This window comes from Yersinia sp. SCPM-O-B-9106 (C-191) (genome assembly GCF_026183365.1).
GTDB lineage: Bacteria > Pseudomonadota > Gammaproteobacteria > Enterobacterales > Enterobacteriaceae > Yersinia > Yersinia rochesterensis.
This window is the reverse complement of record NZ_CP110791.1, coordinates 3802452-3860122: the sequence shown is the minus strand read 5'-3', so window position 1 is coordinate 3860122 and position 57671 is coordinate 3802452. Positions and strand designations below refer to the sequence as shown.

Genomic DNA, 57671 nt, shown 5'->3' with positions numbered 1-57671 from the left:
TAGGGGTGGCGGCTTTTCAGGTCGTTATCAGTTTCGGCGGAATGCAGAATTTTACCGCTGCGGGTGTCAATCACCATCAGTTCACCGGGGCCGACACGGCCTTTTTCGATCACTTCATCGGGCTGGTAATCCCAGATACCGACTTCAGAGGCGCAGGTGATGAGTTTATCTTTGGTGATGACATAGCGCGCAGGGCGTAGGCCATTACGGTCGAGGTTACAGGCGGCGTAGCGGCCATCTGACATTACAATCCCGGCAGGGCCATCCCATGGCTCCATATGCATGGAGTTGAAGTCAAAGAAAGCGCGCAGGTCGGTATCCATATCCGGGTTATTCTGCCAGGCCGGCGGCACTAACAGACGCATAGCACGGATCAAATCCATCCCGCCGCTGAGGAACAGTTCCAGCATGTTATCCAGTGAACTGGAGTCCGAGCCGGTCTCATTGACGAAAGGGGCCGCATCCTGCAAGTCCGGAATTAATGGCGTTTTAAATTTGTAGGCACGTGCTTTGGCCCATTGGCGGTTACCGGCGATGGTGTTGATTTCGCCGTTGTGCGCCAGATAGCGGAACGGCTGAGCCAGTGGCCAGCGCGGCACGGTGTTAGTCGAAAAGCGCTGGTGGAACAGGCAAATAGCCGATTCCATGCGCAGGTCAGCCAAATCCAGATAAAAGCGCGGCAGATCCGTAGGCATACATAAGCCTTTATAGATCGTGACCAAGTTAGAGAAACTACAAACGTAGAAGTCTTTGTCGTTGGTAATGCGCTTCTCAATACGGCGACGTGCTACAAACAGGCGGCGTTCCATATCACGTGGACGCCAGCCAGCAGGGGCGTTCACAAAAATTTGTTCAATCCGAGGCAGGGAGGAGAGAGCGATTTCACCAAGAACATCTGGGTTGGTCGGCACTTCACGCCAGCCGATAATCGACAGCGTTTCGTTTTGCAATTCTTCTTCTACAATGCGGCGGCTTGCCTTGGCGAGTTCTTCGTCCTGACTGAGAAACATCATGCCGACGGCATAGTTTTTGGCCAAACGCCATCCGCGTTCTTCAGCGACCATCCGGAAAAAACGATCCGGTTTTTGTAATAGCAGACCACAACCGTCGCCGGTCTTGCCATCAGCAAGGATCGCGCCACGGTGTTGCATTCGGGCCAGTGCGTGTATAGCGGTACGCACGACCTTATGGCTAGGTTCGCCTTCTATGTGGGCGATTAGGCCGAAACCACAGTTGTCCCTCTCAAGGGATTTATCGTACAACATATCAGTGAACCTCCCCAGGCTCTGCGAGACTCTCACAAACCGACTCCAGAAGGACATATTGGCATCAGACGGGGTGGGCTGACAGCCGCGTATTTTGCGGCAAATCTGCTTTTCCGCCCTCCGGCAATGGCCTCTTGTGACGGTTCTCACAAGTGGTATAAGACTTGTTTTAAGAGGGAGTCTTAAATTACTGCATAATTATGACTAGACGTTTGCCCGTCTAGAAAGCTTCCAGCGGACTTCCAACTTAGCGAGAAAGAATACTCAGGTCAAATATAGGCGTAAGATATATCGTTAATGTAATAAGTGGGTTTATCGTAATGATAAATATAAATTTATTGGCGTTTTTACCCTGTTCAATGCGCCATGGAGTAGATACTAAAGTGTGAGCTGTCTCACTATAGTGCAATCGACAAATCGCTGCACCATGCTAGTGCTGGTGGGGATTGCGGAATGATAAACTGGATTTAATATATTTTCTGGTGTTTAAAACTATTTTTCATTGAATTGTAACAGAAGCGCTAAGGGCTTGGTGGAAATAAGAAAATTTAATCATCGGTCAAGTGATTTTATTTGCATTTATAGTGAATGGTTATGCGAAGCTGCACCCAAGGGCTTGGGAGTTGATCTCTGTCATCGCGAATGATATCGCTAGCGGGTAGCCTAAAGCTCTTTTTTGACAGGCAGTGCCAAGATTATGCAGTTGCAGCGATTAGTCAATATGTTTGGTGCGGATTTACAGCGCCGCTATGGTGAAAAAATTCATAAACTCACGCTACACGGCGGGTTTAGCTGCCCTAATCGTGATGGAACTCTGGGGCGCGGCGGCTGCACTTTTTGCAATGTGGCCTCATTTGCCGACGAACAAATGCAGCAGCAGGGCATTGCACAGCAATTAGCGGAACAGGCCAAAAAAGCCAATCGGGCAAAACGCTACCTGGCCTACTTCCAGGCCTATACCAGTACTTATGCAGAGGTCAATGCGCTGGCGGCGATGTATGAGCAAGCTTTGGCTGAAGCTGACATTGTGGGTTTGTGTGTCGGCACTCGGCCCGATTGTGTGCCCGACGCGGTGTTGGATTTATTGAGTGGTTATCATCAGCAAGGTTATGAGGTTTGGTTGGAGTTGGGGCTACAAACTGCGAATGATAAAACCCTCAAACGTATTAATCGTGGCCATGATTTTGCTTGTTACCAGCAAACTGCCCGCCGTGCTCGTGCCCGAGGGCTGAAAGTGTGCTGCCATTTAATTGTTGGCTTGCCCGGTGAGAATCAGGCGCAGTGCATGGAAACGCTGGAGAAAGTGGTGGCAACCGGTGTCGATGGGATAAAACTGCACCCGCTGCATATCGTGGAGGGCAGTATCATGGCCAAAGCTTGGCGGGCGGGGCGTTTGCCCGAACTGGCACTGGAAGATTATGTGCTGACCGCCGGTGAAATGATCCGCCATACCCCCGCCGAAATTGTCTACCACCGGATTTCTGCCAGTGCCCGCAGGCCAACCCTGCTTGCGCCATTGTGGTGCGCGAACCGCTGGACGGGTATGAATGAGTTGAATAATTATATGCTGGCCCATGGCGGGCAAGCCTCTGCGCGGTGATCGGCTACTGCGCATCGTCATACTGGGATTGTGCAGTGCTCAAAATCCTCACGTACTACGTGTACGCTCCGGTTTTTCCGCGCTGTACGCACTCAGTCTGACTTAGCTCGCTACGCCGTAATTTTTTACCGCCCACCTTGTTTCTCACACAATACCTCATTGTGATTTGCAATCTTTTCCACACTTCTGAGGAAGCCATCTTATCTCTTGACAGATTTCCGGTATGATTTATCAGATAAACACAGACAGGGGTTGCTATGAAGCAAATCAGGGTATTAGCCCAGTACTACGTTGATTTAATGGTTAAGTTAGGGCTGGTTCGCTTCTCACTGCTACTGGCATCTGTGCTGGTGTTGCTGGCCATGGTGGTTCAGATGGCGGTGACCTTTGTATTGAGTGGCTCGGTGGAAACCCTCGATCTGGTGCGTTCCATTTTCTTTGGTTTGCTGATAACCCCATGGGCAGTGTATTTCCTGTCGGTGGTGGTTGAACAACTGGAAGAGTCGCGCCAGCGTTTATCGCGGTTGGTGGATAAGCTTGAAGTGATGCGTTATCGCGATTTAGAGCTAAATAAACAACTGACGGAGAATATTGCTCAACTTAATCAGGAAATCGTCGAGCGTGAGAAAGCAGAGAAAGCGCATCTGCAAGTGGTCGACAAACTGAAAGAAGAAATGGGCCACCGTGAACAGGCGCAAGTTGAGTTAGGGCAGCAGTCGGCCTTATTGCGCTCTTTTTTGGATGCTTCACCGGATTTGGTTTATTACCGTAACGAAGATAATGAGTTCTCCGGCTGCAACCGGGCAATGGAGTTGCTGACCGGAAAAAGTGAGAAGCAATTGGTCGGACTGACCCCTAAAGAGGTTTATGCGCCGGATATTGCCGAGAAAGTCATGGAAACCGATGAGAAAGTTTTCCGTCACAACGTTTCGCTGACCTATGAGCAGTGGTTGGTGTACCCCGATGGCCGCAAAGCCTGCTTTGAATTGCGTAAAGTGCCGTTTTACGACCGTGTCGGTAAGCGGCACGGGTTAATGGGCTTTGGGCGCGATATAACTGAGCGTAAGCGCTATCAGGACGCGCTGGAGAACGCCAGTAGGGATAAGACGACTTTCATCTCAACTATCAGCCACGAGCTGCGTACGCCGCTTAATGGCATCGTGGGCCTGAGCCGCATCTTGTTAGACACCGAATTAGATAGCGAGCAATTAAAGTACCTGAAAACCATTCACGTCAGTGCTATTACCCTCGGGAATATCTTCAACGATATCATTGAGATGGATAAGTTGGAGCGCCGTAAAGTTCAGCTGGATAATCAACCAATTGATTTTACTGGGTTTATGGCGGATTTAGAAAACCTTTCTGGCCTGTTGGTGCAGCCAAAAGGGCTGAAGTTCATTATGGAACCGCAGTTACCATTGCCGGAGAAAATCATTACCGATGGCACCCGCTTGCGCCAAATTCTGTGGAATTTGATTGGCAACGCGGTGAAGTTTACCCAGCAAGGCGAAATTGTGGTGCGGGTGCGACGGGAAGGCACTGACCGCTTGATTTTTGAAGTAGAAGATTCAGGGATGGGCATTCCTGAGGATGAACAAGATAAGATTTTCGCCATGTATTATCAGGTGAAAGATAGCAATGGCGGCCGCCCGGCGACCGGAACGGGCATCGGGTTGGCGGTGTCTAAACGTCTGGCACAGAGCATGGGCGGTGATATCACGGTGAAAAGTGCCCAAGGGGCAGGTTCATGCTTTACCCTGACGATTAAAGCGCCAGCCGTGCAGGCCACGTCCAGCACGCCATCAGGTGAGGATCTCCCGCTGCCGGCTCTCCACATCTTGCTGGTGGAGGATATCGAGCTGAATGTTATCGTCGCGCGTTCGGTGTTGGAGAAACTGGGCAACAGTGTCGAGGTGGCGATGAATGGCCACGATGCGCTGGCGATGTTCAAACCGGATAATTTTGATTTAGTGCTGTTGGATATTCAATTACCAGATATGAGTGGGTTGGATATCGCCCGTCAAATTCGGGCTGATTATGGGCAGCAATCCTTGCCGCCATTGGTGGCCTTGACCGCTAACGTGCTGAAAGACAAAAAAGAATATTTAGATGCCGGGATGGATGATGTGCTGAGTAAGCCGTTATCAGTGCCCGCGCTCACGGCCATGATTAAGCAGTTCTGGGATCATAAGCCTTCTTCTGCCGCTAAAAAACAGGAACTTAAAGTGATGCAAACCCATGAATCGTTACTTGATACTGCCATGCTGGAACAATATATCGATTTGGTTGGCCCACAACTAATCCATCAAAGCCTTGAAATGTTTGAACAAGTGATGCCGGGCTATTTGGCGGTATTGGATTCAAACATGACCGCGCGGGATCAGCAGGGTATTACGGAAGAGGCGCATAAAATTAAAGGGGCGGCTGGCTCCGTGGGGTTACGCCATATCCAGCAGCTTGCACAGCAAATTCAGACACCGACACTGCCAGCATGGTGGGATAACGTGCAAGATTGGGTCGATGAATTAAAATCAGAATGGCGCAATGATGTTCAAGTGTTACGTGAGTGGGCAGCGACCGCTGAAAAAAAATAACCCCGACCGAGGCCGGGGTGCGCGAATACTGCGCCAACACCAGGGAAATCGTTAACCTGCGATCCCCGTCATACTTCAAGTGACAAGTGCGTTGGCTTCTTTCGTTCATCCCAGTCACTTACTGGTCGTTGACCTTAAAGTAAGTAGACTCTTGGGAATTCGCTCAGTTGCCACTTTCCTGTAACTCGAATTATTTAGGGCATAATAATTTCGATTTCTAATGGATTCGCAGGTTGTAAGGATTCGTCCATACATCATACAAGCAATAACATAGCAAATGTAAGCGCTCTTGTTACAAGATTCATTAAAATATGTGATAGAGATTGGTCTTTGTTACTAGAACGAGTTAAGCAATTGACAGCGTGAGAAAAGGAGAGGTGTGATGAAAACAGTCGGTGTAGTGCTGAGTGGATGTGGTGTTTTAGATGGCACAGAGATACATGAGTCTGTCTTAACTATATTAGCATTGGATCGTGCTGGAGCTCGTGTTTTATTCTTCGCACCAGATAAGCCGCAACTCCATGTTATTAATCATCTTACTGGTGAAGAATCTACTGAGCAGCGGAATGTTTTAGTGGAGTCTGCGCGCATTGCTCGGAGCCTGATAAAGCCGCTTTCTGTCGCCAATTCAGAGGACTTGGATGCCCTTATTGTTCCTGGTGGTTTTGGTGCCGCAAAGAACCTCAGTGATTTCGCCATTAAAGGTTCTGAATGTTCTATAGATCCAGATTTAGTTAAGCTTACTCAATCAATGCATAAGGCCGGTAAACCAATTGGATTTATGTGTATTTCACCGGTGATGTTGCCAAAGCTGCTGGGGAAACCTGTTCGCCTGACGATTGGTAACGATCCCGATACTATTGATGCAATTGAAGCTATGGGAGGGCAACATGTTATTTGCCCTGCTGATGATGTAGTGGTCGATGCAGAGAATAAAGTGGTCACAACACCGGCCTACATGTTGGCGGCATCAATTTCCGAAGCAGCAAAAGGAATTGATAAGCTGGTGGCGAAGGTGCTGGATTTAACCGAATGATTTCAGTTCGCCGTGGATTAAATTGGCTTTGGTATTGGGGCAAGCGGGGCATCATTGGCATTGTTGCTCTGTGGTTGGCCGGTATTTTGATTTTTGCTTTCCTGCCGGTTCCGTTTTCCATGGTCATGATTGAAAGGCAGCTCGGGGCCTGGCTGACAGGCGATTTTTCATATGTTGCTCATTCTGATTGGGTGCCGATGGATGAAATCTCGCCTTATATGGCGCTGGCGGTGATGGCCGCGGAAGATCAAAAATTCCCTGAGCATTGGGGGTTTGATGTCGGTGCCATTGAGTCGGCATTAGCCCACAATCAGCGCAATCAAAATCGTATCCGTGGTGCATCCACCTTATCGCAACAAACCGCCAAAAATCTGTTCCTATGGGATGGACGCAGCTGGGTGCGTAAAGGGTTGGAGGTGGGCCTGACCGCCGGTATTGAGTTGGTGTGGACCAAGCGGCGTATTCTGACGGTTTATCTGAATATCGCGGAATTTGGCGAGGGTATTTTTGGTGTGGAAGCGGCTGCGCGCCATTTCTTTAATAAACCGGCCAGTAAATTGAGTGCGTCAGAAGCCGCCCTGTTAGCCGCAGTTCTGCCCAATCCACTACGTTTTAAAGTGAATGCGCCATCAGGTTATGTTGTTTCCCGCCAACAGTGGATTTTGCGCCAGATGCGGCAGTTGGGTGGCAAGGCGTTTTTGCAGGAAAATCAGTTAGATTAAGAAAACGGGCTTAGATTGCGCTAAGCCCGTATCAGTTTGATTCTATGTCAATAAACTGAGTTATTTCACAATAGTAAACGCGGTAGTCACATGCTTAACGCCACTCACCTGACTGGCTATCTGAGCAGCTGATTGCCCTTCCTGCTGAGTCACCAGACCCAAAAGGAACACTTCGCCATTCTCCGTGGTGACTTTCACGTTGGAGGATTTAACCGAGTCGGCGGTCAGTAATTGTGAGCGAACTTTGGTGGTGATCCAAGTATCCATGGATGCGGTGGACAGATCGACCGGCTTACCCAAGCGCATTTCGTTATACACTTCTGTGGCACCATCAACACCGGCTGCAATTTGCTTGGCACGGCTAGACAGTTCAGCTGTTGGCGATTGCCCTGTCAGCAAAACCTTCCCTTGATAAGCGGTCACGACAAAACGTGTTTGGCTCTTTATCTGCTGATCTTTGCTCAGTGCATTGACAACTCTGGCCTCAAGTGTGCCATCGTCGACCTGGGTGCCGACAGAGCGCGGGTCTGTGGCAGATTTAGTTGCAACGGCTGCACTGCCAACCACCACAGCACCGATACAACCTTGTAATAACAGGGCGCTGAATAGCATGGCAAAAATATAACCAACCTTCATTCGTGCTCCTTTAATCGTCCTGATGAGGAAATAGAGTGTTATCAATTAAGTCACACAAGCAATTCACTGTCAGCATGTGTAATTCTTGAACCCGAGCGCTACGGTGCGAAGGTATGCGGATTTCAACATCCTGCTGACCTAACAAGCCCGCCAGCTCACCACCATCATAACCGGTCAGTGCGACGATGGTCATATCACGGGTAACTGCGGCTTCGACCGCTTTCACAATATCACGGCTATTGCCACGAGTGGAAATAGCGAGCAAAACATCACCAGCATGACCCAGCGCACGAACCTGTTTGGCATAGACTTCATCATGCAGGCGGTCATTGGCGATTGCTGTCAGCACCACATTATCAGCATTTAAAGCAATAGCTGGCAGGCTGGGCCGTTCTGTTTCAAAACGGTTTATCATACTAGCCGCAAAGTGTTGTGCGTTAGCCGCAGAAGTCCCATTACCGCAGCAGAGAATTTTATTGCCGTTGAGCAGTGACTGAACCAACGTCATTGCTGCACGGGATATGGCATCAGGCAGAGCCTCAGCCGCGGCAATCTGGGTTTGAATACTTTCTGTAAAACAACCTTTGATTCTATCCAGCACGTTGATTTGACCCACTTAATAAAATTAATATGCCCTTCGTATTTGAAGCTGCAAGGGTGTTGGCTACGTTCATTCACTCGAATCACTTACCTGAGTCAGCTCATCGGGATTCGTTCTCTTGCCGCCTACTTGCAACTCCAACTTCTTTGGGCAGAGCCGGCATAAACCGGAGAAAAATCATCAATCCGCATTGAAGGCGTTTGGCAGCCATTCTAACTGACTACCCGTGATGGCAAAAACATCAAAACGGCATAATGTTGTGGCAAAACATGCGTTTCGTTGTGCCAACCAAAGGGCCGCAGCCCGGAGTAGCCGCTGTTGCTTGCGGTAAGTGACACTGGCGGCAGCGCCACCGAATAGGGTATTGCGGCGAAAGCGTACTTCAACAAACACCCAAGTGGCTCCGTCGCGCATGATAAGGTCAATCTCACCACTTTGATAGGTGACATTGGCCGCCTCAAACACTAAACCCGCCCGCTCAAGATGGTGGCGGGCTTGGTTTTCGTAGTGTGTGCCAGTTTTCCTTTGGCTCATAATTCCCTTCGTCCTTGAAATTGCAGGGTTGTTAGCTGCGTTCATTTACCCGAATCACTTACTTGAGTAAGCTCATCGGGGTTCACTCACTTGCTGCCTACCTGCAAACTCCAATGACTTTGGGAATACTTTTCGTCCTTGAAATTGCAGGGTTGTTAGCTGCATTCATTTACCCGAATCACTTACTTGAGTAAGCTCATCGGGATTCACTCACTTGCTGCCTACCTGCAAACTCCAATGACTTTGGGAATACTTTTCGTCCTTGAAATTGCAGGGTTGTTAGCTGCGTTCATTTACCCGAATCACTTACTTGAGTAAGCTCATCGGGGTTCACTCACTTGCTGCCTACCTGCAAACTCCAATGACTTTGGGAATACTTTTCGTCCTTGAAATTGCAGGGTTGTTAGCTGCATTCATTTACCCGAATCACTTACTTGAGTAAGTTCATCGGGGTTCACTCACTTGCTGCCTACCTGCAAACTCCAATGACTTTGGGAATACTTTTCGTCCTTGAAATTGCAGGGTTGTTAGCTGCATTCATTTACCCGAATCACTTACGCCGCCGGTACTACCATGCCCTGGCGGTATTGCAGCCAAGGTAATTTACGGGTGATAACACAATCGGCTGATGCCGTTAAATCACCGGTGGTGCCGCTGACCTGGAAACCAGGAATTTGGCGCATTTCAGCAAAATGATTCGATAATGTCCACGCATCAATGCCCATGGCGTACAAACGTACCAGCGAATAGTCGTTAGCATATTTGGCTGCCGCTTGTTGCATCAGCGCTGGATTCGACCCGGCCATCAGTGGAATATCACTAAACTGAATGCCTTCCATTTCCAGCCGGTAGTCTGGGCCTGCACCTGCTTGATAGCTGCGTGAGCTGGCGAACAGCGCAGGTTTGCTGCGGGTGCTGGTCGCCATATCAATCATTGGCTTGATCAGTGTCAGCTCGGCCGGTGTCGCGATGATATACACCGCATCAATGTTACCACCAACGGCGGTTGAAACTACCGGTGCATCGACGGGCGGTGCAGGGATGGTCAGGCCAGCAATAGTGACTGATGCTGGTGCAGCCGCCGGTGCGCTTGAAACGCTAATCGGTTGACCGGTCAGGCGGATGCCCGCGCCACTGTTGATAGCTTGTTTTAACTCCGCAGTAGAGCCGAAGTTTTGTTGTAATACCGTCTGACCACCTTGCTTCTGCCACTCTTCAGCAAAGGCTTTGGCGATGCGGTCACCCAAGGCACCACGCGGGGTTAGCAACAGCGGCATTCTTTTTTCCTGGCTCCATAAATGATGCGCGGCATCGCGGGCTTCATCTTCAGGAGAAAGGGCGAAATAACAGATATTCGGGCTATTGGTGCTGACTTCCGGCTGGTTCAGCGCCAGAATATTTAGTGTGCTGGGGGTTGCACTCAGTTGTTCAACTTCGGGCTTCAGCAGTGGGCCAACCACCAATGTCGCGCCATCTTGCTGGGCTTGCGCGAGTAAAGCTGCAATCGGCTGAGTGGTGGTATCGTAGATTTTAACTTGTGCATTGCTGGTGGTGACAGGTGCTGGCGCTGGTATAGGCGCAGCCACATCTGTAACCGGCGTCGCCGCGGCATCCGTTGGCGTACTTGCGGTTGCATCTGGCTCTACCGGTGTAGGAGCGTTAACTGGCAAGCCATTCTGTGCGGCAGTAAAACCTTGCTGGATAGCATCGGCAAAGACTTGTGCCGGGCCGCTTAATGGCAGCAATAAGGCAATTTTCGCCGTAGACGCCTGGCTGAAGTTGCTGATTTGCGTTAATGCCGTTGGCAGGTTTTTCGCTGCCGGATTTTGCGGATAACGATTTTGCCAATCTTTAATACCGGCTTTCAGCATGTCAGGGTCTTGCTTGTTATCCTGATAGACATGCAGTAAATCCAGCCAACCTTGCAGGACGTTTTCGTCCGCGTTAATCACAATGTTATTCAACTCTTGTGGGGTGAGCTGGGCCAGCGCTTGCCAGGTGCCATCAATATTATCTTGATGGGCTTTATCACTGAGCAGGGGTTCTTGAGCAATGAATGCGCGCACCAGCGGCAAGGTTGCTTTACCCTGATTGGCGGCAATCAGTGCTTGATAGAAGCGCACTTGTTGGTTGGCTGAGAACTTCCCGGCATCCAATTTGGCCAAAACATCCGCAGCAGCAGGATTGTTTTTCTGTGCAACCAGCAGTTCTGCGGTCAGTAATTGCTGTTCCTGGCGCTGTGTGTCATTCAGGTCAGCGGGCAAAGTTCCAAGCAGTTCTGCTGCTTGAGGGACTTTCCCTTCGCGTAACTGGGCACGAATGGCAAGTAATTGCCAGTCAGCCTTGTTATCATCACTGCTCTGTTGCAACTGTTGCAGATAATAGTCAGAGTTAGCGCTTGCTTCGTCCTGTATATTGACGGGCGGCGTCTGTGGTGCTCTGCCTGAACAAGCTGCCAGTATCAAAGCAGCCAACACAACAGGGACTAGCCCTGCTTTGGAACGAACGAATGTTGAGGAAAGCATACTGTATCCAGTGATGTTTTTTTCAAGATGCTCAATATTAAATCGGTAATTCGGATGAAACAATGAATCAACACGATCGAGCAGTGATTTCTGCATCTACGCTTTATGTGGTACCTACCCCAATCGGTAATTTAGGGGATATAACCCATCGGGCGTTAGAGGTACTGAAAGGCGTTGATTTGATTGCGGCAGAAGATACACGTCATACAGGGTTGCTGTTACAACATTTCGCGATCAACGCCCGCCTATTTGCACTTCATGACCATAACGAACAACAAAAAGCCGATCATTTACTGGCGAAACTGCAAGCCGGCCAGAGTATTGCACTGGTTTCAGATGCAGGCACGCCACTGATTAACGATCCGGGCTACCATTTAGTGCGCCGTTGCCGTGAAGCTGGCATCAGAGTTGTGCCATTACCGGGCGCATGTGCGGCGATTACAGCCCTCTCCGCCGCCGGTATTGCCTCAGACCGTTTTTGCTACGAAGGCTTCTTGCCTGCGAAAACCAAAGGACGTAAGGATACTCTGCAAGCGCTGATTGAGGAACCTCGAACCCTAATCTTCTACGAATCAACCCATCGCTTGTTAGAAAGTTTACAGGACATGGTAACTGTACTTGGCCCACAACGCTATGTGGTACTGGCTAGAGAACTCACCAAAACTTGGGAGTCTATCCACGGCGCGCCTGTTGGCGAGTTACTGGCGTGGGTTCAGGAAGAAGAAACCCGACGCCGTGGCGAAATGGTCTTGATTGTCGAAGGCCATAAAGTACAGGCGGATGATGCTCTGCCTGCTGCCGCCTTGCGTACTCTTGCGTTGTTGCAAAAAGAGTTACCGCTGAAAAAAGCTGCCGCTTTAGCCGCAGAAATCCACGGCGTGAAAAAGAATGCGCTTTATAAGTATGCACTTGAACAGCAAGATGACAGCCAAATGCAAGCGGAAGATGACATTCAACAGTAATGTGACTATAATCCGCCGCGGAGTTGACTAGACAGTCGCCGCTTCGCTGCCGTCCCTTTCGGGGGAGACAGGTGAAGGGGAGGAAAGTCCGGGCTCCATAGGGCAGGGTGCCAGGTAACGCCTGGGAGGCGCAAGCCTACGACAAGTGCAACAGAGAGCAAACCGCCGATGGCCCGCGCAAGTGGGATCAGGTAAGGGTGAAAGGGTGCGGTAAGAGCGCACCGCGCGGCTGGCAACAGTTCGTGGCAAGGTAAACTCCACCCGGAGCAAGGCCAAATAGGGGTTCACATGGTACGGCCCGTACTGAACCCGGGTAGGCTGCTTGAGCCAGTGAGTGATTGCTGGCCTAGAGGAATGACTGTCCACGACAGAACCCGGCTTACCGGTCAACTCCACTCATTCCATAAAACCCCGCTTCGGCGGGGTTTTTGTTTCTGTGATATATGCAGGAGAGGAATGACTGTCCACGACGCGAGTCACTCTATAACGATGATTCCGAGACGACCCATCAGCTGTGATACCTGATCACTATCCAATTTGACGCCCTCCAAATCATTTCTACGAATGTCTAGTTCACCGATGGCAGAATTGGTCAGGTCACAATGGGTGAAATTTGCTGAACTCCAGTCAAAAGATGAGAATTCACCACCAGACAAATCAGATCCGCTAAAAGTTGCGCCTAAAATATTCGTACCCATCCAACGGTTTTCCCATAACTCACATTTCTCTAAGACAACTTTCGAAAAGTTAGCGTAACTTAAATTGTTTTTAGTGATATATGCACTACAAAACCAACTCCGGGCGGTAATCATATTCATAAAACTGGCACCGCGAAAATCAGCGCCTTGAGCCAGGCAGCCTCTTATTTCTATTCCTAACGCATTAATGTTCATGAAGTTATTCATAGTTAAATCGCAGTTTTTAAAACTGGCGTCTTTTAAGGTTGCACGATTAAAGTCACATCCCACCTGATATTCTCGATCGTAAAATTGGCAGTTGATAAACTGTGTATCGGTTAAATCGTTACCAGAAAAATCGCATTCAAAAAACTGGCTGTTTTCTACAGTGCTCCCAGTAAATTGATTGGTATTAAACTTTGTACTGCGATAGAGCGATGACATCATTAAAATACCTGTGTATTTGCTCAATCTGAGCACTGTCAGTTAACGGCTTCAATCTGTTTTTGAGTACGGTAGTAGAGTAGCACCACCACAAAAGCGATTATCGTCAAAAAGATCAAATAGGCCCCATAGGTCGGAAGCATCTCGGCCATCGTCTGCCCACGCATAGCAAAATCGCGATAAAACCGATATTGCCAAACTAGCGGGAAGGCGTAGCTCAGGTAATAGGCCCAAAGAGGCATGAACCCCACCGCCATGGTTGCCCCACCCATAATAAATCCAGGTGGCACCAGGAAAGTCATGAGACTGGCACCTTCTCCCGGATTTTGAGTCTTCCAGGACAGAATCAAAGCTAACCAACCAAAAGCCAATCCAGTCATGAATATGGTCGGCAGATAGGCAAAATAGTTGCCCTCAAATCGCAGTTGGCCAAAAATAACCAACAAGGCGCTCACAATGGTAATGCCGGTGGTGTAAAAGAAGGCATAGGGAACCATGCGGCACATCAGTGCCAGTGGGCCTCGGTTGAAGACAGCATTGCTCCAGGCACCCGTGACTTTCAACCTGCCGATGACCATCAGTGTGGCCAGGCCATAAAAGAGTGAGGAGAAAAAGTAGACAAAAGCAATGCTGGTCGAGTTGGTTGCGGTACTGGTCGGGTTAAACAGATTGCGACTTTTCAGCAGCATCGGACTCAACGCCGCCTCTAGTTGGGTGTCGCCAAGCCCTAGTGCGGAGATACGGGCGGCACCAATTTCAGCTCCTAGTTCGGGGATATATTCATGTAGGTTTTGCAGCACTTCGGCATTTTGTGCTGAGTTGCTGTAGTCCGCAAAGTAACCAAGACGCACCGCGCTATCGCCTGTTTTTAAACTTTTCTCAAGCCCTTTCGGGATATAAAGCACACCAATATTACGGTCGTGCGAGGTCAATATTTCAGGATTTATGGGGGAGTGTAAAACCTGAGTGACTTCAATATAGGGCGATGTATTTATCTTCTGGATTAGCTCTGTCGAATAATGAGAGGCATCAAGATCAATCACTGCAATCTTGCCCTCAAAGACGGTCGAATGTGAAAAAACCAGCGAAAACAGGAGTGCTATGACCGCTGCAACCACAATGGCGACCTTGTGATAGGGCATGACATGCCCTGACATCATGGCACCAATCTCATCGGTCATGGACTTAACGATGTTCTGCATCATCCACCTCTAGCGTCATCCCGGTGAGCAATTGCGGTTTTTCTTCTGTGTAGATTCGGACTTGGTAGGAGGTCAAATCGGCCTGGCCGCGTTCTCGGGTCATGCGTAAATCAGAAAAAGAGGGGGCTGCCGTTGCAAAACGTACCACCCCTTTCACATGGGTATCAAGCGCTGGCACTTGCGCGGTTACTGCTGTACCCGGTTGGTAAGCGCTAACCATATTTTCATTGACGTAAATATCAACATATCTGCGGGCAGTCTCCAGTAGAACCGCTGGCGCGCCAGTTGGTATCATCTCACCCGGCTCATAAAGGATTTTTAAGACTTTACCTGCTTCGGGAGCCGTCAGTGTCAGGCGGCCGTGGTTGACCTCCAGTTGCCTCAGTTCTGCTTGAGACTGGGCTAACTGAGCACGAAGCTGGTCCAGCACATTTTCACGGTTTTTGATCGACTCGCGCGAGTTGGCAATGGCTTGAAGTGTCATGCCCTGAGCGCTCGCCTTCTCAGAGAGGCGTTTTATCTGTTCTGGTGTCGTACCAATCATGGCCGAAGCAAGTTGGCGCTCAGCTTGCACAACAGCCGCCTGAGTCTGCGTTAACATGCTTTTTGCACTATCTAGCATGGACTGCGAGACACTGCCGGTGTGACTCAACTTGGCCATACGGTTAAAGTCAGTACGGGCCAGTTCCTCACTGGCACGCGCGGCACTCAGTGTGGCTTGAATTTCCTCAATTTTCCGCCAGGAAGAGACTTCCGTTAATTTGGTTTCATCACTCGCGATCCGCGCCGCGGACTCTTCCAGACGAATCGACGCCTCCTGAGCACGAATAACCGCCTTGAGGCGCTCTATAGAAATGTTGGTATCCACCTCATCCAGCATCATCAAGGTGTCACCCTTTTGAGCCATCTGAGACTCTTGCACCTGGCGCGTGACAAGTTTGCCGCCCACATTTTCAAACGCAATATTGATCTTATCGGCGGTCAGTACGCCAGACTTCAGACTTTGGGCCACGGATACCGCGTCATTTCTTGATCCAAAATAGATGAGGCTCGATCCAACCAACAGCAGCACCAAGAAAATTACTGCTATTTTCTTTATTGGTTTTAAGGTGTTTTCTTGTTCTTGATTCAATTTATTTAGCCGACTAAGTATGTGATTGGAAAAGGGTTAACGTGATAAACCCCATGTTTTGGTTATTTTTAACTGCTTTTAGCTGTTTTTTCGCAGCAGTTTTCGCAGCATTGAAATCAGGGATTCGCGTTCTTGATCATTGAGCACTTCGGCAAAAGAGCGAATGGCGTTGATGTGCCCCGGCAGCGCCTCTTTAATAACGCGGTGTCCCGCAGGGCTTAATGCAATTAAGCGAGAGCGTCCATCGGCATGGGTTCGGCTCATGGTAATCAAGGGTTCGGGGACGGAAAGCATACGTTTGACCATGACGGAGACAGTCGCAGGCGCGACACCAATGCGTAATGCCAGCTCGCTGGCAGCGGTTTCGCCTTCGCCATAAAGTGACATTAAGAGAATGAATTTACCTTCTGAAATTCCATATTTATCAGCAAGTTGTGCGTATATGCTTGAACGAATTAAATCAGCGGTGGTGATCAGGTTTAAGACTAAATCCACCCCGGAAACATCGGTGTCGAGATTTTCTTGATTCTGCACCCGAGCCAGCGTCTCGCGGGTGGGCAACGCCCTTGCTTTATATTCCATATAGATCACTTTTAATTTATTTAGCCGGCTAAATTATAGCGATGCAAATGAAAATTACAATAAGCAAAACGCGCTCCACTGGGGGTGATATTTACATTTTTAAGTTATCTTTTGCCCTGTTAACGCTGATAGCGCAGCGCATCGACAAACAGTGAAAACGCGGTGGTGTGCTGCCTGCGGCTGGGGTAGTAAAGATAGTAGCCGGGAAATGGCTCACACCACTCTTGCAGAACTCTAACTAAATTACCGCTGGCAATCTCTGCCCTTACTGCATCTTCTGGCACCATTGTCAGACCAAAACCAATCATTGCTGCATCAATCCGCTGTCGTAAGCTATTGAAAGTTAACTGTCCCTCAACCCGAACTTTTAACTCGCGCCCTTCTTTTTCAAACTCCCAAGCATACAGGCCGCCCATTGTTGGCAGGCGCATATTGATACAGCGATGATTTTGCAGGTCGGCTGGTGTGGTAGGAACGCCATATTTAGCCAGATATGGGGGCGAACCAACTACAGCCATACTCATATCAGGCCCAATCCGCACCGCAACCATGTCCTTGGCAACCTGCTCTCCCAGGCGGATACCTGCATCAAAGCGGCCTGTCACAATGTCAGTTAAGCTATTGTCGACTGTAATTTCTACCTTGATGTCAGCGTATTCTGTGAGAAAGGTTTTCAGCACCGGCCAGAGCACAGAATCGACAGCATGTTCGCCAGCGGTGACTCGAATATTTCCCGCCGGGCGCGCTCGCATTTCACTCAGCGCATCCAGTTCGCTCTCAATTTCTGCAAAACGTGGCCCAAGGCTATTTGCCAGCCTTTCACCGGCTTCAGTCGGCGCCACACTGCGAGTGGTGCGGGTCAGTAAGCGAAGCTCCAGTCGCTCCTCCAGCCCTCGAATTGAGTGGCTTAAGGCTGATTGGGAAATGCCTAGTTTTGCTGCGGCTTTGGTAAAGCTACGTTCTCTGGCAACCATTAGAAATGAAATTAAATCGTTAAAATTCTCTTTTAACATCTTGCTTCCCGCTGGTTAGCACTCAAGTTTTCAAGTTTAGCTCAATTTATGAATTTAATTCATATACTCATGCACATTTCCCCCTCTAATACTCCGTATAAGCATTTGCTACCTTTCCTGCAACAGGCATTCATTTGGTGAGTATCTTGTGGTGGTAAGCAATAACAAACAGGGGTAAAGACAATGCAAAAGCGCACACTCGGTCGCAGTAATCTTGAAGTGTCAGCAATGGGTTTAGGCTGCATGGGAATGAGCTTCGGTTATGGCCCGGCAACCGATAAACAGGAAATGATTTCATTACTGCGCAAAGCCGTGGATCTTGGCGTGACATTCTTTGATACCGCAGAAGTCTATGGGCCATATACCAATGAAGAGTTGTTGGGTGAGGCGCTGGCCCCTTTGCGCGATAAAGTGGTGATTGCCACCAAATTTGGTTTTCAGGCCGATCCGAATGGTGGGCCAAAATGGGGGGGTTTAAACAGCCGACCTCAACATATCAAGAAGGTTGCGGAGGCCTCTCTCAAGCGCTTAAAAACAGATGTTATCGATCTGTTTTATCAACATCGTGTCGATCCCAATGTACCCATTGAAGATGTGGCTGGCGCAGTACAAGATTTAATTAAAGAAGGGAAAGTTAAGCACTTTGGTTTGTCTGAGGCGGGGGCGGCAACCATTCGTCGTGCCCATGCAGTTCAGCCGGTCACCGCGCTACAGAGTGAATATTCTTTGTGGTGGCGGAAACCGGAGCAGGAAATTATCCCTACACTAGAGGAGTTGGGGATTGGTTTGGTGCCTTATAGTCCGCTGGGTAAAGGTTATCTGACGGGGAAAATGACGGAATCAACCGAGTTTGCCAGTGATGATTTTCGTCGCACTTTGCCGCGTTTCACTCCAGAGGCATTAAAGGCCAATCAGGTGTTGATTACGTTGATTCAGGATGTGGCACAGCAAAAAGGCGCGACACCGGCACAAATCGCGTTGGCTTGGTTATTGGCGAAAAAACCGTGGATTGTGCCGATCCCTGGGACACGTAAGTTAAATCGGCTGGAGGAGAATATTGGCGCGGCGAACCTGGAGTTGACTGCCGCGGATCTTCAGCAAATTGACAGCGCAGCTGCGAAAGTCACATTAGTCGGCGAACGCTATCCTGAGGCGCTGGAAAAACTCACCGGACTTTGATCTGTCACCTGAACATTATCAGGAATAACGGTGAAATTGCTCGCAGCGTCTACAGTTATGTAGTCCATGTTAAGTCCGACAGCTTTCGCTGGCGCGGAGGGAAAAGTGAAAATTACACCAAGCGGTTCTCAAGTATCCCAATCCGGTTCTGCCAATTATTTCACCGGCCAGGTGCGTATTGATGCGCCTTTTCAGGCGACTCCACCTGCCCGTGTGGGCGGCGCTTTGGTCACATTCGAGCCGGGCGCGCGTACTGCCTGGCATACTCATCCACTGGGCCAAACGTTGATTATCACTCAAGGCCGTGGCTGGATTCAGGAGTGGGGCAGTGAGATTAACGAGATGAATCAGGGCGATATTGTTTGGATACCTGAAGGAGTGAAACATTGGCATGGAGCAACGCCAGATACCGCGATGACTCACATGGCGATTGCTGAATCCCTTAATGGTAGCCCCGTTGAGTGGATGGAAAAAGTCAGCAACGAGCAATATCAGAAATAACCTCGGAGGAAATATGACTCAAGGTATTGAAAATAAAGTTGTGGTTATCGCTGGGGCCAGCAGTGGCCTGGGCGAGGCGTTGGCTCGTCGCCTGACAAAAGATGGCGCAAAAGTGGTGCTGGGTGCGCGCCGCATTGACCGGCTGGAAAAATTGGCCGACGAGCTATCATTGAATAAAGCTGCCGTGGTCAAAACGGATGTGACGCATCCGGATCAGGTTCAGGCGCTGGTGGACACGGCGGTCAGGCTTTATGGTCGCATAGATGTGATGGTGAATAATGCCGGGCTAATGCCGCATTCACTGTTGGAGCGGCGTAAGATTGATGATTGGAATGCAATGATTGATGTGAATCTGAAAGGGGTTCTTTACGGCATTGCGGCAGCACTTCCTTATATGAAAGAGCAGAAAAGTGGGCATATCATCAATACCTCCTCAGTTGCGGGCCATAAAGTGAGGCCGGGCAGTGCTGTGTATGCGGCGACCAAAACCGCTGTTCGTGTGATTTCTGAAGGGCTACGTCAGGAAGTGAAGCCGTACAATATTCGGACGACCATTATTTCTCCCGGCGCAGTGAGTAGCGAGTTGGTGGACAGCATCACTGAAGCTGATGTCGCGGCAGGTATTAAGCAATTTTATGACGAAGTTGCTATTTCCGCTGATGCATTCGCCAGTATTGTGGCCTTTGCTATCGGCCAGCCGGAGGATGTGGATATTAACGAAGTGTTATTCCGTCCGACGAAACAAGAACTTTGATAAATACTTCGCATCTCTTTTCAACGCTCATCATCCCGGAGATACACCATGACAATGAAAGTACTCGGTTATGCTGCTACATCAGCAAAAGTTCCGCTGGCTCCCTTTGAGTTTACCCGTCGCGCTCCTCGCCCAGATGATGTGGTGATGGAGGTGCTCTATTGTGGTGTTTGTCATTCTGACCTACATCAGGCGCGTAATGACTGGGGATTCAGCACCTATCCTATTGTGCCCGGTCATGAAGTGGTGGGGCGCGTTACGGCGGTGGGCAAGGATGTCACGAAGTTTAAAGTGGGTGATTTCGCCGGTATTGGTTGTATGGTCGATTCCTGTCGCCACTGCAACCCGTGTCAGCAAGGATTAGAACAATATTGCGAAGAAGGAAATGTGCAAACCTACAATGGTATTGACCGCCATGACCATCAGCCAACCTACGGCGGTTACTCGCAAGCTATTGTCGCATCACAAGATTTTGTATTGAAAATGCCTGCTGGTTTGGATTTGAAAGCTGCCGCCCCCCTATTGTGTGCAGGTATCACTACTTGGTCACCACTGCGCCATTGGAAAGTCGGAAAGGGTAGCAAAGTCGCTGTCGTGGGGCTGGGTGGATTGGGCCATATGGCACTAAAATTGGCTAATGCGCTCGGCGCTGAAGTAACACTCTTTACCCGCTCTCCTAATAAAGAGGCGGATGCCCGCCGCTTAGGTGCGCATCACATTGTTTTATCTACCGATGATGCACAAATGGCCGCGGCCAAAGGGCAATTTGATTTGATAATTGATACTGTGCCTTATGTGCATGATATCAATGCATACATGCCGACGTTGAATGTGGACGGCACGTTAGTGTTTGTCGGTTTCCTCGGGGATATCAGCCCGATGGTGAGTACCTTACCGATGATTTTGGGGCGGCGCTCGGTGGCGGGTTCCTGCATTGGCGGTATTGCGGAAACACAGGAAATGTTGGATTTTTGTGCTAAACACGGCATTGCTTCAGATATAGAAATGATTAATATTCAAGATATTAACCACGCTTACGAACGTATGCTGAAAAGTGATGTGAAATACCGCTTTGTGATTGATATGGCGTCATTGAAGCCATAAGAAATTCATATGCTATATAGATAGCGCACCAATGCCACAATCAATGTGGCATTGACACAATTTTCAGGACAGCCCCGACTGGGCGAATACCCGGTCATTCAGGTAAATCAATCAGCAATGCCCGCAGGGGAGTCTCTGCTGTAATCACTAAATGCTGTTCTTCTTGTACAAAAGCCCCGTCACCGCAGGTCAAGCGCTGAGCTTCGCTCACTTGCGGGCCTTTCACTTCGACCGTCCCGTGAATAGATTGCAGATATGCCCTCGGGCCGTGCAAATCAATTGTATATTGCTCACCGGCGGCTAAATCTAAATGATGAATCCACACTTGCTGGCGCAGCTTCAGGCTACCTTGCTCCCCATCAGGAGAGGCCAATAATCGCAATGGCTGAGAGCATAAAGACATGCGCTGCGCGAGATGACTGTCTTGTTCTGGACAAGCATTGAGCCATAACTGAATGCGGGTTAACGGCTTGTCTGCACTCAAGTTATGCTCGCTGTAACTAACACCCGGTTGGGTAGAAAATAGCAAGACATCGCCGGTTTTGCCGCGCACATGGTTGCCCAGACTATCGCGATATTCGGCTTCGCCTTGTAAAATCAGGTTGAGAATATCAACCCGCGGATAGGTTCGCGGCTGGAATGATGCCCCCGGCGCTAACACTTCCTGATTCAACACCCGCAGTGAGGCATAGCCGAGTAATTTCGGGTCAAAATAGTGGCCGAATGAAAAAGTATAGCGGGCTTGAAGCCAACCAAAGTCAGCTTGCCCGCACTGTTTTGCTGTTCTGCATGTGATCATGATTGCTCCTATAGCCGCATCTTGAAATCTATTGGGTAAATATAATGGGTATACCCAAGTGACTTCGAGATGCAGGTAGGCGGCAACCGAACAAATCCCCAGGAGCTTAGATAGCTAAGTGACTGGGGTGAGTAAGGGCAGCCAACACCCCTGCAACTTGAAGGGCGACGGGTATATTAATCTGTAAACAAATGGTAAGCGTCTGGACGGCAGATTGTTAGCCAGTTAATCTGGTCACTATATTCAAATTTCCTGATTGAGAAAATGATGGCCAAAGATCGGGCGCTAACGTTAGAAGCATTAAGAGTGATGGATGCCATTGATCGCCGTGGTAGTTTTGCGGCGGCAGCCGATGAATTGGGGCGAGTACCCTCTGCGCTGAGCTACACCATGCAGAAGCTTGAAGAAGAGCTTGATGTGGTGCTGTTCGACCGTTCAGGGCATCGCACCAAGTTTACCAATGTCGGGCGCATGCTGCTGGATCGCGGGCGAGTATTGCTGGAAGCGGCAGATAAGCTGACTACTGACGCTGAGGCATTGGCACGCGGCTGGGAAACCCATATCACCATCGTCAGCGAGGCCTTGTCTCCGGCGTGGAAACTGTTCCCGCTTATCGACAAACTGGCACTCAAAGCCAACACTCAGGTTTCTATTTTTACCGAGGTATTAGCCGGAGCATGGGAGCGACTGGAGCAGGGGCGGGCTGATATTGTTATCGCGCCAGATATGCATTTTCGCGCATCTTCGGAGATTAACAGCCGCAAACTGTACAAAGTGACCAGCGTTTATGTGGCCAGCCCGGATCATCCTATTCACTTGGAGCCAGAGCCGCTCTCTGAGCTAACCCGGGTGAAATATCGAGCCGTTGCCGTGGCAGATACCGCCCGCGAGCGGCCGGTTATCACTGTACAGTTGTTGGATAAACAGCAACGGCTGACGGTCAGCACCATTGAAGATAAACGGCGGGCATTACTCGCTGGTTTAGGTGTAGCGACCATGCCTTATGACATGGTGGAAAAAGATATCGAAGCAGGCCGCCTCAGGGTTGTCGGGCCGGAATACAGCCGTGAGGCGGATATCATTATGGCATGGCGTCGCGACAGTATGGGCGAGGCCAAGTCGTGGTGTCTGCGCGAGATCCCTAGGCTGTTTGCTAATAAATAAATGGCTACTGCGCGTCGCCTCGATTGGGAGGTGAGTGGCTATCTGTTAACTAAGCGAAACGGGTATCTCGTCCATGTGGCTCCAGCAGGTTTTGCTGTGGGCCGATGGAGATAATTCCGTAAGGATTAATGGTGCCGTGGCTGCGGTAATAGTGATGGCGGATATGGTCAAAATCTACCGTCTCGGCAATACCCGGCATCTGATAAATATCGCGTAAAAAGCCGTATAAGTTGAGATAATCGCTAATACGGCGCTTATCGCACTTGAAATGTGTGACATACACCGGGTCAAAACGTACCAATGTGGTCCATAAGCGTAAATCCGCTTCGGTCAGCTGGTCACCGGTCAAATAGCGGTGTTTCCCCAGAATGTGTTCCAGCTTATCCAATGCATCAAACAAGGTGCTGACGGCTTCGTCATAGGCTTCTTGCGTGGTGGCAAAGCCCGCTTTATACACGCCATTATTGACCTGATCGTAAATCCACTCATTGATATCGTCAATCTTGCCGCGTAATACGGGAGGGTAATAATCGCCAGCTTTAGCACCAACCCCATCAAAAGCATTATTGAACATACGAATGATATCGGCTGACTCATTGCTAACAACAGTTTGTTGCTGCTTATCCCATAACACCGGGACGGTCACGCGCCCGCTATAATGGGGGTCGGCCCGGAGATAGAGTTGATAAAGATAATCGAGATGATAAAGCTCGTCACCGGTGGTGGCAGGGAAATCATGACCGAACGTCCAGCCATTCTCCAGCATCAGCGGATGCACCACAGAAACTGAAATCAGCGATTCCAAACCTTTCAAGGTGCGCATTAGCAAGGCGCGGTGCGCCCACGGACAGGCGAGAGAGACATACAAATGATAACGATGTGCTTCGGCTTTAAAACCGGCATTACCTTGCGGGCCAGCTTGACCATCAGTAGTAACCCAATGGCGAAACTGTGAGTTACTGCGTTTGAAATGGCCCCCGCTAGATTTGGTGTCATACCAAACGTCTTGCCATACACCGTCAACTAATTGTCCCATTTTATCCCCTTCGTTCTTGAAATTGCAGAGTTGTTAGCTGCTCTCGTTTACCCGAATCACTGACCTGAGTCAGCTCATCGGGATGCATTCGTTTGCTGCCTAGCTGCAACTCCAATTACTTTGGGGATTGCATATTAAAGTATAGCCTTACCACTTTTTACCCAACAGGCGGTCGATACTGAAACCACCAGGGCCAGCTACAGCCAGTACAATGAAACCGCCAGCGATGGTCATATTTTTCATAAACATCAGTTGGTTAACACCTTCCGCGAAGTTAGTATGGAAGATCAATGCGGTCAAAATAGTGAAGCCGGCAGTAAACAGTGCAGTGGTGCGGGTCAGGAAACCAAACAGAATGGCCAGACCGCCGCCAAACTCCAACAGAATCGTCAGTGGCAGGAAGAAGCCAGGGACGCCCATTGCTTGCATATATTGCTGAGTACCGGCATAGGCATCACCCATTTTGCCGTAACCGGCAACAATAAACAGAATTGGCATTAAAATGCGTGCTACCAACAGGCCAGTATCTTGTAATTTGTTCATCGCGACTTCTCCAAAAAGTGTTTTGTATTAATGCCTGGTATCTGCTGGCGTTAATTTTCAATAAAGAGTTTTGTATCTGATTGTTTGCCGCTGTATTTATGCAAACGCCCTGAGTTGATGAGATAATGTTAGTGGAGAAGTTGATAAGTTGTTAGCTAGTAAAACTGTCGGTTTTTATCAAAAAAACTGAAGAGGCAGAGAATAAAAGCCGAAAAATAACCGACTTAGAGGCAGTTATCGGGGAAGTAGGTAACAAATGATGAGCGGATAGAGAATGCCGCAAAGGGAGTTTGCGGCAGGTTAGCGTAAGAAAAAAGTATTGCGAAACAATTGGATAGTACCCCATGCACTGACAGCTCTGCGCGACCAGCGGATAAGTTTGCTGGGATGGCGGATACCGTAAAGTGCGACCAGACTTGACCCCACCATCAGATATTTTCGCATACTGACGATTTTCACCCAGCCCCGGTCATAAGGTGCCGTGACTTCAATCCAATGCGCAGCGCTGTTAGCGAGATCCAGACGTTGTTGCTGGATCTCCCGTAACAATGCGGCCTTTTCCTGTGCTAATTGATGTCGACTCAACGCTCTTTCTCCAATAATTCGCGGTCCGTTTCCAGTTGCTTACGGGTTGAACCCAGCAGTGTGGAACGGCGCGCTTTGGTGAGTGTCCAGATAACACCGATTATTGCCAGCACTAATAGCACGGCGGTTGTCGACCCCAGCGCAACTAAACGATAAGCAGGATCAATCGCCCATATCACTAATACCAGCAGACTCATCAAACCGAAAGCGGTCAATAGCAGAGTAATCCCCGCTATCATCAACAACTGAATCAGTGTTGCCTTTTCTTCTTCCAGTTCAATCGCCGCTAACCGGACACGGGTTTCAACCATACCTACCACAATAGTGGCGATGCGGTGAACAGTATCGAGGACCCCTTTTCCGGGGCCCTTAGTTTGAGGGAGTTCAGCCATAATCAGCGGCGAGACAACAGCACGCCTAGCACCACGCCGACAGCAGCACCGATGCCTACGCCAGCCCAAGGGTTGTCATGGACATAGTTATCAGCTTTATCAGCAATTTCTTTGGTTTGGGCAGCAATTTTATCGCCAGTTTCGCTTAGGCGCTCTCGTGTATCTTTCAACGCGCTTTCTGCTTTAGCCCGCAGCTTATCTAACTCAGCTTTCGGCTTATCGGTCGAAGATTGCAGCACTTCTTCCAAAGTATCTGCAAGTGACTTAAGTTCAGCGCGCAAATGTTCAGAGGTTTTATCTTGAGGCATGTAATAGCTCCTTAACATAACTGAGATGAATATCTAATCTAGTAAATTTGTTGGGAAGTTCATAGGTTAATAATCCTAATAATTCCCAAGTCGTTCACTGTGTTTGTATCTAAACCCGGAGTCGCTATTTCTGTGCCTGAGCTTGTTTTAACTCAGCTTGCGCCTCCGTTAACTTCTTCTGTTTATTAGCAATCTTCCCAGCATCACCTTTTTGCTGAGCTTCTTTGAGTTCTTGCTTACGTTCAGCGACTTTGTGCTGCTTTTCTTTGATTTTTTTCTGCCGTTCAGCTTTCAGACTCTCAACAGTACAATTATTTTTAACTTCTTTCAGCGCTGTTTCCAGACCTGCGGCGCGGCGAGTATTGCCATGCTGTTTGGCATAATCAATCTGCTGTTGGATCTCTTTGGCTTTGGTGTCGCATTCATTCGTTTGGGCGGCGCTGTAAAATGCAATCATCGGTAATACCAACAAGAGAAAAACCCGTAGCGAAAAAACGGGACCGAACAACACAGTACGTAACAACATGGTATTGCTTCCTTTTACAGCAAGAGTCGGGGATGAAATAGGTTGTCGTGAATGACTAAGCATAGCGCTGAATTATGCGATACCCAAGTTTACTACTGAATTTTTATAGATTAATCATGAATCAGCAGAATAAATAGGGAATAACGACGAGCTGGTGACGGGGAGATAACTCCCCGTAGTGCAGATTACCCTACGTTCTGTAGGTTATTTCTGAAAGCAGGCAATAAACGCTGACGTTTCTTTGATTCACTGGTCACAATGACATAACCGCTTGGTAGGATATCCTGCAAAGCTTCGATAGCTTTTTGTTGCTGCTCTGGCGACTCAAGGCTCACCACCAGGCTGTCATTCTCCGGAGTGATACTTTTGATGCGAATCCCCCGCTGATCTAAGTGTTGATACAGATAAAATCCATCGGGTAACGACAGCCCCTGTTGATTAGGCCGAATTTTCAAGGCACTTTCTGTGCGCAAAATCATGGGCGTAAACAGCAGTGCCCCTAACAATAATACTGTCACGGGCAGGATAAGATAGAGCCAAACCGGGCGGCTAAAACGGCCCCTAAGGGTGATCACTCTGGATTACCTTTATCACTGCTATCAGTGGCGGGAGGAGCACTTTTTTTGCGCCAAAGCACATATAAAGAACCAAATAAGCCAATCACCAAGAGTGCCAGAGGCAACAACATCAGGAAGAACATCACTTCATCTTCGTATTTCAGGAATACCGGTGTTTTGCCAAAAGCGAAGCCCATGGTGGTTAGGATAAGCACCCACAGCAACCCACTCATCCAGTTAAAGAATTGAAAACGGGTATTGCTCAGGCCGGAAAGGCCGGCAATTGTTGGCAATAAGGTGCGCACGAATGCCAGGAAACGCCCGACCAATAGTGCGGACAACCCATGGCGGTGGAACAGGTTATGCGCGCGCTGATGGTAATGGGCGGGTAGGTGGGATAGCCACCCTTGCACCACTTTTGTATTCCCCAGCCATCGCCCCTGAATATAACTGACCCAGCAACCCAAGCTGGCTGCGGTGGTCAATACCACAATGGTCACCGGGAAACTCATGGCCCCTTTTGCAATCAAGACGCCCACCAGAATTAGCAAACTATCGCCTGGTAAAAAGGCGGCTGGAAGTAAGCCATTTTCCAGAAAAAGTATCACAAATAGCAGGATGTAGATGGCCCAGACCAAAGATGGATTCGCCAGTGTCTCGTAGTCTTGTGCCCATAAAGCATGTAAAAGTTCTTTAATGATATCCATCTGGTATTCCTAAAACGTCATTGTTTGTTGTATGCATCGTTATGGATATAAACACGATCACAAAAATATCTGATGGCTTGTCGTGTTTTAGCGATGGTTTTGATAAATGAACCAGAACAAACCAATTCGCTGATATCTAAAGATAAATTGACTTCTTGTTTTGATGCCCACGTATTACGACAACAGAGAAATCATCACGCCATACGGTGGTAGGTAAGCATTCCGCTATATTGAGTATTACTCTCTTTCCAGCCACCCACACGATTTTGCTGTGTCGATGCATAGAATATCCAATTGGAATAGTTCAGTAGGGGCTGTGATTGCCGCGGCTGTTTATAGATATCATCCGCCCGGCTAGTGCGGGACATCGCCAGATGTGTGCTATGCCAAATGTTATTGGCGAATGAAGGATTAACAGGGCCAGTAAGTTTAGCCGCACCCAACCGATTTTTTATGGCGGTTTTTTTAGTGGGCATACCGATCAGGCGCAATTGAGAATAAAAGGCTTTCTTTTGCAGATGCAGGTATGACGAAAATACATTTACGGATGAGGAGGTGCTGCTGACGAAAGGACAGTCAAGCGCAGGTAACACTATACCTGATGAGGGATGCGTGGACGATAGCAGGCTGCCGGAAGCCGAACCGACCCAACCAGTCACTGCAATAAACAGAGCAAACAACCAGCGCATATATTTGCGTTTCGCTCCCAAAGCATCCGAATAAAAAAGTGCTGTCACTTTAGCAAAATAGCGGGACATGAAACAGGGAAATATAGATGCTAATTGAGTGTTATTTAAGCAATAGTTAAAAAACAGGCCTAACACTGACATTTGCTGACAGAACTCGACATTTACTGACTACAATGCCGCAAGAAGAGTACCCCTCGAACTTGAAGTTAGCACTATCTGTTCGTCGGCCCATCCTTGGGCCTTGCCGCTATAGCCATGGTCAAATCGACTTTTGGCGAACTTATCACTCTAATAACTTATTTAAGTAATTCGCTTGCTTGCGGCTTATCTGTAACACTCAAACCAAGTTCTTTGGGGATATCGAGATGAACAACTGGGTTTTCGGTGAATAAGTAGCGGTCTACATTAAACTCGAAATCATCCGTTGTGGCCCGGAACAGCATTTGTTTGGTATTTTCCAAATGTTGCCACATGGCGAGTTTACTGGCGTAAGGATCTTTGCGCATCAGAGCCTCGAGGATCCGGTCGTGATCTTCGCACCAACTCTCGATCGACTTATCATCAATATGCTCGTGCAGTTTGATCCAGTAAGGGTTATGTACCCGCTGGCTCCACATTTTTTCGACAATCGTTGCCATCGCGGTGTTTTGCGTCGCCAGCGCTACTTGCACATGGAATTTCAAATCCCATTGCGAGTCACGAAAACGATCTTCTTGCCGCGCATGTTTTTGGATCTCGATTAATTGCACGATATCCTGACGGGTGACTTGTGTGGCTGCAAATTCAGCAATGTTACTTTCGATCAATTGACGCGCCTGTAACAGCTCAAAAGGGCCTGCGGTGGCGAATTCAATACCCTGGTTCGGCATGACCAAGTGTTTTTGCTGATTCGACATCACATGGATGCCGGAGCCTTTGCGCACTTCAACATAGCCCTCCACTTCCAACATGATAATCGCTTCACGGACCACAGTTCGGCTGACATTCATTTCTTCGGAAATGTAGCGTTCTGCGGGCAATTTATCGCCCACCTGATAAACACCGGCTTCGATGCGCTGCTTTAACTCTGCGGCTAACTGCTGGTACAACCGTCTGGTTTCTGTGAATTCCATGATTAAGGCTCTTGGGATCAAGGATCAATTGAGGCCGCAAATTTTGCGGCTCATTTTGTCTGGAAGGCATGATATCCCGTAGGAGATACAATTGGACTTGTTATACCACTTATCCCTATTGGGTTCTAGTTATTGCTATCACAGTTATGATGGAAAATGTGCAGTAAAGGGGGGCGGATCGGGGAGAAAAAGCCCGGCAAATATCACCGGGCTGGTGGTGTCTAGAGCTTAAAATCTTGGATTAGTTCTGTCCGGCGGGCGTTTGTTGTACCGGATCGATAGCGGGTTCAACTGCCGAGCGGTTTTGCAGCACCGTCCAGATAACCACGACGGCCAACACGTCAAATACGGCGAGCGCGGCAAACAGTGGGCTGAAGCCCATAGTATCCGCCAATGCACCGACCACCAGGGCAAACATGGTACTGGCAGTCCAGGCCGCCATCCCCGTCAAGCCGTTGGCGGTGGCCACTTCGTTACGCCCGAAGACATCTGAAGATAGCGTAATCAGCGCGCCAGACAGTGATTGGTGAGCAAAGCCGCCAACACACAACAGGGCGATAGCCGCGTAAGGGCTGGTGAACAGACCAATCATCCCCGGCCCAATCATCAACAAGCCGCCCATAGTGACCACTAACTTACGGGAAACAATCAGGTTAACTTTGAGATATTTCTGGAACAATGGTGGCAGATAGCCACCCAGAATGCAGCCCAGGTCGGCAAACAGCATTGGCATCCAGGCAAACATGGCGATTTCTTTCAAGTTAAAGCCATAAGCTTTAAACATGAACAGTGGGATCCACGCGTTGAATGTGCCCCAAGCGGGTTCTGCCAAGAAACGTGGGATTGCAATACCCCAGAACTGGCGGTTACGGATAATCTGCATTGCAGACATCTTTTTGGCGTTAGCAGTCGAGTGCTGCGCTTCTTGGCCACTCAGGATGTACTCACGCTCTTCATCAGACAGTTTTTTCTGATCTTTCGGGTGTTTGTACAGGATTAACCAAGCAATGGCCCAAATCAGGCTAAGCACACCGGTAATGATAAATGCCATCTGCCAGCTGTGCATCACGATAGCCCACACCACTAATGGTGGTGCAATCATGCCGCCGATAGAAGAACCTACGTTGAAGTAACCCACGGCAATGGAGCGTTCTTTTGCTGGGAACCACTCACTGGTCGCTTTCAGACCCGCAGGGATCATGGCGGCTTCTGCTGCACCCACAGCACCACGAGCAATCGCTAAACCGCCCCAACTGCTGGCTAATGCGGTACTCATACAGAATATGGCCCACATGACGGCAAACATGGCATAACCGACTTTCGTCCCCACCACATCCAGAATATAGCCAGCTACCGGCTGCATCAGAGTGTAAGCGGCTGAATAAGCGGCGATAATATAAGAATATTGCTGTGTCGTGATATGTAACTGCTCTTGCAACGTTGGTGCGGCAACGGCAATAGCGTTACGCGTCAGGTAACCTAATATAGTGCCCACGGTAACCAAAGCGATCATGTACCAGCGTAAGCCTTTAATTTTACGCATCATTTTTAACTTTCTCCCAGTATTAGATTACTGCCATGAAACACCGCCTGTCGTGATGTTTCATGGCGCAATGTGGCCCAATCCGACATTGCTGTGCATGCGGTGGTGCCTGGCCTTTCTTATTCATGAGTTGAGGCTGGCGTGCTGGCGGTCGCTTCAACTATTTTAGGTTTCCCTTCCTATCCGAGACCGCAGTGCTGGTACGGCGCTCATTTTTTATACCTATTTGGGTCAAATCAATGCCTTTATTTGAACATGGCTAATGAGATGACTGATGGCGACGCAACAATAACTTGTCATACAGATTTAAAAGTTGAGTGATATCACAAAAACCACTTTTCAATTAGGGAATAATAGAACCCAGCAGACTTAGTGCCGAAAGGGACTAAATAGACTATAAATGTTGAGTATTTGTTCTTTTTGTTAGGTTTTTGCGATCTTTATCTATAAAAAAATGCTGGACGATAGATGAAATTGGTGTGATAACTTCGCGATAACAGAAAGCAGAACTCTAAGATGTTTCAAGTGAGGAACCTAATATGTCGCAGTTTTTGACCGAAGACTTTTTGCTCGACACTGAATTTGCCCGCCGTCTGTATCATGACTACGCGAAAGATCAGCCAATATATGATTATCACTGTCATTTACCCCCTGAACAGATCGCAGAAAACACCCGCTTTAAGAATATGTATGACATCTGGTTGAAAGGTGACCATTACAAATGGCGAGCTATGCGCACTAATGGTGTCGCGGAGCGTTTCTGTACCGGTGATGCCAGCGACCGTGAGAAGTTTGATGCTTGGGCTGCAACGGTTCCTCATACTATTGGTAACCCTTTGTATCACTGGACGCATCTTGAATTACGCCGTCCATTTGGTATTACAGGTAAGTTATTGTCCCCCGCCACATCAGACGAAATCTGGCAGCGCGGTAACGAGTTGCTGGCTCAGGACAGCTTCTCTGCGCGCGGTATCATGCAGCAGATGAATGTCAAAATGGTCGGTACTACTGATGACCCGATTGATGACTTGCGCCACCATAAAGCTATTGCGGCTGACGGCAGCTTCAATATCAAAGTGTTACCAAGCTGGCGTCCAGACAAAGCTTTCAATATTGAAGCCGCAGGTTTCAACGATTATATGCAACGCCTGGAAGCTGCCGCTGACACTTCTATTAGCCGCTTTGCTGATTTGTGTTCCGCGCTGAACAAACGTATGGATCACTTTGCCGCCCATGGTTGTAAAGTTTCTGACCACGCGCTGGATGTGGTGGTTTACGGTGAAGCTGATGAAGCGACTTTAGACGGCATTCTCGCCCGTCGTTTGGCCGGTAATCAGCCAAGTACCGAAGAAATCGCTCAGTTTAAAACCGCTGTCTTATTATTCCTGTCTGGCGAGTATCACCGCCGTGAATGGGTGCAGCAGTATCACATCGGCGCATTGCGTAATAACAACAGCCGCATGTTCAATCTGGTCGGGCCGGATATTGGCTTTGACTCCATTAATGACCAACCCTTAGCGCAGCCTTTATCTCGCTTATTGGATGCACAGGGCCTGCGCAATTCGCTGCCAAAAACCATCCTTTACTGCTTGAATCCGCGGGATAACGAAGTGATCGGCACCATGGTAGGCAACTTCCAGGGCGAAGGTCCTGCCGGGAAAATGCAGTTTGGTTCTGGCTGGTGGTTCAATGACCAAAAAGATGGCATGCAACGCCAAATGACCCAATTGGCGCAGCTCGGTTTGTTGAGCCGCTTTGTTGGGATGCTAACTGATAGCCGCAGCTTCCTGTCTTATACCCGCCATGAATACTTCCGTCGCATTCTGTGCCAGATGATTGGGCGCTGGGTCGAAGATGGTGAAGCTCCGGCAGATATTGAGCTGCTGGGTTCTATGGTGAAAAACATCTGCTTTGATAACGCCAAACAATATTTCGCTATCGAGCTGTAATCACCGAACTGTTTTAGTGATGAATATCCGATAACAATCACGGGGCTGAATGCCAGCCCCATATAACATTAACTCGTTGTTTATTTAACGCCCGGCAGTATGCGTTATGAGGTGAACCCTGATGCAAGCTCTGAACCGTCGTGACTTTCCTGGCCGTAGCCACCCGGACAAAATCATTCAATTCGGTGAAGGTAATTTCCTGCGAGCCTTTGTTGACTGGCAGATTGATTTACTGAATGAACATACCGATCTGAATGCCGGGATCGTGGTGATCCGCCCGATCGATAGCGATTTCCCTCCTTCACTCAGTACCCAGGATGGCTTGTATACTGCGGTGATCCGCGGTCTGAACGAGCAAGGCGAAACGGTGCGTGAATCCCGTCTGATCCGCTCGGTTAACCGCGAAATCAATATTTATCGTCAGTTTGATGAATATCTGGCGCTGGCCCGTGATCCTAATATCCGCTTTATGTTTTCGAACACCACTGAAGCTGGCATTGCCTGGAACGAAGCGGATCAATTCAGCGATGCGCCACCAAGCTCTTTCCCAGCAAAATTGACGCGTTTGTTATTCGAACGTTTTGAGCATTTTGCTGGTGCAGCGGATAAAGGCTGGGTGCTACTGCCTTGCGAACTGATTGATTATAATGGTGAAGCTCTGCGTGAGTTGGTGCTGCGCTATGCCAGCCATTGGCAATTGCCAGCAGCGTTTACTCAGTGGTTGACGGAAAATAACACTTTCTGCTCAACATTGGTTGACCGCATTGTGACCGGTTATCCGCGTGATGAAGTGGCTGCACTGCAAGCAGAATTGGGCTATCAGGACAGCTTCCTGGACACGGCTGAATACTTCTATCTGTTTGTTATCCAAGGGCCAAAAGAACTGGCGCAGGAACTTCGCCTTGATAAATTAGATCTGAATGTTCTTATCGTTGATGACATCAAGCCCTATAAAGAGCGCAAAGTTGCGATTTTGAACGGCGCGCACACTGCACTGGTGCCAGTGGCTTATCTGTCTGGGTTGGATACTGTCGGCCAAACCATGGATGACGCGCAAATCAGCCGTTTTGTCGAAAAAACTATTACTGAAGAGATTGTTCCAGTACTGGATTTACCGAAAGATGAGTTGCTGTCATTCTCTCAGGCGGTACTGAGCCGCTTCCGCAACCCATTCATTCAGCATCAATTATTGTCTATTGCTTTGAATGGCATGACAAAATTCCGCACCCGAATTTTGCCTCAATTGCTGACTTATCAACAACAGCAAGGCAAATTGCCACCGCGCCTGACCTTTGCCCTGGCTGCTTTGATCGCCTTTTATCGCGGTGAACGTGATGGTCAAACTTATCCGCTACAGGATGATGCTCACTGGCTGGAACGTTATTCAACCTTGTGGAATGGGGTAAAAAACGGCGATATCGCGCTGGCAGAGTTAGTTAACGGCGTATTGTCTGATGCTACCCACTGGGGTCAGGATCTGACGGCCGTCCCGCAACTGGCAAATCAGGTGACAGAACAACTGCAAACCATTATTGACAGTGGTATGAGAGTTGCAGTCGCGGCTTACATCTAAGAGTCTAATTATGCAAAGTATTATAAAAATTCACCCGCTAGATAATGTCGCCGTCGCACTGCAAGATTTAGCCGCTGATGAGATTCTCGAAATCGGAGAATTCAGTGTTAAGTTGGCTCAGCCAGTCGCTCGTGGGCATAAATTTGCCCTGACAGCCATTAAGCCGGGACAAATGATCGTTAAGTATGGTTTGCCGATCGGCCATGCATTAATACTGATTCAGCCGGGCGAACATATTCATTCGCAAAATGCCAAAACAAACCTCAGTGATCTGGATGAGTATCAATATCAGCCAGAATTCAGTGAGTTACCACCACAAATGGCGGATCGCGAAGTACAGATCTATCGCCGGGATAATGGCGATGTGGGCGTGCGTAACGAACTGTGGATCATCCCAACTGTGGGTTGCGTGAATGGGATCGCCCGCCAGATCCAGCAACGCTTCTTGAAAGAAACACAAGACGCGGAAGGTATTGATGGCGTCTATCTGTTCAGCCACCCGTTTGGCTGTTCACAGCTGGGTCAGGACCACGAAAACACCCGAACCATGCTGCAAAATATGGTGCGCCATCCCAATGCTGGCGCAGTGCTGGTGATTGGTTTGGGCTGTGAAAACAATCAGGTAGACGTTTTCCAGACCACGCTGGGGCCGGTTGATGAAGATCGCGTGCGCTTTATGGTTTGTCAGCAGCAGGATGATGAAGTCGAAGCCGGTCTGGAGCATTTGCATGCTTTGTATCAGGTGATGCGCCATGACCAACGGGTGCCGGGTAAGTTGAGTGAGCTGAAATTTGGTTTGGAATGTGGCGGTTCTGATGGTTTATCAGGAATTACCGCTAACCCATTACTGGGCCGTTTTTCTGACTATGTGATTGCCAATGGCGGGACATCCGTCCTGACAGAAGTGCCGGAAATGTTTGGGGCAGAGCGGATTTTGATGAGCCGGTGCCGTGATGAAGCAACGTTTGAAAAGACCGTTAGTATGGTCAATGATTTCAAACAGTACTTTATCGCGCATAACCAGCCGATTTATGAAAACCCCTCTCCGGGCAATAAAGCGGGCGGCATCACCACGTTGGAAGAGAAATCACTGGGTTGCACCCAAAAAGCGGGCCAGAGCAAAGTGGTCGATGTGCTGAAATATGGTGAGCGCCTACAGCGCCCTGGGCTGAATTTACTCAGCGCCCCGGGTAATGATGCTGTCGCCACCAGTGCATTAGCGGGTGCAGGTTGCCATATGGTGTTATTCAGTACCGGCCGTGGCACACCTTACGGCGGTTTTGTGCCGACAGTTAAACTGGCAACTAACAGTGAACTGGCTGCCAAAAAGCCCCATTGGATTGATTTCGATGCCGGTAAACTGATTCACGGCACGCCAATGGATACATTATTGACAGAGTTTATTGATTTGATAGTCGCCATTGCCAATGGTCAACCAGCACGCAATGAAGTCAATGATTTCCGCGAACTGGCCATCTTTAAAAGTGGCGTCACCTTGTAAATATTGTGTCTTTTGATTAATATGAAACGGTGTTTTATTATTTTTAATAAAATGCCGTTTGCTTATTAATTAGTACGGTCACCGTACACCAGGATTATCCCCCCATGACTTTCTATTGGTTTGCTCAAGCCGTTGGCGTGCTGGCATTTTTTGTCGGTATCACCATGTTCTTCAATCGCGATGAACGGCGTTTTAGACTTCAACTTTCCGCCTACAGTGCCATTATTGGCTGCCACTTCTTCCTGATGGGAGCCAGTGCGGCTGGCAGTAGCGCCATGCTCAATGCGCTGCGAAATCTGGTCGCGGCTAAAACCCGCAGTAATATTGCCATGTTGGTGTTTATCAGTCTGACATTAGCTTTTGGTATATGGCGTATGCAGCACGCGGTCGAGATATTGCCGATTTTCGGCACCGTTATCAGCACTTGGGCGATATTTCGCACCACTGGCCTGACAACTCGCTGCGTGATGTGGGTCTCCACCGTGTGCTGGGTTATCCACAATGTTTGGTTGGGATCTATTGGCGGTTCATTGATTGAAGGCAGTTTCTTGCTGCTTAACGGCTTTAATATTATTCGTTTCTATCGTCTGCAACAGCAAGGGATAGACCCTTTTCTGGTAGAGAAGAAAGCGGAAAAAGAAGATGTGATTCAATAAGAAACGGGGGCTAAATTGCCCCCATCCCCTTTAGGTTGAAATTCAGACGCTTTTACGGTTAGCCAGCGGATCAGGATCCGCCAGTCTGGCATCGTCGGCCTGACAAGCTGCGGCGGTAAACAGGACGTCGGTTGAGGAGTTCAGCGCAGTTTCAGCTGAATCCTGCAATACGCCAATGATGAAACCAACCGCGACCACTTGCATGGCGATTTCATTTGGAATGCCAAACATGCCGCATGCCAGCGGGATCAACAGCAGCGAGCCGCCAGCCACACCCGATGCGCCACAGGCGCAGACCGCAGCAACCACACTCAATAGCAGAGCGGTGGGTAAATCAACGGTAATCCCTAAGGTATGAACTGCCGCCAATGTCAGCACAGTGATGGTGATCGCCGCACCTGCCATATTGATGGTGGCACCCAACGGAATAGAAACTGAGTAAGTATCTTCGTGCAAATTCATCTTCTTGCACATTTCCATATTCACGGGAATATTCGCGGCTGAACTACGGGTAAAGAAGGCGGTAACGCCACTTTCGCGCAAGCAGGCAAATACCAATGGATAAGGATTGCGGCGGATTTTCCAGTAAACAATCAGTGGGTTGACCACCAATGCGACCAGTAACATACAGCCAATCAAGACCACCAACAGTTGTGCGTAGCCCAGTAACACGCCAAAGCCGGTTTCGGCCATGGCGGATGCCACCAGACCAAAAATACCTATCGGCGCAAAGCGAATGACCACTCGGACCACTACAGTTACGGCATCAGACATATCATTAATCAATGCCTTGGTGGTATCAGCCGCATGGCGCAGAGCAACACCCAAGCCGACAGCCCAAGCCAAAATACCGATATAATTCGCATTAAGTAGCGCATGGATTGGGTTGGCAATGACGCTATTCAGCAATCCTTTCAGTACTTCGACAATCCCGCCAGGAGGGGTGATTTCGGCTGTATTTGTCGCCAGAATCAGGGTGGATGGGAACATAAAGCTGACAGCAACTGCAATCAGAGCGGCGGAGAATGTACCCAACAGATACAAAAACAGAATAGGGCGGATACTGGTTTTTTGGCCTTGCTTATGATTAGCAATCGAGGCCATGACCAGCATCAAAACCAGAACTGGGGCGACCGCTTTTAATGCACCCACAAACAAAGTCCCCAGCAAACCCACAGCCAGTGCGGCTTGAGTGGAGACTAGCGCTAAAATAATCCCGGCAATCAAGCCGACCAAAATCTGTTTAACCAAACTACCGCGGATGATAAATCCGATAAAGCCAGACTGTGTATTTTCCATAGTTTCCAGTGATACCTCTTCCCAATATTATTTTTAGTTAATTAGCGCATAAGCCGGAACGGGGCCACGCGCTTATACCCGTCATACTTCAAGTTGTATGTGTTGACTGCTCTCGCTTACCCGAATCACTTACCTGAGTAAGCTCATCGGGATTATGAGCCTCATCAGAAGCTCACCCTACGTGCCAGCGCTTGCCGCCGTCCTACAACTCGAATTATTTGGGGCATAGTTTCCACACCTGTAACTTAGTATTATTTGTAACTGGGTGTGTTTGCTTTGACAGTATAAGGGAATCTATTGGGCAGGAAAGAAACAATCAGCAAAATCCAATGCGGATCAAATTTGCATAACATTTTGTTTACATTTGTGTGATGGCAATAACATTTGGTGGTTGGCGAAATAAGCGAGATAAATGCGGGGCTATAACTGCCCCGCATAATATATTGTGTCGCAATGCTAACTATTTATGAGCAGTTTTATCTGCTGCTAAACGCTTATCTGCACGATGATTTGCCCAAGCATTAATTAACAATGTTAGGGCCAGAATGCCTGCTACCACACCTAATGAAATGCCAATAGGGATATGGAACAGATCGATAATCATCATTTTGACGCCGATAAAGACCAAAATTACCGATAAGCCATACTTCAACATGGAGAAGCGCTCAGCCACGTTTGCTAATAAGAAATACATGGCGCGTAGGCCTAGAATCGCAAACAAGTTAGAGGTCAAAACAATAAAGGGATCCGTGGTGACGGCGAAAATAGCCGGGATGCTATCAACGGCAAAAATGACATCGCTCAGTTCAACCAGAATCAATACTAATACTAACGGCGTAGCATAGAGCAGGCCGTTTTTGCGCACAGTAAAGCGGTCGCCATGTAGCTCGTCAGTCATGCGCAGATGATTACGAATCCACCGCACCAGTGGCTTTTCGCCGATCGGCGTATTGTCTTCTTTCGCCAATGCCATTTTGATGCCGGTAAACAGGAGGAAAGCACCAAACAGGTACAAAATCCAACTGAATTGCGACACCAACCAACTTCCGGCGAAGATCATGATAGTACGCAGCACGATCGCACCTAATACACCGTAAATCAGCACGCGGCGCTGCAAATTAGCAGGAACAGCAAAATAGCTAAATAGCATCAGCCAGACGAAGACGTTATCGACGGCGAGTGCTTTTTCAATCAGATAGCCGGTCAGGAAAGCCAGCGCTTGCTTGTCGGCGATTTCGCGGCCCATGGTCTCAGTCAGATACCACCAGAAACCGGCATTAAACAGCAAAGACAAACTCACCCACACCAGCGACCAACAGGCGGCCTGGCGTAGAGTCATGGTTTGTGAGCCACGCCGCCCCTGCAACAATAAGTCGATGGCGAGCATAATTGTCACAACAACGGCAAAACAACCCCACAGTAAGGGAGTACCCACGGTATTCATCATTTATAAACCTCGTAAAACAAAAACGGCCAACGTCGGAAGACGCCAGCCGCTATGTCTGAGCTGCAAGCAAACCTCGCCTTCCGGCAAGGTCTCACTTACAACTCTATTAATGTATACCCATCATCCATCAACTCGAATTATTTTGGGTATGGAAGCATCTAAACAGATGCCCGAACATTAATGAGGTGCCCGGTAACCGGGTGCTTTCGCACCGTAATGACGGCAAACCGGCAATGAAGTTACTCCCCTTTGCCGCGCAAAAATAATTCAAAATAGCCCGCAGGTCAATCATTGAAACAAAATATTAACTTACTGCGGGTGGTTGGGAGTCCGCCGGGAAGATAACGCCGGTTTGGCGGCGGATCTCCGTTTGGATTCGTGACGTCAGCAATGACAACTGTAAGCCATCGTGTTCTACCTGATGAGCTTCAATCAGATTGGCAAAAACCTCGGCTTCATACAGCATAGTATTAATATGCTGAGGCTGCGTCAGGTCTTGTGAGTGACTACCTCGAGGAGTAAAGGCTACGGACTGGCATTCAGAAATGCTTTCGATAACTAATGAGCCATCTTCGCCCTGAATTTCACTAGGAATATCCGATTGGCTCACTTTTGAGTGAATAATAACCACATCAAAATCACCATAATTTAGGCAAACAGTGCCGTGGGCATCAACACCACTCGGTAATAAGCTTGCGCTCGCGAGCACGGATTTAGGCGCTCCCCATAAAGCCAAAGCACTTGCCAGACAGTAGTAACCGATATCCATAATCGAGCCATTCGAAAATGCAGGATTAAAGGTATTCGGGTTTTCACCATTCAGATAACGCTGATAACGTGATGAATATTGGCAGTAATTGATAAAGGCTTTACGCAACTTCCCCACCCGCGGTAGAGATTGTTTTAATTGAGCAAAATTAGGTAGGTAGGCCGTTTTAAAGGCCTCGAATAGCACGACTTCATGTTCGCGGGCACAGGCAACTAAAGCTTCAACTTCTGCAAAATTAGAAGCCAATGATTTTTCACAAATGACGTGCTTTTTATGACTGAGGAACAATTTAGCTTGAGGGTAATGCAAAGAATTTGGGCTGGCGATATACACAGCATCAATCTGATCACTGGCTGCCATTGCTTCAAGATCATCAAAGCATTCAGTAGCGTTATAATCATCGCCAAACTTTTTGGCTTGCTCCAATTTACGGGAGTAAACAGCGACCAGTTTCATTTTGCCACTTTCGTGTGCGGCATCAACAAAACGCGCGGTGATCCAATTGGTGCCAATAACAGCGAAACGAATCATAGTGAACTCCATTCCTACAGAAGAAAAACACATTGAACCACCCCGGCATTAACGGATTGGTTTTTATAGCGAAATAAGCAAATCAAAATCTAGTAAATCGTGCCAAATAGATCCAAATGTGTCAGATAGAGGCGTGTATCAAACTCTAACTGATGATATTGCGGCTCCATATGGCAGCATAAACTGTAGAACGCTTTGTTGTGATCTTTCTCTTTCAAATGTGCTAATTCATGAACCACAATCATTTTCAGAAAGGCTTCAGGGGCATTTTTAAACACTGTCGCGACTCTGATTTCCGCTTTGGCCTTTAATTTGCCGCCTTGCACTCTGGAGATAGCGGTGTGCAGGCCTAGTGCATGTTTCATGACTTGAATTTTACTGTCATAAGCCACTTTACTTAACGGCTGAGCATTGCGTAGATATTGGTTTTTTAAATCAACCGTATATTGATACAGCATTTTGTCTGTATTGTAATCATGTGGTTGAGGGTAACGCTGGCGCAATACATTGCCCAATCGCTGTTCAGTAATGAGTTGCTGTACCTGAGACTGTAAGTGTTCGGGATAACCGTGCAGATAGGTGAGTTCCTGCATATGTATTTGCTCTGGTTGCCAATGGCTCTGTGTATATTGACGCCGATAATAGCGTTTTTCAGAGGGTTAGACAAAAGGCGATTATTTGAACAAAAGTAATTAGCTTAAATAGAAATTGGCGGCTCATATAAAATCCCGCAGTTTAAACTGAAAGTTACCCATATCGGCATCACTGTGACTACATTTTGCCGATATGGATATTTTCAATTTAATAGGGAAAACGAATTAAATATTGTCAGCTTAGAAACGATAGTTTGCCCCCAGAGTGACTTGCGTATCGTTATAGTTGTGCCCGCCAAATTGATGGCCTAAATGAGTCCACAACCGCAAATTACTGTCAATGTTAGCTTCAATACCCAGCTTAAGGTCAGCAATATTATTGTTTCCTTGCGGCGAAACATTGACACTCGCTAGCTCTATCTTGTTCTGTACACTCCGCGGGGTGACATTGACTCGTGATAATTGAACCCCTTGATTGACACGGCTATGGATCCAATTCGCTTCAAAGGAAGGGCTAATTTGCAGGTTTTTGGCCGATGATAAGGTATCAATATTGAACTCAAGTACAGTGCGCATCCCTAATTTAGTGGTCACCGCATTGTCTTCTTCGACGTTAATGAGTATTGCATTCGGCTCTTGATGCAGTAACCCGCTAGTACGTTGCCACATTACTTTTGCTCTAGGTTGTATCGAAAGCTTGGTATCGGCTGTTTCGAGCAGTTGAATTTTGTAGCCGGTTTCCAGTGCACTAGTAAATAGGTAAGATTTGTAATTCGCAGCAGTCGTGACATTTGGCGCTTTAACTTGATTATTAAACCAGCCGTATTGCGTCAGAAGGTCAATGTAAGGCCCAAGCCGAGTCTGGTTATCAGCGTACCAGATACTGTATAAACCGAGATTATAACCATCAACAGAACCCTGAGCCTGATGGTGAGAGGATGTAGAATGGCTGTGGTTGGTTGATTTACCAAAACCTGCGGTTATCCCTAAAATCCCTTGGTCATCTCCACCGCTGCTCCATTTGTTTATGGTTCCCCCGAGTTGGATAGCATAGCGGTTACTTTTCGTCCGTAATTGGCCATTACCAGAGTTAAAGCGGTTTTTGGCCCCTGAAGTGTTGATCCACAGGCTACTGACTTTTTCCTCGCCTGTTACTGGGTCAATGTATCGAGTTTCTCCCTGACGATATTGTAAGTCATCGGTAATAAACATCTGTTGAGCCGCTATCTGGTTAGCAATATAACTGCCGACTTGCGGATTATGGCTAATAACAGGAGCGGGTTTTGGTACTGCTTTAGGTACCTGTGCGGGGGGAGGGGTTGGCGGGCTAGAGAGTGCTTTTTTAGCTGTTTTAGCTTTAGCATCTGGCTTAGCGACGGCCCCAGTTGCGGTTTCAGTCGCGGCCCCAGTTGCGGTTTCAGTCGCGGCCCCAGTTGCGGTTTCAGCGACGGCCCCAGTTGCGGTTTCAGCGACGGCCTCAGTTGTGGTTTCAGCCACGGCCCCAGTTGCAGTTTCAGCCACGGCCCCGGTCGCGGTTTCAGCCACGGCTCCAGTTGCGGTTTCAGCCACGGCCCCAGTTGCGGTTTCAGCCACGGCCCCAGTTGCAGTTTCAGCCACGGCCCCAGTTGCGGTTTCAGCGACGGCTCCAGTTGCGGTTTCAGCGACGGCCCCAGTTGCAGTTTCAGCTACGGCCCCAGTTGCGGTTTCAGTCGCGGCCCCGGTTGCGGTTTCAGCGACGGCTCCAGTTGCGGTTTCAGCGACGGCCCCAGTTGCAGTTTCAGCCACAGGCCCAGCTACGGTTTCTTTTGACGTCTTGCTTTTGTCTGCAAGATTTTTCTGCTCTTGTGACTCTGACTGCGGATTCTGTACATGTTCATCCTGCAACTTCTGGAATCGTTGCTGTTGGATTAACTTTTGTTTCTGCTGCATCTGCTCATTATGTTGGTCTAACTGTCTCAGCAGATATTGTTCCCTCTCTTCCAAGTTTTTTATTTCCGGATGCCTGTGCATACCCTCTTTCATCTTTTGCTGGCGTTTTTTCCTCACATCCGCAAGATCGTTTTGCAGATACTGGTAGTGCAGCCTCATCTCCAGCATCTGCTGGCGTAGCCTGTGATATTCTGGATGTTTAACCGAGCTTTTTTGTATATCAGCCTGCTCTTTTTTTGCATATTTTATAACTTCGGGGATGCTTGCTGCTATCTCCACCACGTTGGCGATGTCCATTACGATATTGGTCATTTCACTCTGACTAGACGGTAGTTCAGATTCTGTGGGCTCTGTTGATGGTAACTGTGGCTGATATATCTCCTCCTCGGTCAGATGGGGGTGCCGAGATTTTATTGACTCTATTTGCTCACTCTGTTGGTGTATCTGTCTCGTCAGATACATCTCCCTCTCTTCCAAGTTCTTCACTTCTTGGGCCGAAAGCGGTTGAATCTCCATATTGAAGTCCATATTTGGATAAAGTTTTTGCATTACCCCCTCAAGATCGTTTTGCAGATGCTGGTAGTGCTGCCCCATCTCACGCAGTAGCCTGAGGTCTTCTGCATGTTCAATTTCCTGTATATGTGTTTTTTTTACAGCATCAACATTGGCCCACGCGGCGGTGTTGCTCAGAATAAGCAACAAGGCACCGATGGCCTTGGCGCATGGCGATAGACGATGATTTGAAGATATATTCCGGGTAAGGGTACGGTCATCTGGCTGAATAAGATTTGATATATACATTATTAGTTTACCTTCCTGGTAATTAATATTCAAAATTTATGAATTGCAGAAATATATTTTCTGGCCGTATATTCAGGCCAGATATAAAATGAGATATTTTGTGTTTTTAGCCCTTTAAAATAAGATTAATAAAAATAAAATAAGAAAATATTCTTATTTTATTTGTTCTATGAATACATGCTAATAAATAGAATGCCATATTTTGATGGAGTATTTTATGTTGAACCCATCCAAATGGAGCTTATTGCTAATGAATTAGCATGAAAGTAAGGCTTGGTAATGATTGGTATCCGGGTAAAATACACGCTTGATTAAGCGCTTTTGAGGCGTTTGTTAGCCTGCTTTCCCGGCCAGACCCAGGAATTTCTTCCTTTTTGTCGGTCTTGGTTTCGATAAAACGGCATTTAAGCAAAAAAACATTTTACTGAGCGCCCGTTTTAGGGGATAAACAGCTCAAATTTATTATTTATAATAGTAGCCAGGAGCGGTGATGAGCCAACTCTTACTGGGGACAGAAAGCCTTGAGCTTGAACGTTTTCCCCCACAAGAAAATTCCAACACCTTACAGGCGTGGGAAGCAGCAGATGAATATCTGCTACAAAACATTGACTTAAGCCAAATTGATGGCCGTCCGGTGCTGGTGTTTAACGACCAGTTTGGTACGCTGGCCTGTGCTTTACATGCCCATCGTCCATTCAGTATCAGTGACTCTTATATGAGCCAGCTGGCGACGGCGCATAATTTGCGTTTAAATCATCTGGATGAAGAAGCTGTCACCTTGTTGAGCAGTACGGATGCCTTGCCTGCGGCCCCTAAGCTGGTGGTGATTAAGATCCCTAAAGCATTAGCGCTGCTGGAGCATCAATTGCATGCTTTACGTCGCGTCGTCGCGCCGGACACGGTGATTATTGCCGGGGCGAAATCCCGCGATGTGCATAATTCCACCCTGCAATTGTTTGAAAAAATTCTGGGGCCGACCAAAACGACTTTGGCATGGAAAAAAGCCCGTCTGATTCACTGTGAAGTTGCTGATATTCCACAGCCAGACGCGCCGGAAACCACGGATTGGCCATTGGCAAACACTGAATATGTTATCCATAACCATGCGAACGTTTTTTCGCGCAATAATTTGGACATCGGTGCGCGCTTCTTCATGGAAATCTTACCTTATGATGTAGAAGGTAAAATAGCCGATCTGGGCTGTGGTAATGGGGTGGTTGGCTTAATCGCCCTGGAGCAAAACCCGCTGGCAGAAATGTTATTCGTCGATGAATCCTACATGGCGGTGGCGTCCAGCGAGCTGAATATCACCTATAACCGCCCGCAAGATTTATCGCGCTGCGAATTTATGGTGAGCCATGGTTTAGCCGGTGTGGAGCGGGAGAGCTTACAGCTGGTGCTCTGTAATCCGCCATTCCATCAACAACACGCAGTCAGTGACCATGTGGCCTGGCAGATGTTTTGTGATGCCAAACGTTGCCTGAAAGTGGGCGGCGAGTTGATGATCGTCGGGAACCGCCATCTGGATTATTTCCACAAACTGAAACGTTTGTTTGGTAACTGCGAGACACTGGATTCCAACCAGAAGTTTATGGTGCTTAAAGCAGTGAAAACGGCCTCATCACGCTCTGAGGGCGGGGGTTCCGGTAGTCTGGATATGTCATACAGCGACTTCTAATTATCCTTTGTCCTAGAAGCCACAGGGTTGTTAGCGGCGCGGACTCACCCGAATCACTGACTTGAGTCAGCTCATCGGGATTTGTTTGCTTGCTGCCTACCTGTGACTCCAATGACTTTGGATAATCCTTTGCTAAAATCAACCCCGAAGCGATTGTCCTAGACGCTACGGGGTTGCTAGCTGCGATTCCAATGACTTTGGGTATCTCTTTTGGGCTTAAAGCTGCGGGGCGTGGTATTTACCACTTACCGCTTTTTACTCATGCTTATATCGCCAGCGCCAGTCGTGTTCCTTGATCTATCGCTCGGCGGGCATCCAGCTCGACGGCGACGTCAGCACCGCCAATCAAATGTACGATTTTGCCCATATCCAGCAGAGGTTGATGCAATTCTCGACGTGGCTCCTGGCCCGCACAAATAATAATGGTATCGACGGGGAGGCAGCTGGCTTGTTCCGCACGAATGATATGCAAGCCCTCATCATCAATACTTTCGTAGCTAACACTGTTGAGCATCTTCACGCCACGCATCGCCAAACTGGTGCGGTGAATCCAACCGGTCGTTTTCCCCAACCCCTCACCGACTTTGCTGGTTTTTCGCTGCAATAGAAAAATTTCTCGCGGTGATGGATGGACTTTGCCTCCCTCCGGAGATAACCCGCCGCGATGCGTTAAATCTTGATCAATGCCCCATTCGTGGCTGAATGCGTGGCTATCTAAACTGCTGGAATCGCCGGATTGGCTGAGATATTCAGCAGTATCAAAGCCAATTCCGCCCGCGCCAATAATGGCCACCCGCTCACCGACCGGTTTTTTATCACGCAAGACATCCAAATAGGTCAGCACTTTGGGGTGTTCAATACCTTTGATGGCGGGCAAGCGCGGCTGAATGCCACAGGCAAGAATGATTTCATCAAAATCAGCCAGTTGCCCGGCCTGTACCGGGGTATTTAATTGCTGAATAACACCATGGAGCACTAATTGGCGGCGGAAATAACGCAGTGTTTCGTAGAACTCCTCTTTACCGGGGATTTGCTTGGCAATATTGAACTGCCCGCCAATATCAGTCGCCGCATCAAAGAGTGTGACCTGATGACCGCGGCTGGCCGCGGTGACAGCAAAAGCTAACCCTGCAGGGCCGGAGCCGACCACCGCGAGCCGCTTCGGCGCTGCTGTCGGTAATATGGGCATTTCAGTTTCACGGCAGGCGCGAGGATTCACCAGACACGAAGTCAATTTGCCGTCGAAAATTTGATCCAGACAGGCCTGATTGCAGCCGATGCAGGTGTTAATTTCATCCGCCCGATCCTGAGCCGCTTTTTGCACAAAAGCGGCATCGGCGAGGAAGGGGCGGGCCATTGACACCATATCGGCATAGCCGTCAGTCAGCACTTGCTCCGCCACTGCGGGGTCATTAATCCGGTTGGTGGTGATCAGCGGAATGTTAACTTTCCCCATCAACTTACGAGTCACCCAACTGAATCCGGCGCGCGGCACCATGGTGGCGATAGTGGGGATTCTGGCCTCATGCCAGCCAATGCCGGTGTTAATCAGGGTGGCACCAGCTTGTTCGACCGCCAACGCTAACTGTTCAATTTCATCCCAATTGGAGCCGTCCTCGACTAAATCCAGCATCGAAAGGCGGTAAATCAAGATAAAATCAGGGCCGGTCGCCTCTCGAACTGCCCGCACGATCTCAATGGCAAAACGCATTCGACGCGTAAAGTCACCGCCCCATTCATCATTGCGATGATTGGTTCTGGCGGTAAGAAATTGATTAATCAAATACCCCTCAGAACCCATGACCTCGACACCGTCATAACCCGCCTGTTTGGCTAATCGCGCGCAGTTGGCGAAGTCAGTAATGGTTTGCAGCACTTCGTCATGACTTAATGCTTGCGGTGCAAAAGGATTAATTGGAGCTTGTAATGCTGAAGGGGCAACCGGCTGTTTTTGATAGCTATAACGGCCAGCATGTAGAATTTGTAGCGCGATTTTACCGCCAGCAAGATGCACCGCATCCGTCACGATTTGGTGGTGCGGCACTTGTGTGGCGTCATTTAGCACCGATGCGCCTTGATACACTACGCCCTTTTTATTGGGAGCAATGCCACCAGTGACAATCAAGCCGACCCCTCCGGCCGCTCGTTCAGCATAGAACGCGGCCAGACGCTGTGGGCCATCGGGCAACTCTTCCAGCCCGGTATGCATCGACCCCATTAATACGCGATTTTTCAAGGTGGTAAAACCAAGATTTAGGGGCGCGAGCAGGTGAGGGTAAGCTAACATTGCAGTCTCCATTATTGTTATTTCTCTCCGCCACAATTGAGGTTAGTAAGTGGTCGGATGAGATTTTTTATTCAAATTTAGACGGTGCAGTGCAGCTTGGGAAATCACAATGTGCTGATTGTGATAGCCGTCATGAATATGACCTTTTTTATTCAATGACAGCGAAACTAGACGGCCACGGAAGATTTCATTTTTAGTAGTCCAATCAACTGGTTGCCGTATAAGCCGATAATCAGCCCACTAATAATAAATACCATCGCGATAACTTTCCCGGAGGGAATACTTTCATTGAGAATCATTACTGAACCTAACATATCGCAAATTGGCCCTAATAAGGATAACGGCGCGACCATTGAAACGGGATATTTGGTGAGTAATGAATTCCAGATCCAATAGGCGAATAATGTATTTTGGTAAACTTGGAATAGGATAGAAAACAGCGTGGTGGCATAGCTAATTTGGGTATATTGATACTCACTATGGCGGTTACCACGGTGAGTATCAATAAGGGGGCGAGAATATGAAAATATTCTCGGGTCAGCGGTATCGCCATCCGCAATACCGCTTAGAGATAAATATTAATATTAGCGTTTATATAAACTCGCGATCATAAAGCAGCCAAGTGAGCTGAATAACATCTCAATCCCGACCAAAGCAGTGACCATAGTTATCGACATCAACGGCCCTGCACTGACCAGCAGATAGGTAATAATTAGATCCAATACACCCAGTAGAATTTGCAGCCATGCGCCCGGTAGCCCCCATGTTCTATAGCCGGTTATCAGCCGCATGACGCCACCAAAAGCAAACAGCACCGCTAATACTATCGCCAGACTTATCATTCCCACTGTGGGATTGGTAATGAATACATAACCCATCACAATGTATGCCACACCCAGCAATATACCGGTGACCATCGGCCAAAGGTTATGAGTGCGGTTGGCTATCATCCCGACGATCATCGCAATCCCGCTAAGCAGCAGTAGAATACCGATGATAGTGCTCAGAACGGTCCCGGAAGCTAATGGATTAATTAGGCAAAAAATCCCGCCGAGCAGCAGTAATACAGCAATAATTCGCATAATAAGCTGCTGTTTTTTTAACGTTTTTTCATCAACACTTATAAGGTATTTCCGATCTATATTCAGCATAACAATAACTCCTGTAAGGTCTGAACTCATTTATCGATAACTATCATGAGTATAGGTCGAACAAAAGATTCATAAATAAAATTTATGATATTTAATTGATTATACTGTGGAATATTTCTTGTACGTCAGATGTAAAAACAGTATTGCCACCAATAACAGTAAAAAAGTGGGGGCAAGGCTAACTAAAATCAATGCCATAGCAAAGAGCAGCACCATGATTGAGGTGAGGCGCGGTGTAAATGCGGTTATTGGTAAGGGGCGGATTCTGCTTTTTTCTGCTTCTTTTACGGTGGACATAAAGCTGACTGATGGTTTATCTGGTTTCCAATTGAAACCACTTGAGATCTTAGGGGATCTTGGATGCCAATGATTGTCATCGAGAAAAAGTGATTAAGCACTAAAATAAGGATGATGGAATTACCCTCTAATAGAGTCTGAGGAGTAGGACATAGCTCATAATTTTCCTAACAAATAGGAAATAAATATGAAACAAATAATAATGTAATTATTCTTTCCCTAAAAAACATATTCAAATTTATAGTGGCGCATTTTTTTTCCAGTGCTAACGTTTTATTAGTATGTTAAATCATAATAATGCTCGGACGATGTATTTTTTGCCATTAAATAAACATCAATAATAACCTAATTTTCCATAGTTGTTTGATTTTACTGACTTTTAATTGTTCTTTTGTCTCAATTAGGATAGAGGTAGGAAATGACTAAAAAATCTCTGGATGATTATCGCTCTACGTTATTAGATTCCCGCTTTGGCTCTCAAGCCATCCGTCATATTTCAGAAAATAAAAATTTTCCTAAAGAGGAGATGCGCGAGGATATTGCTTTTCAAATCATAAGTGACGAGCTATTTCTTGATGGTAATGCGCGACAGAATCTCGCGACATTTTGCCAAACGTGGGACGACGATAATGTCCACAAGTTAATGGACCTTTCGATAAATAAAAACTGGATTGATAAAGAGGAATATCCGCAATCGGCGGCAATAGATATGCGTTGTGTAAACATGATGGCCGATTTGTGGAATGCACCTACGCCAAAAGGCGAGCAAGGGGTGGGGACGAATACTATTGGTTCTTCAGAAGCTTGCATGCTGGGTGGCATGGCGATGAAGTGGCGCTGGCGCAAAAAAAGAGAAGCGGCAGGTAAACCCACGAATAAACCTAATTTTGTCTGTGGGCCGGTACAAGTTTGTTGGCATAAATTTGCTCGTTATTGGGATGTCGAAATACGTGAAATTCCTATGGTTCCAGGGCAATTATTTATGGACCCACAGCGGATGATAGAGGCATGCGACGAAAATACTATTGGCGTAGTGCCGACTTTCGGTGTGACTTACACAGGTAACTATGAGTTTCCTAAACCCTTGCATGATGCGCTGGATAAGCTACAAAAAGATACTGGCCTTGATATTGATATGCATATCGATGCGGCGAGTGGTGGCTTTTTAGCGCCCTTTGTTGCGCCGGATATTGAGTGGGATTTCCGCTTACCACGGGTGAAATCAATCAGCACTTCCGGGCATAAATTCGGATTGGCACCTTTGGGATGTGGTTGGGTTATTTGGCGTGATGCGGCAGCCTTACCTGAAGAGCTTATATTTAATGTCGATTATCTTGGCGGTCAGGTCGGCACTTTTGCTATCAATTTCTCGCGCCCCGCAGGGCAAGTTATTTCCCAATATTATGAATTCATACGCTTAGGGCGTGAAGGTTATACCAAGGTACAAAGTGCCTGTTATCAGGTGGCAGAATTCCTAGCTAAAGAAATTGCACCACTTGGGCCTTATGAGTTCTATTGCAGTGGTGGCCCGGATGAGGGTATTCCCGCCATCTGTTTCCGTATTAAAGAGGGGGCAAAAACGGGATATACCTTATATGACCTTTCCGAGCGTTTGAGGCTACGTGGTTGGCAAGTTCCGGCATTTACCTTGAGTGGAAAGATGTCTGATGTTGTGGTCATGCGTATTATGTGCCGCCGCGGATTCGAAATGGATTTCGCCGGGCTGTTATTAGACGATTTTAAATCTTCACTGAAATACCTAAGTGAACATCCATCCCTTGGGGGCCTGGCAAGTCAGAATAGTTTTAATCATACATAAACCGGATGGCGGTTTTATTCTGATTTTTAACCTTTAGGTCAAGGCGGCGTCATGCCGGTGAATAAGGTGGATAAATTATGTCGAATAATACTTCCGGTACAGGTAAATCCCCTGTTCCAGTCAAAAAGCTGAGTATTGCCACACTGGCAATTATGAATATTGTCGCCGTCGTCAGCCTCAGAGGATTGCCCGCTGAAGCCGAATATGGCCTGAGTTCAATTTTCTATTATCTCTTTGCCGCAGTATTTTTCTTAATCCCTGTATCACTGGTAGCGGCGGAATTAGCCACAGGTTGGCCGGAGAAAGGGGGGGTATTTCGCTGGGTTGGCGAAGCATTTGGCCCCCGGTTAGCCTTTCTCGCCATGTTTATGTTGTGGATTGAGGTGACAGTTTGGTTCCCCACTGCACTGACCTTTGCCGCAGTCTCACTGGCCTTTATCGGCCCCGAACAACGCTGGGACGAGGCCCTATCTGCCAATAAATTCTTTGTCTTAGGAATAGTGCTATTTATTTATTGGCTCGCGACCTTTATTGCTTTTAAAGGCGTAGATACATTCACGAAAGTTGCGAAATGGGGCGGTATTATTGGGACTATTATTCCTGCGATTATTTTGATTGTGTTGGGTTTCTCTTACTTAATTGGCGGCGGAGCTCCACAAATAGATTTAGCTTGGGATAAAGTGGTTCCTGACTTTTCCAACTTTGATAACGTGGTGCTGGCAGCCAGTATTTTCTTGTTCTACGCCGGTATGGAGATGAATGCCATTCATGTTAAAGATGTTGATAATCCTAATAGAAATTACCCTATAGCCATTATGTTATCAGCCGTGGGCACGGTGCTTATTTTCGTGTTAGGGACTCTGGCAATCGCCTTTATTATTCCACAATCTGAAATTAGTCTGACGCAAAGTTTGTTGGTGGCCTACGACGATATGTTCAAGTGGGCGCATCTGGAATGGCTGGGGCCAGTGGTGGCTTTTGCGTTGGCCATTGGGGTCTTGGCGGGAGTTGTGACCTGGGTTGCCGGCCCGTCCTCGGGTTTGCTGGTGGTGGCGAAAGCCGGTTATCTGCCGCGCTGGTGGCAACATACCAATAAGAATGGCATGGCGACCCATATTCTACTGCTACAAGCGCTGCTTGTTTCCTTGTTGGCGATACTGTTTGTGGTATTACCTTCGGTGCAGGCGGCATACCAGATAATGAGCCAGATGACGGTTATCTTGTATCTTATCATGTATATGCTGATGTTCAGTTCGGCTATTTATCTGCGTTACAGTCAGCCGAATCGTCCTCGACCATATCATATTCCCGGTGGGGGGATTGGTATGTGGATTATTGGCGGTGCGGGGCTTATAGGCTCAATTCTCGCTTTCATATTCAGCTTTATTCCTCCTAGCCAAATCTCCGTGGGCAGCCCAACAGAATATGTTGGCATCCTGATTGCTTCTACACTGTTCTTTGTCGCCTTGCCATTCTTGATTTATATCGTCCGCAAGCCTCATTGGCGTGATGCAAATAGTGATTTTGCGCCATTTACCTGGCAAGCAGAAAATGGTCACCCGGGGATCCCGAGTGCTTCGGCGATACATACTAATGATGTCACGGCAGCGGCAATTAAAACTCCAGTGGCGGACACGCCAAGAAGTTAATGTCCTTCCTCTCTGTATGCAGGGGGCAGTGGCCCCCTGCTCAATAATATAAAGTGTTGGAGTCAGTGTTATGACTATTAACCTAGCTCGCCTGAATCAAGTTATTAATGATGTCCATTCGCAATATTCCATGCTCGCTGGTGGGGAGAATGCCAGCTATATTCCCTATCTGGCCAGTGTTCCCAGTCAGCTGGCCGGGCTAGCTATTGTCACTGTTGATGGCGATATTATTTCACAAGGCGATGCTGATTTTCGTTTTGCTTTAGAGTCGATTTCGAAAGTGTGTTCTCTTGCTTTGGCATTAGAAGATATTGGCCCACAAGCAGTGCAGGACAAGATAGGCGCAGATCCTACCGGTTTGCCTTTTAACTCGGTGATTGCGTTGGAACTGCATAATGGCAAGCCATTGTCACCGCTGGTAAATGCGGGGGCGATGTCCACAGTGAGTGCAATTAAGGCCAGCAGTCGGGAAGAGCGCTGGGCGCGTATTTTGGATATTCAGCAGCAACTGGCGGGTGCGCCGATTGCACTTTCGGATGAAGTTAACCATTCAGAGCAAACCACCAATTTTCACAATCGGGCCATTGCCTGGCTACTTTATTCGGCCCAGGCCATGTATTGCGACCCGATGGAAGCCTGTGACGTCTATACCCGCCAGTGTTCAACATTGTTCAGTACTATTGAACTGGCAACCATGGGGGCCACTTTCGCGGCAGGCGGCAGAAATCCTGTGACTCAAAAACAGGTGCTGACGGCCTCAAATATGCCATATATTTTGGCTGAAATGACCATGGAAGGGATGTATGGTAGCTCCGGTGATTGGGCTTATACCGTGGGGTTGCCGGGTAAAAGTGGTGTCGGCGGCGGAATTTTGGCGGTCGTGCCTGGCGTCATGGGGATTGCTGCATTTTCGCCGCCCCTTGACCCTGTAGGTAATAGCGTACGCGGCCAAAAAATGGTGGCGTCAGTGGCTCAGCAGTTGGGATATAACTTATATAAAGGCCCGCTTTTGTAACGGCCCACTTTTGTAACGGCCCACTTTTGTAACGGATAGAGGCCCTGCGGTGTGCAGGGCCAAATCAATCATCGCAATTAGCTTAAATCAATATCTTTATGCCCGAAAAACCACGTCAGAATAAAGCCAGCAGTATATGAGATCAGTAGACCGGCCACATAAACCAGCATCCCGGCGAAAATCCCTTGAGCTGAAGTCATCAGCGGAATAGACACTAATCCCGATGGGCCAAATACAGTATTCAAACCAACCGGCAACCCCAACCAGGCAACCAAACCAATAAAGAAACCGCCGACCGCGCCGCCTACACAAGCAGTAATAAAGGGCTTCAGGCGCGGTAATGTCACGCCATAAATAAGAGGTTCTCCAATTCCCAATAGCCCCGGGAAAATGGCCCCTTTAATTTGTGTACGCAGCACCGAACCTTTTGGCGAGCGGGCATAAAGTGCCAGCGCCGCACCCACCTGGCCCGCACCGGCCATGGCCAAAATCGGGAATAATGAGTTAAATCCTTGCGCATCCATTAAGGCGAAATAAACTGGAACAAACCCTTGGTGAATACCAAACACGACTGCAATCAGGAATAACCCCGCCAGAATCGCGGTGCCGAACGGGTTACCATTCAAATGCATAAACAGCCAGGACATGCCCTTAAACAGCTCGCCACCCAGCGGCATAATGACAACAAAAGTAATGGCACCGGTAATCAGCAAGGTTATTGATGATGTCAGTATCATATCCAGATTATCAGGGATGAAACGGCGCACTTGCCGCTCAATCCATGCACCCAACATACAGGCCAGCAGGACACCGATGATGTTGCCGCGTGGATCAATCGCCAGGCCAAAGAAGTTGTCCATGCCGCCGTAGTAGCCGACAGTACCCTCTGGCACATAACGTAAAATAAAGAGTGAAGCAATAATTGCGCCGTTGACCCCCGTCCCGCCAAAGGCTTTTTGCGTATTAAAGCCAATCAGAATGCTCAGGAAGGTAAATAAACCGATGCTGAATACTTTCATGTAGGCAATCAGTGCTGCCAACCACGGAGATTGAATGACGCCATCCAATGCCAGTGTTTGCTGGAGCAAGGTCGCTATCCCCAGCAATAATCCCGCAGCAATAAACCCAGGAATGAGCGGGGTAAAGATGGTGGCGAATTTGGTCAGAAAATTATGAACCGCGCTTTGTTGTTTCGCTTTCATTTGCTGCTTTGTCTGGCCAGCTAGCACCTGTAAATCAATATTATTACTATTTTCAACTGGTTGATGCGATTCAGAACTCAGTATCTTGTTCATCATTTCGCTGGCTGTTTGAGCTTTGCCCGGCCCAAGAATGATCTGTAATTGGTCATCGCCATTCACCACTCCCATGACGCCGGGGATTTTTTTTAAGCTTTCATGTTGAATCAGTTGACGGTCTTTTAAAGTGAGACGGAGCCTCGTCATGCAGTTTCCGCAGACGATGATATTTTGACGCCCACCAATGAAGAGTAAAATTTGATCTATCGTGGTGCCCGTTATTTTCGCCATGGTTATGCTTTAATCTCCTGTAGCGCTTTGCGAATAAATCCCTTATTTTTGTTGAGGATATCGGCTGCTTCCTCCGCAGACATACCACTCAGAATCATCATAATGGCTGTTTTACAATGGCGGTTACATTCATTGAGCGCCTGTTGCGCATCTTCGGGGGAACATTCTGTTGCTTGAACAACAATATCGACTTGGCGCTGCACCAGTTTGGCATTTGTCGCTTCAACATCCACCATCAGATTGCTATAAACTTTTCCGCTACGGATCATCGCGCCAGTGGTCAGCATATTCAGAATTAACTTTTGTGCAGTTCCAGCTTTCATCCGTGATGACCCGGTGACAACTTCCGGGCCGACCAAAGGCTCAATGGCGATATCTGCCGCGTTCCCCATTTCACTATTCTGATTGCAGGAAATAGCCACCACGCTAGCCCCAACACGCCGTGCATAGGCCATGGCCCCCAGAACATAAGGTGTGCGGCCACTGGCTGCAATTCCCACTAATACATCGCGGGCATTAAAATTGAGATTACGCAGGTCTTGCTCACCCATTTCACGGCTATCTTCTGCATTTTCAACCGCTTGGAGAATGGCAGTGTTTCCGCCAGCAATCAGGCCAACGACCATTTCTCGCGGTGTCCCGTAAGTTGGTGGGCACTCACTAGCATCCAAAATTCCCAATCGTCCTGAGGTCCCTGCCCCACAATAAATTAATCTGCCGCCATGCACGAAAGCCTCTGCGATAAGAGAGACCGCTTGGGCGATTTCGGGCAGTTTTTCCTCCACGGCGAAGGGCACTTTTTTATCCTCATGATTGATAACCTTGAGTATCTCCAGTGTTGATAGCGTATCAATTTGAGAACTGGCGGGGTTTCGGCTTTCCGTAACCATTGAGCTTAGATTAATCTTCATGGGGACTTCCTTTTATTTAAATTATCGGCGATGTTAAGGAATTATTTATTTATTAAATGTGATGATTATCACGGTAAAATCTATTCTAATTACTGGGGCTATGAGGAATAAGTACAGATAAAATAGAACAAATAAATAAATTATCTTCATTACTTTTATGCAGTTACACCTGAGTCATAAAAGGTGCTTGCGCTGGAATAATCTATTGTCTTTAACGGGAACCTTTGATGTCTATTTTGAATGAAATAACTTGGCTACTACCTGAATTGGCTGAAAATCAGCAAAAAATAGCGAAATATATTCTTCATAATCCAGAATCCATACTGAGTATATCCTCCTCCCAGTTCGCAGAAAATGCAGGAGTCAGCCAATCAGCCATTGTGAAATTTAGTCAGAAGATTGGCATGAAAGGCTTTCCAGCACTAAAAATCGCCATCAGTGAAGAATTAAGCAAGAATAATTTATTTAAATCCTACCCACATAAAGCGCTGCACAACTCTATTTCTTCAGAAGACTCACTGATGGTGATGGCACAAAAGCTGGCGCACGAGAAGACGGCAGCGATTATGGAGACAACACGGAAAATTAATTTCTCCGTTTTTCAGCAAGTGGTCTCGCTCATTAATGCAGCTCAGCGAGTACAGATAGTAGGTATTTGGGGCTCAGGGCTTACAGCAAAAGATCTGAGCTATAAATTACAGAAAATAGGCATAATGACTCTGGTTGAAGCCGACCTCCATGTACAGATTGCTGCGGCACTCACTCTCACACCTAAAGATGTGCAGATTGTTCTTTCTTTTACTGGCAGAAGAAAAGACATGAAAATCGCAGCAACAGTCGCCAAAGCACAAGGGGCAACTGTCATTGCAATTACTGGCAGTAAAGTTTCTCCGTTGGCTAAAATTGCAGATTATGTCCTTGAAAGTATTTCGGATGAAAATGAGTGGCGTAGCTCTTCAATTTCTTCCAGAACGGCCCAAAATACCTTAACAGACCTGATATTCCTGGCGTTGATGCAGGAACGAAAAGAAATGGCAAAACCCTTGATTCTGAATGCGAGCATGACAATAAATAATCTGGATGACTGATGCTTTGATTTGTCGCTTTATAAAAATTAAGGCAATGAAGATGATATGAATTAATTATCTCATTGCCGGTATTAGATTTGTTGTCTCCATCTCGTCAGAAATTACCTGCATATCTCAATGACGATTAAATGATTTTAGAATAAATATTCCTGATGGTGAAAAATTATTCCTGACT

At 48.0% G+C, this 57671-nt stretch carries 51 protein-coding genes, 1 other RNA gene and 1 pseudogene (1 of these 53 only partly in view); 21 read left to right on the top strand and 32 right to left on the bottom strand.

The annotated features are described in order from the left end of the window. Positions 1 to 1265 carry the start of a glutamate synthase large subunit gene (gltB, locus tag OP863_RS17460; protein ID WP_038638771.1) on the bottom strand. The gene continues 3196 nt to the left of window position 1, outside the view, so only the first 1265 of its 4461 coding nucleotides appear in the window; it begins with the start codon at positions 1263 to 1265; its stop codon lies beyond the left edge, outside the window. A 697-nt stretch (positions 1266 to 1962) separates the two neighbouring features. Here gltB and OP863_RS17455 point away from each other — a divergent pair. The 4 genes from OP863_RS17455 (at position 1963) to mtgA (ending at position 7217) form a co-directional block, all read left to right on the top strand. Continuing rightward, the gene (locus tag OP863_RS17455; protein ID WP_050292037.1) at positions 1963 to 2865 is read left to right on the top strand and encodes a TIGR01212 family radical SAM protein; all 903 of its coding nucleotides are present in this window, start codon (positions 1963 to 1965) and stop codon (positions 2863 to 2865) included. 257 nt (positions 2866 to 3122) lie between these two features. Beyond that, positions 3123 to 5459 (top strand): aerobic respiration two-component sensor histidine kinase ArcB, encoded by a 2337-nt coding sequence (gene arcB, locus OP863_RS17450; RefSeq protein WP_145589306.1) that lies wholly within the window; start codon positions 3123 to 3125, stop codon positions 5457 to 5459. Positions 5460 to 5841: 382 nt separating this feature from the next. Next, positions 5842 to 6495, top strand: coding sequence for an isoprenoid biosynthesis glyoxalase ElbB (gene elbB / locus OP863_RS17445; RefSeq protein WP_038638781.1), 654 nt, complete (start codon positions 5842 to 5844; stop codon positions 6493 to 6495). Continuing rightward, positions 6492 to 7217: a monofunctional biosynthetic peptidoglycan transglycosylase gene (mtgA, locus tag OP863_RS17440; protein ID WP_038638783.1), complete on the top strand. Its 726-nt coding sequence runs from the start codon at positions 6492 to 6494 to the stop codon at positions 7215 to 7217. Before elbB ends, mtgA begins: the two co-directional genes overlap by 4 nt. Before the next feature lie 60 nt (positions 7218 to 7277). Here the strand turns inward: mtgA and dolP are convergent, their stop codons facing one another. The 4 genes from dolP to OP863_RS17420 all read right to left on the bottom strand — a co-directional run bounded on the left by dolP (position 7278) and on the right by OP863_RS17420 (position 11513). Then, positions 7278 to 7853, bottom strand: a complete 576-nt coding sequence (dolP, locus tag OP863_RS17435) for a division/outer membrane stress-associated lipid-binding lipoprotein (protein ID WP_038638786.1) — start codon at positions 7851 to 7853, stop codon at positions 7278 to 7280. Between the two features lie 10 nt (positions 7854 to 7863). Beyond that, a complete protein-coding gene (gene diaA, locus OP863_RS17430; protein WP_004710884.1) occupies positions 7864 to 8454 on the bottom strand; it encodes a DnaA initiator-associating protein DiaA in 591 nt (196 codons plus the stop codon). 180 nt (positions 8455 to 8634) lie between these two features. After that, the gene (locus tag OP863_RS17425) at positions 8635 to 8988 is read right to left on the bottom strand and encodes a YraN family protein (RefSeq protein WP_038638788.1); all 354 of its coding nucleotides are present in this window, start codon (positions 8986 to 8988) and stop codon (positions 8635 to 8637) included. Between the two features lie 554 nt (positions 8989 to 9542). Further along, entirely contained in the window at positions 9543 to 11513 is a 1971-nt protein-coding gene (locus OP863_RS17420; RefSeq protein ID WP_265525665.1) for a penicillin-binding protein activator, read from the bottom strand. 62 nt (positions 11514 to 11575) lie between these two features. On the opposite strand from OP863_RS17420, the gene rsmI reads away from it, so the two are divergent. Together rsmI and rnpB are read left to right on the top strand one after the other, a co-directional pair. Continuing rightward, positions 11576 to 12475 carry a 16S rRNA (cytidine(1402)-2'-O)-methyltransferase gene (rsmI, locus tag OP863_RS17415; RefSeq protein ID WP_038638792.1) on the top strand — a complete coding sequence of 300 codons (900 nt, stop codon included), beginning with the start codon at positions 11576 to 11578 and terminating at the stop codon, positions 12473 to 12475. A gap of 19 nt (positions 12476 to 12494) precedes the next feature. Then, an RNA gene (gene rnpB / locus OP863_RS17410) (RNase P RNA component class A) lies at positions 12495 to 12873 on the top strand. A 78-nt stretch (positions 12874 to 12951) separates the two neighbouring features. On the opposite strand, the gene OP863_RS17405 is transcribed toward rnpB, so the two are convergent. From OP863_RS17405 to OP863_RS17385, 5 genes are all read right to left on the bottom strand, one after another. Beyond that, positions 12952 to 13596 carry a Qnr family pentapeptide repeat protein gene (locus OP863_RS17405; RefSeq protein ID WP_145591258.1) on the bottom strand — a complete coding sequence of 215 codons (645 nt, stop codon included), beginning with the start codon at positions 13594 to 13596 and terminating at the stop codon, positions 12952 to 12954. A gap of 38 nt (positions 13597 to 13634) precedes the next feature. Then, positions 13635 to 14798 (bottom strand): ABC transporter permease, encoded by a 1164-nt coding sequence (locus tag OP863_RS17400; protein WP_038638819.1) that lies wholly within the window; start codon positions 14796 to 14798, stop codon positions 13635 to 13637. Next, a complete protein-coding gene (locus tag OP863_RS17395; RefSeq protein WP_265525664.1) occupies positions 14782 to 15810 on the bottom strand; it encodes an HlyD family secretion protein in 1029 nt (342 codons plus the stop codon). The genes OP863_RS17400 and OP863_RS17395 overlap by 17 nt, the downstream gene beginning before the upstream one ends. Positions 15811 to 16008: 198 nt before the next feature. After that, the gene (locus tag OP863_RS17390; RefSeq protein WP_145589304.1) at positions 16009 to 16512 is read right to left on the bottom strand and encodes a MarR family winged helix-turn-helix transcriptional regulator; all 504 of its coding nucleotides are present in this window, start codon (positions 16510 to 16512) and stop codon (positions 16009 to 16011) included. Between the two features lie 119 nt (positions 16513 to 16631). Beyond that, the gene (locus OP863_RS17385) at positions 16632 to 17525 is read right to left on the bottom strand and encodes a LysR family transcriptional regulator (RefSeq protein ID WP_120011516.1); all 894 of its coding nucleotides are present in this window, start codon (positions 17523 to 17525) and stop codon (positions 16632 to 16634) included. Positions 17526 to 17708: 183 nt separating this feature from the next. On the opposite strand from OP863_RS17385, the gene OP863_RS17380 reads away from it, so the two are divergent. The 4 genes from OP863_RS17380 (at position 17709) to OP863_RS17365 (ending at position 21063) form a co-directional block, all read left to right on the top strand. After that, a complete protein-coding gene (locus OP863_RS17380) occupies positions 17709 to 18704 on the top strand; it encodes an aldo/keto reductase (RefSeq protein WP_265525663.1) in 996 nt (331 codons plus the stop codon). A 66-nt stretch (positions 18705 to 18770) separates the two neighbouring features. Beyond that, a complete protein-coding gene (locus OP863_RS17375; RefSeq protein ID WP_186378203.1) occupies positions 18771 to 19205 on the top strand; it encodes a cupin domain-containing protein in 435 nt (144 codons plus the stop codon). 13 nt (positions 19206 to 19218) lie between these two features. Beyond that, entirely contained in the window at positions 19219 to 19959 is a 741-nt protein-coding gene (locus OP863_RS17370) for an SDR family oxidoreductase (RefSeq protein ID WP_145589300.1), read from the top strand. Between the two features lie 48 nt (positions 19960 to 20007). Beyond that, positions 20008 to 21063 carry an NAD(P)-dependent alcohol dehydrogenase gene (locus tag OP863_RS17365; RefSeq protein ID WP_038638837.1) on the top strand — a complete coding sequence of 352 codons (1056 nt, stop codon included), beginning with the start codon at positions 20008 to 20010 and terminating at the stop codon, positions 21061 to 21063. Between the two features lie 94 nt (positions 21064 to 21157). On the opposite strand, the gene OP863_RS17360 is transcribed toward OP863_RS17365, so the two are convergent. Then, on the bottom strand, positions 21158 to 21862 hold the full coding sequence (locus OP863_RS17360; RefSeq protein ID WP_038638840.1) for a pirin family protein: 705 nt from the start codon (positions 21860 to 21862) through the stop codon (positions 21158 to 21160). A 267-nt stretch (positions 21863 to 22129) separates the two neighbouring features. Here OP863_RS17360 and OP863_RS17355 point away from each other — a divergent pair, with 267 nt between their 5' ends. Further along, complete coding sequence (locus tag OP863_RS17355; RefSeq protein ID WP_038638842.1) at positions 22130 to 23026, top strand: LysR family transcriptional regulator; 897 nt, start codon at positions 22130 to 22132, stop codon at positions 23024 to 23026. A 49-nt stretch (positions 23027 to 23075) separates the two neighbouring features. Here the strand turns inward: OP863_RS17355 and OP863_RS17350 are convergent, their stop codons facing one another. The 11 genes from OP863_RS17350 to OP863_RS17300 form a co-directional block, all read right to left on the bottom strand. Further along, positions 23076 to 24062, bottom strand: coding sequence for a glutathione S-transferase family protein (locus OP863_RS17350; RefSeq protein ID WP_265525662.1), 987 nt, complete (start codon positions 24060 to 24062; stop codon positions 23076 to 23078). A gap of 147 nt (positions 24063 to 24209) precedes the next feature. Continuing rightward, positions 24210 to 24605 (bottom strand): DoxX family protein, encoded by a 396-nt coding sequence (locus OP863_RS17345; RefSeq protein WP_145589298.1) that lies wholly within the window; start codon positions 24603 to 24605, stop codon positions 24210 to 24212. A gap of 300 nt (positions 24606 to 24905) precedes the next feature. Further along, entirely contained in the window at positions 24906 to 25190 is a 285-nt protein-coding gene (locus OP863_RS17340; RefSeq protein WP_265525661.1) for a YqjK-like family protein, read from the bottom strand. Then, positions 25187 to 25582: a phage holin family protein gene (locus OP863_RS17335; protein ID WP_145589296.1), complete on the bottom strand. Its 396-nt coding sequence runs from the start codon at positions 25580 to 25582 to the stop codon at positions 25187 to 25189. Before OP863_RS17335 ends, OP863_RS17340 begins: the two co-directional genes overlap by 4 nt. Before the next feature lie 2 nt (positions 25583 to 25584). Next, entirely contained in the window at positions 25585 to 25890 is a 306-nt protein-coding gene (locus tag OP863_RS17330) for a DUF883 family protein (protein ID WP_004391984.1), read from the bottom strand. Positions 25891 to 26014: 124 nt separating this feature from the next. Then, positions 26015 to 26416, bottom strand: coding sequence for a DUF1090 domain-containing protein (locus tag OP863_RS17325; protein ID WP_145589295.1), 402 nt, complete (start codon positions 26414 to 26416; stop codon positions 26015 to 26017). A 185-nt stretch (positions 26417 to 26601) separates the two neighbouring features. After that, the gene (gene mzrA / locus OP863_RS17320) at positions 26602 to 26991 is read right to left on the bottom strand and encodes an EnvZ/OmpR regulon moderator MzrA (protein ID WP_145591240.1); all 390 of its coding nucleotides are present in this window, start codon (positions 26989 to 26991) and stop codon (positions 26602 to 26604) included. After that, positions 26988 to 27680: a DedA family protein gene (locus OP863_RS17315; protein WP_145589293.1), complete on the bottom strand. Its 693-nt coding sequence runs from the start codon at positions 27678 to 27680 to the stop codon at positions 26988 to 26990. The genes mzrA and OP863_RS17315 overlap by 4 nt, the downstream gene beginning before the upstream one ends. Positions 27681 to 27874: 194 nt before the next feature. Then, positions 27875 to 28369: a hypothetical protein gene (locus tag OP863_RS17310; protein ID WP_265525660.1), complete on the bottom strand. Its 495-nt coding sequence runs from the start codon at positions 28367 to 28369 to the stop codon at positions 27875 to 27877. A 296-nt stretch (positions 28370 to 28665) separates the two neighbouring features. Next, a complete protein-coding gene (gene exuR, locus OP863_RS17305; RefSeq protein WP_145589291.1) occupies positions 28666 to 29481 on the bottom strand; it encodes a transcriptional regulator ExuR in 816 nt (271 codons plus the stop codon). Positions 29482 to 29722: 241 nt separating this feature from the next. Next, positions 29723 to 31027, bottom strand: coding sequence for an MFS transporter (locus OP863_RS17300; protein WP_145591239.1), 1305 nt, complete (start codon positions 31025 to 31027; stop codon positions 29723 to 29725). 536 nt (positions 31028 to 31563) lie between these two features. Here OP863_RS17300 and uxaC point away from each other — a divergent pair. The 4 genes from uxaC (at position 31564) to OP863_RS17280 (ending at position 36703) form a co-directional block, all read left to right on the top strand. Next, positions 31564 to 32973, top strand: coding sequence for a glucuronate isomerase (uxaC, locus tag OP863_RS17295; RefSeq protein ID WP_145589289.1), 1410 nt, complete (start codon positions 31564 to 31566; stop codon positions 32971 to 32973). 121 nt (positions 32974 to 33094) lie between these two features. Continuing rightward, complete coding sequence (locus OP863_RS17290) at positions 33095 to 34546, top strand: tagaturonate reductase (RefSeq protein ID WP_050292034.1); 1452 nt, start codon at positions 33095 to 33097, stop codon at positions 34544 to 34546. Between the two features lie 10 nt (positions 34547 to 34556). Then, positions 34557 to 36047 carry a UxaA family hydrolase gene (locus tag OP863_RS17285; protein ID WP_145591238.1) on the top strand — a complete coding sequence of 497 codons (1491 nt, stop codon included), beginning with the start codon at positions 34557 to 34559 and terminating at the stop codon, positions 36045 to 36047. Positions 36048 to 36151: 104 nt separating this feature from the next. Beyond that, a complete protein-coding gene (locus OP863_RS17280) occupies positions 36152 to 36703 on the top strand; it encodes a YgjV family protein (protein ID WP_038638863.1) in 552 nt (183 codons plus the stop codon). 42 nt (positions 36704 to 36745) lie between these two features. On the opposite strand, the gene sstT is transcribed toward OP863_RS17280, so the two are convergent. From sstT to OP863_RS17255, 5 genes are all read right to left on the bottom strand, one after another. Further along, complete coding sequence (gene sstT, locus OP863_RS17275; RefSeq protein ID WP_145589285.1) at positions 36746 to 38002, bottom strand: serine/threonine transporter SstT; 1257 nt, start codon at positions 38000 to 38002, stop codon at positions 36746 to 36748. A gap of 460 nt (positions 38003 to 38462) precedes the next feature. After that, a complete protein-coding gene (locus tag OP863_RS17270) occupies positions 38463 to 39449 on the bottom strand; it encodes a TerC family protein (RefSeq protein WP_004391968.1) in 987 nt (328 codons plus the stop codon). Between the two features lie 304 nt (positions 39450 to 39753). After that, the gene (locus OP863_RS17265) at positions 39754 to 40749 is read right to left on the bottom strand and encodes a Gfo/Idh/MocA family protein (protein WP_145591236.1); all 996 of its coding nucleotides are present in this window, start codon (positions 40747 to 40749) and stop codon (positions 39754 to 39756) included. Between the two features lie 89 nt (positions 40750 to 40838). Then, a complete protein-coding gene (locus tag OP863_RS17260; protein ID WP_235895397.1) occupies positions 40839 to 41342 on the bottom strand; it encodes a M48 family metallopeptidase in 504 nt (167 codons plus the stop codon). Positions 41343 to 41582: 240 nt separating this feature from the next. Continuing rightward, positions 41583 to 44072 carry an autotransporter outer membrane beta-barrel domain-containing protein gene (locus OP863_RS17255; RefSeq protein WP_265525659.1) on the bottom strand — a complete coding sequence of 830 codons (2490 nt, stop codon included), beginning with the start codon at positions 44070 to 44072 and terminating at the stop codon, positions 41583 to 41585. Between the two features lie 490 nt (positions 44073 to 44562). Here OP863_RS17255 and rlmG point away from each other — a divergent pair, with 490 nt between their 5' ends. Further along, positions 44563 to 45750, top strand: a complete 1188-nt coding sequence (gene rlmG / locus OP863_RS17250; protein WP_145589283.1) for a 23S rRNA (guanine(1835)-N(2))-methyltransferase RlmG — start codon at positions 44563 to 44565, stop codon at positions 45748 to 45750. A 265-nt stretch (positions 45751 to 46015) separates the two neighbouring features. On the opposite strand, the gene OP863_RS17245 is transcribed toward rlmG, so the two are convergent. From OP863_RS17245 to OP863_RS17235, 3 genes and pseudogenes are all read right to left on the bottom strand, one after another. Continuing rightward, positions 46016 to 48037 (bottom strand): FAD-dependent oxidoreductase, encoded by a 2022-nt coding sequence (locus OP863_RS17245; RefSeq protein ID WP_265525658.1) that lies wholly within the window; start codon positions 48035 to 48037, stop codon positions 46016 to 46018. Positions 48038 to 48204: 167 nt separating this feature from the next. Beyond that, positions 48205 to 48483 (bottom strand): annotated as a pseudogene (locus tag OP863_RS17240) (EamA family transporter); the annotation flags it as partial. Positions 48484 to 48621: 138 nt separating this feature from the next. Next, the gene (locus OP863_RS17235) at positions 48622 to 49188 is read right to left on the bottom strand and encodes an HdeD family acid-resistance protein (protein ID WP_038638887.1); all 567 of its coding nucleotides are present in this window, start codon (positions 49186 to 49188) and stop codon (positions 48622 to 48624) included. A 118-nt stretch (positions 49189 to 49306) separates the two neighbouring features. Here OP863_RS17235 and OP863_RS17230 point away from each other — a divergent pair, with 118 nt between their 5' ends. The 4 genes from OP863_RS17230 to glsA all read left to right on the top strand — a co-directional run bounded on the left by OP863_RS17230 (position 49307) and on the right by glsA (position 53968). After that, positions 49307 to 49558, top strand: coding sequence for a hypothetical protein (locus OP863_RS17230; protein WP_042562483.1), 252 nt, complete (start codon positions 49307 to 49309; stop codon positions 49556 to 49558). A 345-nt stretch (positions 49559 to 49903) separates the two neighbouring features. Then, positions 49904 to 51304: a glutamate decarboxylase gene (locus OP863_RS17225; RefSeq protein WP_038638890.1), complete on the top strand. Its 1401-nt coding sequence runs from the start codon at positions 49904 to 49906 to the stop codon at positions 51302 to 51304. A gap of 77 nt (positions 51305 to 51381) precedes the next feature. Continuing rightward, complete coding sequence (gadC, locus tag OP863_RS17220; protein WP_038638893.1) at positions 51382 to 52953, top strand: putative glutamine/gamma-aminobutyrate antiporter GadC; 1572 nt, start codon at positions 51382 to 51384, stop codon at positions 52951 to 52953. A 70-nt stretch (positions 52954 to 53023) separates the two neighbouring features. Further along, positions 53024 to 53968, top strand: coding sequence for a glutaminase A (glsA, locus tag OP863_RS17215; RefSeq protein ID WP_145589280.1), 945 nt, complete (start codon positions 53024 to 53026; stop codon positions 53966 to 53968). A gap of 77 nt (positions 53969 to 54045) precedes the next feature. Here glsA and murP read toward each other — a convergent pair whose 3' ends face one another. Then, positions 54046 to 55497: a PTS N-acetylmuramic acid transporter subunit IIBC gene (gene murP, locus OP863_RS17210; RefSeq protein WP_038638899.1), complete on the bottom strand. Its 1452-nt coding sequence runs from the start codon at positions 55495 to 55497 to the stop codon at positions 54046 to 54048. Between the two features lie 2 nt (positions 55498 to 55499). Further along, positions 55500 to 56408 carry an N-acetylmuramic acid 6-phosphate etherase gene (gene murQ, locus OP863_RS17205; RefSeq protein ID WP_038638902.1) on the bottom strand — a complete coding sequence of 303 codons (909 nt, stop codon included), beginning with the start codon at positions 56406 to 56408 and terminating at the stop codon, positions 55500 to 55502. A 227-nt stretch (positions 56409 to 56635) separates the two neighbouring features. Here murQ and OP863_RS17200 point away from each other — a divergent pair, with 227 nt between their 5' ends. Beyond that, positions 56636 to 57496, top strand: coding sequence for an SIS domain-containing protein (locus OP863_RS17200; protein WP_038638905.1), 861 nt, complete (start codon positions 56636 to 56638; stop codon positions 57494 to 57496). Positions 57497 to 57671 lie beyond the last annotated feature (175 nt).

Bases quoted from the DNA above. Each gene is read 5' to 3' on its own strand.
- OP863_RS17330 (WP_004391984.1), bottom strand. From the start codon at position 25,890: ATGCCTCAAGATAAAACCTCTGAACATTTGCGCGCTGAACTTAAGTCA.
- OP863_RS17280 (WP_038638863.1), top strand. From the start codon at position 36,152: ATGACTTTCTATTGGTTTGCTCAAGCCGTTGGCGTGCTGGCATTTTTT.
- OP863_RS17285 (WP_145591238.1), top strand. From the start codon at position 34,557: ATGCAAAGTATTATAAAAATTCACCCGCTAGATAATGTCGCCGTCGCA.
- rsmI (WP_038638792.1), top strand. From the start codon at position 11,576: ATGAATCAACACGATCGAGCAGTGATTTCTGCATCTACGCTTTATGTG.
- OP863_RS17360 (WP_038638840.1), bottom strand. From the start codon at position 21,862: ATGATCACATGCAGAACAGCAAAACAGTGCGGGCAAGCTGACTTTGGT.
- OP863_RS17370 (WP_145589300.1), top strand. From the start codon at position 19,219: ATGACTCAAGGTATTGAAAATAAAGTTGTGGTTATCGCTGGGGCCAGC.
- dolP (WP_038638786.1), bottom strand. From the start codon at position 7,853: ATGAAGGTTGGTTATATTTTTGCCATGCTATTCAGCGCCCTGTTATTA.
- OP863_RS17385 (WP_120011516.1), bottom strand. From the start codon at position 17,525: ATGTTAAAAGAGAATTTTAACGATTTAATTTCATTTCTAATGGTTGCC.
- OP863_RS17390 (WP_145589304.1), bottom strand. From the start codon at position 16,512: ATGGAATATAAAGCAAGGGCGTTGCCCACCCGCGAGACGCTGGCTCGG.
- OP863_RS17235 (WP_038638887.1), bottom strand. From the start codon at position 49,188: ATGCTGAATATAGATCGGAAATACCTTATAAGTGTTGATGAAAAAACG.
- OP863_RS17310 (WP_265525660.1), bottom strand. From the start codon at position 28,369: ATGCGCTGGTTGTTTGCTCTGTTTATTGCAGTGACTGGTTGGGTCGGT.
- OP863_RS17290 (WP_050292034.1), top strand. From the start codon at position 33,095: ATGCAAGCTCTGAACCGTCGTGACTTTCCTGGCCGTAGCCACCCGGAC.
- sstT (WP_145589285.1), bottom strand. From the start codon at position 38,002: ATGGAAAATACACAGTCTGGCTTTATCGGATTTATCATCCGCGGTAGT.
- OP863_RS17345 (WP_145589298.1), bottom strand. From the start codon at position 24,605: ATGAACAAATTACAAGATACTGGCCTGTTGGTAGCACGCATTTTAATG.
- OP863_RS17200 (WP_038638905.1), top strand. From the start codon at position 56,636: ATGTCTATTTTGAATGAAATAACTTGGCTACTACCTGAATTGGCTGAA.
- uxaC (WP_145589289.1), top strand. From the start codon at position 31,564: ATGTCGCAGTTTTTGACCGAAGACTTTTTGCTCGACACTGAATTTGCC.
- OP863_RS17355 (WP_038638842.1), top strand. From the start codon at position 22,130: ATGGCCAAAGATCGGGCGCTAACGTTAGAAGCATTAAGAGTGATGGAT.
- OP863_RS17225 (WP_038638890.1), top strand. From the start codon at position 49,904: ATGACTAAAAAATCTCTGGATGATTATCGCTCTACGTTATTAGATTCC.
- OP863_RS17405 (WP_145591258.1), bottom strand. From the start codon at position 13,596: ATGTCATCGCTCTATCGCAGTACAAAGTTTAATACCAATCAATTTACT.
- OP863_RS17335 (WP_145589296.1), bottom strand. From the start codon at position 25,582: ATGGCTGAACTCCCTCAAACTAAGGGCCCCGGAAAAGGGGTCCTCGAT.
- OP863_RS17420 (WP_265525665.1), bottom strand. From the start codon at position 11,513: ATGCTTTCCTCAACATTCGTTCGTTCCAAAGCAGGGCTAGTCCCTGTT.
- OP863_RS17325 (WP_145589295.1), bottom strand. From the start codon at position 26,416: ATGTTGTTACGTACTGTGTTGTTCGGTCCCGTTTTTTCGCTACGGGTT.
- OP863_RS17365 (WP_038638837.1), top strand. From the start codon at position 20,008: ATGACAATGAAAGTACTCGGTTATGCTGCTACATCAGCAAAAGTTCCG.
- mtgA (WP_038638783.1), top strand. From the start codon at position 6,492: ATGATTTCAGTTCGCCGTGGATTAAATTGGCTTTGGTATTGGGGCAAG.
- rlmG (WP_145589283.1), top strand. From the start codon at position 44,563: ATGAGCCAACTCTTACTGGGGACAGAAAGCCTTGAGCTTGAACGTTTT.
- OP863_RS17455 (WP_050292037.1), top strand. From the start codon at position 1,963: ATGCAGTTGCAGCGATTAGTCAATATGTTTGGTGCGGATTTACAGCGC.
- OP863_RS17350 (WP_265525662.1), bottom strand. From the start codon at position 24,062: ATGGGACAATTAGTTGACGGTGTATGGCAAGACGTTTGGTATGACACC.
- elbB (WP_038638781.1), top strand. From the start codon at position 5,842: ATGAAAACAGTCGGTGTAGTGCTGAGTGGATGTGGTGTTTTAGATGGC.
- murQ (WP_038638902.1), bottom strand. From the start codon at position 56,408: ATGAAGATTAATCTAAGCTCAATGGTTACGGAAAGCCGAAACCCCGCC.
- OP863_RS17255 (WP_265525659.1), bottom strand. From the start codon at position 44,072: ATGTATATATCAAATCTTATTCAGCCAGATGACCGTACCCTTACCCGG.
- OP863_RS17265 (WP_145591236.1), bottom strand. From the start codon at position 40,749: ATGATTCGTTTCGCTGTTATTGGCACCAATTGGATCACCGCGCGTTTT.
- OP863_RS17375 (WP_186378203.1), top strand. From the start codon at position 18,771: ATGTTAAGTCCGACAGCTTTCGCTGGCGCGGAGGGAAAAGTGAAAATT.
- OP863_RS17300 (WP_145591239.1), bottom strand. From the start codon at position 31,027: ATGATGCGTAAAATTAAAGGCTTACGCTGGTACATGATCGCTTTGGTT.
- glsA (WP_145589280.1), top strand. From the start codon at position 53,024: ATGACTATTAACCTAGCTCGCCTGAATCAAGTTATTAATGATGTCCAT.
- OP863_RS17425 (WP_038638788.1), bottom strand. From the start codon at position 8,988: ATGAGCCAAAGGAAAACTGGCACACACTACGAAAACCAAGCCCGCCAC.
- arcB (WP_145589306.1), top strand. From the start codon at position 3,123: ATGAAGCAAATCAGGGTATTAGCCCAGTACTACGTTGATTTAATGGTT.
- OP863_RS17400 (WP_038638819.1), bottom strand. From the start codon at position 14,798: ATGCAGAACATCGTTAAGTCCATGACCGATGAGATTGGTGCCATGATG.
- exuR (WP_145589291.1), bottom strand. From the start codon at position 29,481: ATGGAATTCACAGAAACCAGACGGTTGTACCAGCAGTTAGCCGCAGAG.
- OP863_RS17260 (WP_235895397.1), bottom strand. From the start codon at position 41,342: ATGCAGGAACTCACCTATCTGCACGGTTATCCCGAACACTTACAGTCT.
- gadC (WP_038638893.1), top strand. From the start codon at position 51,382: ATGTCGAATAATACTTCCGGTACAGGTAAATCCCCTGTTCCAGTCAAA.
- OP863_RS17270 (WP_004391968.1), bottom strand. From the start codon at position 39,449: ATGATGAATACCGTGGGTACTCCCTTACTGTGGGGTTGTTTTGCCGTT.
- OP863_RS17245 (WP_265525658.1), bottom strand. From the start codon at position 48,037: ATGTTAGCTTACCCTCACCTGCTCGCGCCCCTAAATCTTGGTTTTACC.
- OP863_RS17380 (WP_265525663.1), top strand. From the start codon at position 17,709: ATGCAAAAGCGCACACTCGGTCGCAGTAATCTTGAAGTGTCAGCAATG.
- OP863_RS17315 (WP_145589293.1), bottom strand. From the start codon at position 27,680: ATGGATATCATTAAAGAACTTTTACATGCTTTATGGGCACAAGACTAC.
- murP (WP_038638899.1), bottom strand. From the start codon at position 55,497: ATGGCGAAAATAACGGGCACCACGATAGATCAAATTTTACTCTTCATT.